The 57,671-nt window shown below is 35.9% G+C and carries 57 protein-coding genes, 1 pseudogene and 3 riboswitches (2 of these 61 cut by a window edge); of the genes and pseudogenes, 29 read left to right on the top strand and 29 right to left on the bottom strand.

The features are described from left to right. Both AN959_RS13005 and AN959_RS13010 read left to right on the top strand, forming a co-directional pair. Window positions 1–976, top strand: partial view of an FAD-binding dehydrogenase gene (locus AN959_RS13005; protein WP_056831297.1) — the 3' portion only. It extends 686 nt beyond the left edge of the window; 976 of the gene's 1,662 nt are visible here — the last part of the coding sequence; its start codon lies off the left edge, out of view; the stop codon is at window positions 974–976. Window positions 977–1,085: 109 nt separating this feature from the next. Beyond that, window positions 1,086–1,838: an SDR family NAD(P)-dependent oxidoreductase gene (locus tag AN959_RS13010; protein WP_056831299.1), complete on the top strand. Its 753-nt coding sequence runs from the start codon at window positions 1,086–1,088 to the stop codon at window positions 1,836–1,838. A 79-nt stretch (window positions 1,839–1,917) separates the two neighbouring features. Here AN959_RS13010 and AN959_RS13015 read toward each other — a convergent pair whose 3' ends face one another. Further along, the gene (locus AN959_RS13015; RefSeq protein WP_056831301.1) at window positions 1,918–2,604 is read right to left on the bottom strand and encodes a helix-turn-helix transcriptional regulator; all 687 of its coding nucleotides are present in this window, start codon (window positions 2,602–2,604) and stop codon (window positions 1,918–1,920) included. 99 nt (window positions 2,605–2,703) lie between these two features. On the opposite strand from AN959_RS13015, the gene AN959_RS13020 reads away from it, so the two are divergent. Continuing rightward, entirely contained in the window at window positions 2,704–3,327 is a 624-nt protein-coding gene (locus AN959_RS13020; protein ID WP_056831303.1) for a flavin reductase family protein, read from the top strand. A 112-nt stretch (window positions 3,328–3,439) separates the two neighbouring features. On the opposite strand, the gene AN959_RS13025 is transcribed toward AN959_RS13020, so the two are convergent. The 3 genes from AN959_RS13025 to AN959_RS21360 form a co-directional block, all read right to left on the bottom strand. Continuing rightward, complete coding sequence (locus AN959_RS13025) at window positions 3,440–4,366, bottom strand: ketopantoate reductase family protein (protein ID WP_056831305.1); 927 nt, start codon at window positions 4,364–4,366, stop codon at window positions 3,440–3,442. 13 nt (window positions 4,367–4,379) lie between these two features. Further along, window positions 4,380–5,183: a serine hydrolase gene (locus AN959_RS13030; RefSeq protein ID WP_056831307.1), complete on the bottom strand. Its 804-nt coding sequence runs from the start codon at window positions 5,181–5,183 to the stop codon at window positions 4,380–4,382. A gap of 130 nt (window positions 5,184–5,313) precedes the next feature. Next, on the bottom strand, window positions 5,314–5,490 hold the full coding sequence (locus AN959_RS21360; RefSeq protein WP_172794371.1) for a hypothetical protein: 177 nt from the start codon (window positions 5,488–5,490) through the stop codon (window positions 5,314–5,316). A gap of 256 nt (window positions 5,491–5,746) precedes the next feature. Between AN959_RS21360 and AN959_RS13035 the strand changes: the two genes are divergently transcribed. The 6 genes from AN959_RS13035 (at window position 5,747) to AN959_RS13060 (ending at window position 12,157) form a co-directional block, all read left to right on the top strand. Further along, complete coding sequence (locus AN959_RS13035) at window positions 5,747–6,670, top strand: metal ABC transporter solute-binding protein, Zn/Mn family (RefSeq protein ID WP_056831309.1); 924 nt, start codon at window positions 5,747–5,749, stop codon at window positions 6,668–6,670. Window positions 6,671–6,681: 11 nt separating this feature from the next. After that, window positions 6,682–7,416, top strand: coding sequence for a metal ABC transporter ATP-binding protein (locus AN959_RS13040; RefSeq protein ID WP_053591230.1), 735 nt, complete (start codon window positions 6,682–6,684; stop codon window positions 7,414–7,416). Between the two features lie 3 nt (window positions 7,417–7,419). Continuing rightward, a complete protein-coding gene (locus AN959_RS13045; protein ID WP_056831311.1) occupies window positions 7,420–8,313 on the top strand; it encodes a metal ABC transporter permease in 894 nt (297 codons plus the stop codon). Beyond that, entirely contained in the window at window positions 8,306–9,190 is an 885-nt protein-coding gene (locus AN959_RS13050) for a metal ABC transporter permease (protein ID WP_056831313.1), read from the top strand. The genes AN959_RS13045 and AN959_RS13050 overlap by 8 nt, the downstream gene beginning before the upstream one ends. Before the next feature lie 536 nt (window positions 9,191–9,726). After that, a complete protein-coding gene (locus AN959_RS13055) occupies window positions 9,727–11,652 on the top strand; it encodes a translation factor GTPase family protein (protein ID WP_056831315.1) in 1,926 nt (641 codons plus the stop codon). A gap of 25 nt (window positions 11,653–11,677) precedes the next feature. Further along, a complete protein-coding gene (locus tag AN959_RS13060) occupies window positions 11,678–12,157 on the top strand; it encodes an SRPBCC family protein (RefSeq protein WP_056831317.1) in 480 nt (159 codons plus the stop codon). A 105-nt stretch (window positions 12,158–12,262) separates the two neighbouring features. On the opposite strand, the gene AN959_RS13065 is transcribed toward AN959_RS13060, so the two are convergent. Beyond that, a complete protein-coding gene (locus AN959_RS13065; protein ID WP_056831318.1) occupies window positions 12,263–12,868 on the bottom strand; it encodes a hypothetical protein in 606 nt (201 codons plus the stop codon). A 23-nt stretch (window positions 12,869–12,891) separates the two neighbouring features. Beyond that, complete coding sequence (locus AN959_RS13070) at window positions 12,892–13,914, bottom strand: YeiH family protein (RefSeq protein WP_056831447.1); 1,023 nt, start codon at window positions 13,912–13,914, stop codon at window positions 12,892–12,894. A gap of 118 nt (window positions 13,915–14,032) precedes the next feature. Between AN959_RS13070 and AN959_RS13075 the strand changes: the two genes are divergently transcribed. Then, entirely contained in the window at window positions 14,033–14,941 is a 909-nt protein-coding gene (locus AN959_RS13075; RefSeq protein WP_056831319.1) for a LysR family transcriptional regulator, read from the top strand. 36 nt (window positions 14,942–14,977) lie between these two features. Here AN959_RS13075 and AN959_RS13080 read toward each other — a convergent pair whose 3' ends face one another. Together AN959_RS13080 and AN959_RS13085 are read right to left on the bottom strand one after the other, a co-directional pair. Continuing rightward, entirely contained in the window at window positions 14,978–15,787 is an 810-nt protein-coding gene (locus AN959_RS13080) for an SDR family NAD(P)-dependent oxidoreductase (protein ID WP_056831320.1), read from the bottom strand. A 214-nt stretch (window positions 15,788–16,001) separates the two neighbouring features. Then, the gene (locus AN959_RS13085) at window positions 16,002–17,105 is read right to left on the bottom strand and encodes a CapA family protein (RefSeq protein WP_082460988.1); all 1,104 of its coding nucleotides are present in this window, start codon (window positions 17,103–17,105) and stop codon (window positions 16,002–16,004) included. Between the two features lie 141 nt (window positions 17,106–17,246). Between AN959_RS13085 and AN959_RS13090 the strand changes: the two genes are divergently transcribed. The 3 genes from AN959_RS13090 to AN959_RS13100 are packed head-to-tail and all read left to right on the top strand — an operon-like array spanning window position 17,247 to window position 19,734. Beyond that, on the top strand, window positions 17,247–17,987 hold the full coding sequence (locus AN959_RS13090; RefSeq protein ID WP_056831322.1) for an ABC transporter ATP-binding protein: 741 nt from the start codon (window positions 17,247–17,249) through the stop codon (window positions 17,985–17,987). Next, entirely contained in the window at window positions 17,965–19,065 is a 1,101-nt protein-coding gene (locus AN959_RS13095; protein ID WP_056831323.1) for an ABC transporter permease, read from the top strand. Before AN959_RS13090 ends, AN959_RS13095 begins: the two co-directional genes overlap by 23 nt. 24 nt (window positions 19,066–19,089) lie before the next feature. Beyond that, entirely contained in the window at window positions 19,090–19,734 is a 645-nt protein-coding gene (locus AN959_RS13100; RefSeq protein ID WP_056831324.1) for a TetR/AcrR family transcriptional regulator, read from the top strand. Window positions 19,735–19,779: 45 nt separating this feature from the next. Here AN959_RS13100 and AN959_RS13105 read toward each other — a convergent pair whose 3' ends face one another. The 6 genes from AN959_RS13105 to mtnK form a co-directional block, all read right to left on the bottom strand. Then, window positions 19,780–20,979 (bottom strand): MFS transporter, encoded by a 1,200-nt coding sequence (locus AN959_RS13105; RefSeq protein WP_056831326.1) that lies wholly within the window; start codon window positions 20,977–20,979, stop codon window positions 19,780–19,782. 93 nt (window positions 20,980–21,072) lie between these two features. Continuing rightward, window positions 21,073–22,092 carry an ABC transporter permease gene (locus AN959_RS13110; protein ID WP_056831331.1) on the bottom strand — a complete coding sequence of 340 codons (1,020 nt, stop codon included), beginning with the start codon at window positions 22,090–22,092 and terminating at the stop codon, window positions 21,073–21,075. Then, window positions 22,067–23,572: a sugar ABC transporter ATP-binding protein gene (locus AN959_RS13115; protein ID WP_056831333.1), complete on the bottom strand. Its 1,506-nt coding sequence runs from the start codon at window positions 23,570–23,572 to the stop codon at window positions 22,067–22,069. The genes AN959_RS13110 and AN959_RS13115 overlap by 26 nt, the downstream gene beginning before the upstream one ends. Before the next feature lie 595 nt (window positions 23,573–24,167). Then, complete coding sequence (locus AN959_RS13120; RefSeq protein WP_056831335.1) at window positions 24,168–25,247, bottom strand: sugar ABC transporter substrate-binding protein; 1,080 nt, start codon at window positions 25,245–25,247, stop codon at window positions 24,168–24,170. Next, window positions 25,244–26,299 (bottom strand): S-methyl-5-thioribose-1-phosphate isomerase, encoded by a 1,056-nt coding sequence (mtnA, locus tag AN959_RS13125; protein ID WP_056831337.1) that lies wholly within the window; start codon window positions 26,297–26,299, stop codon window positions 25,244–25,246. Before mtnA ends, AN959_RS13120 begins: the two co-directional genes overlap by 4 nt. Further along, window positions 26,296–27,486, bottom strand: coding sequence for an S-methyl-5-thioribose kinase (gene mtnK / locus AN959_RS13130; RefSeq protein WP_053591213.1), 1,191 nt, complete (start codon window positions 27,484–27,486; stop codon window positions 26,296–26,298). The genes mtnA and mtnK overlap by 4 nt, the downstream gene beginning before the upstream one ends. 74 nt (window positions 27,487–27,560) lie before the next feature. Next, window positions 27,561–27,715: riboswitch (SAM riboswitch) on the bottom strand. A 166-nt stretch (window positions 27,716–27,881) separates the two neighbouring features. Next, window positions 27,882–27,985, top strand: a riboswitch (SAM riboswitch). Window positions 27,986–28,100: 115 nt separating this feature from the next. Here mtnK and mtnW point away from each other — a divergent pair. From mtnW to AN959_RS13150, 4 genes are read left to right on the top strand one after another with little or no spacing between them, the layout of a single operon-like run. Beyond that, complete coding sequence (mtnW, locus tag AN959_RS13135) at window positions 28,101–29,315, top strand: 2,3-diketo-5-methylthiopentyl-1-phosphate enolase (protein WP_056831339.1); 1,215 nt, start codon at window positions 28,101–28,103, stop codon at window positions 29,313–29,315. Window positions 29,316–29,320: 5 nt separating this feature from the next. Continuing rightward, window positions 29,321–29,986 (top strand): 2-hydroxy-3-keto-5-methylthiopentenyl-1-phosphate phosphatase, encoded by a 666-nt coding sequence (locus tag AN959_RS13140; RefSeq protein WP_056831341.1) that lies wholly within the window; start codon window positions 29,321–29,323, stop codon window positions 29,984–29,986. Further along, window positions 29,983–30,594 carry a methylthioribulose 1-phosphate dehydratase gene (locus AN959_RS13145; protein WP_053591210.1) on the top strand — a complete coding sequence of 204 codons (612 nt, stop codon included), beginning with the start codon at window positions 29,983–29,985 and terminating at the stop codon, window positions 30,592–30,594. Before AN959_RS13140 ends, AN959_RS13145 begins: the two co-directional genes overlap by 4 nt. A gap of 21 nt (window positions 30,595–30,615) precedes the next feature. After that, on the top strand, window positions 30,616–31,152 hold the full coding sequence (locus AN959_RS13150) for an acireductone dioxygenase (protein ID WP_056831342.1): 537 nt from the start codon (window positions 30,616–30,618) through the stop codon (window positions 31,150–31,152). Window positions 31,153–31,360: 208 nt separating this feature from the next. Here the strand turns inward: AN959_RS13150 and AN959_RS20720 are convergent. Together AN959_RS20720 and AN959_RS13155 are read right to left on the bottom strand one after the other, a co-directional pair. Further along, window positions 31,361–31,549, bottom strand: a pseudogene (locus AN959_RS20720) (GMC oxidoreductase); the annotation flags it as partial. A gap of 184 nt (window positions 31,550–31,733) precedes the next feature. Beyond that, window positions 31,734–31,934 (bottom strand): hypothetical protein, encoded by a 201-nt coding sequence (locus AN959_RS13155; protein ID WP_056831343.1) that lies wholly within the window; start codon window positions 31,932–31,934, stop codon window positions 31,734–31,736. Between the two features lie 310 nt (window positions 31,935–32,244). Between AN959_RS13155 and tatC the strand changes: the two genes are divergently transcribed. After that, window positions 32,245–33,006, top strand: coding sequence for a twin-arginine translocase subunit TatC (gene tatC, locus AN959_RS13160; RefSeq protein ID WP_053591207.1), 762 nt, complete (start codon window positions 32,245–32,247; stop codon window positions 33,004–33,006). Between the two features lie 100 nt (window positions 33,007–33,106). Next, window positions 33,107–33,307, top strand: a complete 201-nt coding sequence (gene tatA / locus AN959_RS13165; RefSeq protein ID WP_053591206.1) for a twin-arginine translocase TatA/TatE family subunit — start codon at window positions 33,107–33,109, stop codon at window positions 33,305–33,307. Window positions 33,308–33,443: 136 nt separating this feature from the next. On the opposite strand, the gene AN959_RS13170 is transcribed toward tatA, so the two are convergent. Further along, entirely contained in the window at window positions 33,444–34,610 is a 1,167-nt protein-coding gene (locus AN959_RS13170) for a TraB/GumN family protein (RefSeq protein ID WP_056831344.1), read from the bottom strand. Between the two features lie 219 nt (window positions 34,611–34,829). On the opposite strand from AN959_RS13170, the gene AN959_RS13175 reads away from it, so the two are divergent. From AN959_RS13175 to AN959_RS13185, 3 genes are all read left to right on the top strand, one after another. Next, the gene (locus AN959_RS13175; RefSeq protein ID WP_056831345.1) at window positions 34,830–35,168 is read left to right on the top strand and encodes a heme oxygenase; all 339 of its coding nucleotides are present in this window, start codon (window positions 34,830–34,832) and stop codon (window positions 35,166–35,168) included. Between the two features lie 232 nt (window positions 35,169–35,400). After that, window positions 35,401–35,835: a MarR family winged helix-turn-helix transcriptional regulator gene (locus AN959_RS13180; protein ID WP_056831347.1), complete on the top strand. Its 435-nt coding sequence runs from the start codon at window positions 35,401–35,403 to the stop codon at window positions 35,833–35,835. Beyond that, window positions 35,832–37,022: an MFS transporter gene (locus AN959_RS13185; RefSeq protein ID WP_056831350.1), complete on the top strand. Its 1,191-nt coding sequence runs from the start codon at window positions 35,832–35,834 to the stop codon at window positions 37,020–37,022. Before AN959_RS13180 ends, AN959_RS13185 begins: the two co-directional genes overlap by 4 nt. Window positions 37,023–37,071: 49 nt before the next feature. On the opposite strand, the gene AN959_RS13190 is transcribed toward AN959_RS13185, so the two are convergent. The 5 genes from AN959_RS13190 to AN959_RS13210 form a co-directional block, all read right to left on the bottom strand. Continuing rightward, window positions 37,072–38,160 (bottom strand): copper resistance D family protein, encoded by a 1,089-nt coding sequence (locus tag AN959_RS13190; protein WP_056831352.1) that lies wholly within the window; start codon window positions 38,158–38,160, stop codon window positions 37,072–37,074. A gap of 3 nt (window positions 38,161–38,163) precedes the next feature. Then, a complete protein-coding gene (locus tag AN959_RS13195; protein WP_056831354.1) occupies window positions 38,164–38,694 on the bottom strand; it encodes a copper resistance protein CopC in 531 nt (176 codons plus the stop codon). A gap of 390 nt (window positions 38,695–39,084) precedes the next feature. Beyond that, window positions 39,085–39,819 (bottom strand): amino acid ABC transporter ATP-binding protein, encoded by a 735-nt coding sequence (locus AN959_RS13200; RefSeq protein WP_053591197.1) that lies wholly within the window; start codon window positions 39,817–39,819, stop codon window positions 39,085–39,087. A gap of 19 nt (window positions 39,820–39,838) precedes the next feature. Further along, window positions 39,839–40,594, bottom strand: a complete 756-nt coding sequence (locus AN959_RS13205) for an amino acid ABC transporter permease (protein ID WP_053591196.1) — start codon at window positions 40,592–40,594, stop codon at window positions 39,839–39,841. Between the two features lie 60 nt (window positions 40,595–40,654). Further along, window positions 40,655–41,500, bottom strand: coding sequence for a transporter substrate-binding domain-containing protein (locus AN959_RS13210; RefSeq protein WP_056831356.1), 846 nt, complete (start codon window positions 41,498–41,500; stop codon window positions 40,655–40,657). Window positions 41,501–41,627: 127 nt separating this feature from the next. After that, a riboswitch (Lysine riboswitch) is annotated at window positions 41,628–41,811 on the bottom strand. Between the two features lie 293 nt (window positions 41,812–42,104). Between AN959_RS13210 and AN959_RS13215 the strand changes: the two genes are divergently transcribed. The 3 genes from AN959_RS13215 (at window position 42,105) to AN959_RS13225 (ending at window position 46,688) form a co-directional block, all read left to right on the top strand. Beyond that, window positions 42,105–43,505: a cytosine permease gene (locus tag AN959_RS13215; protein ID WP_056831358.1), complete on the top strand. Its 1,401-nt coding sequence runs from the start codon at window positions 42,105–42,107 to the stop codon at window positions 43,503–43,505. A gap of 375 nt (window positions 43,506–43,880) precedes the next feature. Then, window positions 43,881–45,056 (top strand): SLC45 family MFS transporter, encoded by a 1,176-nt coding sequence (locus AN959_RS13220; protein ID WP_056831360.1) that lies wholly within the window; start codon window positions 43,881–43,883, stop codon window positions 45,054–45,056. A 78-nt stretch (window positions 45,057–45,134) separates the two neighbouring features. Then, window positions 45,135–46,688 (top strand): bifunctional UDP-sugar hydrolase/5'-nucleotidase, encoded by a 1,554-nt coding sequence (locus tag AN959_RS13225; RefSeq protein WP_056831362.1) that lies wholly within the window; start codon window positions 45,135–45,137, stop codon window positions 46,686–46,688. A gap of 659 nt (window positions 46,689–47,347) precedes the next feature. On the opposite strand, the gene AN959_RS13230 is transcribed toward AN959_RS13225, so the two are convergent. The 3 genes from AN959_RS13230 to AN959_RS13240 form a co-directional block, all read right to left on the bottom strand. After that, window positions 47,348–48,622 carry a cation:dicarboxylate symporter family transporter gene (locus AN959_RS13230; protein ID WP_056831363.1) on the bottom strand — a complete coding sequence of 425 codons (1,275 nt, stop codon included), beginning with the start codon at window positions 48,620–48,622 and terminating at the stop codon, window positions 47,348–47,350. 114 nt (window positions 48,623–48,736) lie between these two features. Then, complete coding sequence (locus AN959_RS13235; protein ID WP_056831365.1) at window positions 48,737–49,618, bottom strand: response regulator; 882 nt, start codon at window positions 49,616–49,618, stop codon at window positions 48,737–48,739. Window positions 49,619–49,620: 2 nt separating this feature from the next. After that, complete coding sequence (locus AN959_RS13240) at window positions 49,621–50,901, bottom strand: sensor histidine kinase (RefSeq protein WP_056831367.1); 1,281 nt, start codon at window positions 50,899–50,901, stop codon at window positions 49,621–49,623. A gap of 203 nt (window positions 50,902–51,104) precedes the next feature. On the opposite strand from AN959_RS13240, the gene pgeF reads away from it, so the two are divergent. Next, window positions 51,105–51,860: a peptidoglycan editing factor PgeF gene (gene pgeF / locus AN959_RS13245; protein WP_056831369.1), complete on the top strand. Its 756-nt coding sequence runs from the start codon at window positions 51,105–51,107 to the stop codon at window positions 51,858–51,860. Between the two features lie 37 nt (window positions 51,861–51,897). On the opposite strand, the gene splB is transcribed toward pgeF, so the two are convergent. Both splB and AN959_RS13255 read right to left on the bottom strand, forming a co-directional pair. Beyond that, a complete protein-coding gene (splB, locus tag AN959_RS13250; RefSeq protein WP_056831371.1) occupies window positions 51,898–52,926 on the bottom strand; it encodes a spore photoproduct lyase in 1,029 nt (342 codons plus the stop codon). A 14-nt stretch (window positions 52,927–52,940) separates the two neighbouring features. Further along, the gene (locus AN959_RS13255) at window positions 52,941–53,165 is read right to left on the bottom strand and encodes a transcriptional regulator SplA domain-containing protein (protein ID WP_053591186.1); all 225 of its coding nucleotides are present in this window, start codon (window positions 53,163–53,165) and stop codon (window positions 52,941–52,943) included. 360 nt (window positions 53,166–53,525) lie between these two features. Here AN959_RS13255 and AN959_RS13260 point away from each other — a divergent pair, with 360 nt between their 5' ends. Together AN959_RS13260 and AN959_RS13265 are read left to right on the top strand one after the other, a co-directional pair. After that, window positions 53,526–54,716: a M14 family metallopeptidase gene (locus AN959_RS13260; RefSeq protein WP_056831373.1), complete on the top strand. Its 1,191-nt coding sequence runs from the start codon at window positions 53,526–53,528 to the stop codon at window positions 54,714–54,716. Window positions 54,717–54,813: 97 nt separating this feature from the next. After that, window positions 54,814–56,229: a LysM peptidoglycan-binding domain-containing protein gene (locus AN959_RS13265; protein WP_056831375.1), complete on the top strand. Its 1,416-nt coding sequence runs from the start codon at window positions 54,814–54,816 to the stop codon at window positions 56,227–56,229. Window positions 56,230–56,329: 100 nt separating this feature from the next. Here the strand turns inward: AN959_RS13265 and AN959_RS13270 are convergent, their stop codons facing one another. Beyond that, entirely contained in the window at window positions 56,330–56,914 is a 585-nt protein-coding gene (locus AN959_RS13270) for an NAD(P)H-dependent oxidoreductase (protein ID WP_056831377.1), read from the bottom strand. A 119-nt stretch (window positions 56,915–57,033) separates the two neighbouring features. Between AN959_RS13270 and AN959_RS13275 the strand changes: the two genes are divergently transcribed. Beyond that, the gene (locus tag AN959_RS13275) at window positions 57,034–57,462 is read left to right on the top strand and encodes a MarR family winged helix-turn-helix transcriptional regulator (protein ID WP_053591182.1); all 429 of its coding nucleotides are present in this window, start codon (window positions 57,034–57,036) and stop codon (window positions 57,460–57,462) included. A gap of 68 nt (window positions 57,463–57,530) precedes the next feature. On the opposite strand, the gene AN959_RS13280 is transcribed toward AN959_RS13275, so the two are convergent. Continuing rightward, window positions 57,531–57,671, bottom strand: the final stretch of a protein-coding gene (locus AN959_RS13280) for a nucleotidyltransferase domain-containing protein (RefSeq protein ID WP_056831379.1). The gene runs 642 nt beyond the window's last position; 141 of the gene's 783 nt are visible here — the last part of the coding sequence; its start codon lies off the right edge, out of view; the stop codon is at window positions 57,531–57,533.

Raw genomic sequence — 57,671 nt, forward strand, 5'->3', positions numbered from 1 at the left:
CCATGAATTAGTTCGTGAAAACTGGCCGGATCGACTTGGTAAACCTCCTAAGAATATGATCTCCGGTGTACCAGAGCATGTAGACGGACGAATGATTGGTATTTCACAAAAGGCCGGTGGACGCCTTGTTAATAAAGACAGAATGTGGCATTACACGGAAGGCATCAAAAATTGGAATCCTATTTGGAAAGACCATGGAATACGAATTCTTCCAGGACCATCTTCTATTTGGCTAGATGCAAAGGGACAACGTTTCCCAGCACCAAACTTCCCTGGCTTCGATACACTTGGAACATTAGAAGCTATTCAAAAAACAGGATTTGATTATTCTTGGTTTATCTTAACAGAAAAGATCATAGAAAAAGAATTTGCACTTTCTGGATCCGAACAGAACCCAGACTTAACCGGAAAAAGTATAAAAGAAGTGTTAAAAAGAGTTCTCCCTGGCCCGACTGCTCCAGTAAAAGCATTTATGGACAAGGGAGAAGATTTCGTCATTGCAAATAATTTAGCAGACCTTGTGAATGGTATGAATAAAATTACAAAATGTAATCTATTAAACTTAGAAATAATTCAAAGACAAATTGAGGCACGAGATCGAGAAATAGAAAATAGATTTACGAAGGATCTTCAAATTACAGCTCTTAGAGGTGCCCGAAATTATATCGGAGATAAGTTAATACGCGTTGCTCCACCCCACAAAATTCTTGATCCGAAAAACGGGCCTTTAATTGCTGTTCGTTTGAATATTGTTACCCGCAAAACGCTTGGTGGTCTTCAAACAGATTTATCTGGTCGAGTTTTAAATGCTTCAGGAAACCCTGTCCCTGGTCTTTATGCAGCAGGTGAAGTTACTGGCTTTGGCGGTGGAGGAGTACATGGCTACCGGTCACTGGAAGGTACTTTTTTAGGTGGGTGTATTTTTACTGGTAGAGAAACTGGCCGTGCAATAGCGAAAGAACTTTATAGTAATTAGTTTCTAATAATTGGATTTTCTTTTCATTTGTAAACGCTATCACTCGATTGTATAATAAATCTGTAATTAAGATATTTTAACGTTAAAATAATTTTAGGAGGCAATACAAATGGCTAGATTAGAAGAAAAAGTTGCAATTATTACAGGTGCTGGATCTGGTATGGGTCGTGAAGAAGCATTATTATTCGCTAGTGAAGGCGCCAAAGTTGTAGCAACAGATATTAACGAAGCAGCAGTTCAAGAAGTAGTAGCAGAGATTAAGGAAGCTGGCGGTGAAGCAATTGCTGTAGCGCATAATGTCACTTCAGAGGAAGATTGGAATAAAGTTTACGAAGAAACGATTAATACATTTGGTAAATTAGATGTTCTAGTAAACAACGCTGGAATTAGCCAACGTCCTACTATGGAAGAGCTAACAATAGAACAATGGGATCAAATTATGAATATTAACGTAAAGAGCATATTTTTAGGCACTAAATTAGGTTTACCTCATTTCCGAGCTAATGGAGGCGGGTCTATCGTGAATATCTCATCAATCGCTGGTTTAAAAGGTAGCTCAGGGGCCGGTGCTTACACTTCTTCAAAAGGAGCAGTTCGCATGTTAACAAAAGCCTGTGCAGTTGACTATGGAAAAGACAATATCCGTGTAAACTCAGTTCACCCTGGCTTCATTGTAACTCCAATGAGTAAAGCGTATATGGAAGACGAAAAAATGAGTCAATGGTTCTTGTCACAAACCGCGCTTCCACGTGTTGGCCAATCTGTAGAAGTTGCAGAAGCTGTACTGTTCTTAGCGTCTGATGCATCTTCATACATCACTGGTGTTGAACTACCTGTTGATGGTGGTGTAACAGCGAAATAATTATTAATACAATATAAACTCTTAAAAAGAGTGCAACAGCCGAACCCTTTTTAACAAGGGATCGGCTGTTTCTAAAAGATTATAAATCAATTGAAAATCTTTCTTTTAGTGCGTTTTTACCTTTAGGCGTTACTTTTATCGCTCGAGTTTTAGGCAAACGTTGAATCCAATTTAAATCTAACAGTTTTTCTAAAAGAGCATTTCCTAATGCTCCAGCAAGATGGTGACGTCTTTCACTCCAATCTAAACATTTATGTGAAAATGAACGACGCTTATTCTTCACTTCTTCCAGATCAATTTGAAAAGCTGTAAAGAACTCCTTTCCCTTTTCGGTAACAGTGAAGCATCTCTCTTCCTCACAAAGAATTCCTTCTCTAATTAAAGCCTGAGTTAACTTTACACCTAATGCCCCTGCCAGATGATCATAACAAGTCCTTGCAGAACGTATTGCTTTATTCTCTAAATCTTGATTTAAGGACTTTACTTTAATTGGAGGAGCTATTGATAATAAGGATTCCATAACCCGAGCAACTTCCTGATTTTGAATTCCATAGTATCGATGTCTTCCATACTTTTCAACAGCGACCACGTTTGCATCGACCATTTTTTTTAAATGAAAACTTGCAGTTTGTGGTTTGACTCCAGCCATATAGGCTAATTCACTTGCAGGATGAAATCTACCATCTAATAATGCTGTTAAGATCGCTGCACGCGAAGCTTCACTTACAAGAGTTGCAACTATTGCTACATTAGGATCTGCATTCAATTTAATTTCCTCCTATGTAATCCATACTTCGATGATAATGGATGTATTTATATTTTACACTAAGTGAGAAAGAACTTTTTAATAGGAGGAAAATTTCAGATGAAAAAAACGATACAGATAATCCCAAAAACCGAAATTATTAAACCAAATATTTTATACTATGGAACACCTGTTATTTTACTAAATACGTGGAATGAGGATGAATCGGTAAATATAAGTCCTATTTCATCCTCATGGGTATTAGGAGATTGTATTGTTCTAGGAATCGGTCTTGGCGGAAAAGCGATTGAAAATTTAGAGCGACACCCTGAATGTGTGATCAATGTACCTAATCCTACAATATGGGAAAACGTCGAAAAATTAGCGCCTTTCACAGGTAAAAATCCTGTTCCAATTAATAAAAAAGAGAATGGATTTACATATGCTAAAGATAAATATAACGTTAGCGAGTTAACTCCTATTGATTCTTTATCGGTAAAACCATCCAGAATTATGGAATGTCCTTTGCAAATAGAAGCAAGTGTTAGAAACATTAGAATTCCTGATTATTCTCCTAACTTTGCAATCGTTGAGACACAAGCTATACATATTCATGCCCATAAAGAGATTATTATTGGAGAGAATCATATCGATCCAAATAAGTGGAGTCCACTTATTTATAATTTCCGTCACTATTTTGGACTAGGAAACGAACTTGGGAAAACCTTTCGATCTGAAACATAAAAATACTGCAATAATCGTGCATATAAAAACCGATTTCTCTTAAAAGGGAAATCGGTTTTCGTTTTCTCTATAACTTTGTCTAGTTATAGAGAGCTAACATAATGCACCTTACTCAATAATTAAAACGACTTTCTAATGTTTTTATTATTTGATACAGCATTTGGTTGACGGGTGTTTCTATGTTAAAACGATGCCCAAGTTCCATCATCTTCTCTGAAAACATCGCTACTTCTGTAAATCTTCTAGCTTCTATATCTTGCAACATAGATGGCTTTCCTTCCTCACTTAAGGAGCTAATAATCGTTTCGAAAAATACATCGATATCCCTTTCTTTTAATGCGATGTTTTGCAGTTGAGCTAGCTGAACAACTTCCATCATTGCTGCTTTCGCCAGCTCTCTTGCATAAGGTATCTTTTGAAACACTCCATAGGTAGCTCCTGTTACTGCTGAAGTTTGATTGATTCCCACATTAATCATGAATTTGTACCAAAGAACTTGCTCCATATTAGCTGGTATATCGTTTGGGATTTGTGCACGTTCAAAGCATTCTCTTATGGCTATTAACTTTTCTGAAATTGTTTCATTCTGTTTTTTACCAAAAGAGATTTTCCCAGGATTAGAACAGAAAATCGACGTTCCTTCTCTTGTTGCATCTATACCATTACTAATTGCGTATACAACCTTATCCTCTCCGTACACCTCTGCAATTTCTTCTTCACTTGTTATGCCATTTAGTAAGGACATAATAACTGTGTTTTTACCTACTTGATTGCGAATATCTTCAATAGCTCTCGGTAAATGGCTATACTTTACAGATACAATAATAAGATCGGCTTCCTCTGTTTTTTCGTTTGGGGTAATATAAGCAAATGGCAGCCTTTCCCCATTTACAAAAATTCCTTCTGATTCGTAACGAGATTTTCTGTCAGAATCCACCAATACACGAACATTTAGGTCACTTACTCGCTGCAATAGATTGCCATAAACACTACCTATTGCTCCTAGTCCTATAATTGTTATATTTTTTATAACAGTCATAACTTTACTCCTTTCAGTTACTTAAATAATTGTATATTGCCTCCCCAATTTCAGAGAGGATTCTCTTGGACACCAAATCATCTTCCTCCTCCGATAAAACAGTAGCTATTAGTTTTCTTTCACCGACAAAAAAGATACCAACATCATGACGAGTACCAGGGATCCAACCTGTTTTATGAGCTAACTCCCAAGCAGTCATTCCATTATTAAAATTGGAATAAGGAGAAGGTAGCTTTTCTGGCAAACAATCTTTTATTTGTTGCTTTTTCATTATATTAATCATTTGTTCACTAGCTTTAGCACTTACTAATTCTCCTATAGCCATCTGTTTTAAGAGCTTAGCTATATCATTAGCGGAAATTTGATTAAAACCTTTTGGATTCGGATTGTTCATCATTAATTTATTGTAAAAAGTACTTTTCTCCATCCCTACTTCATTCATCGACTGCACAACACTATCAATTCCAACAAGGTCTATCAGTATATTCGTTGCTGTATTATCGCTTTGAATGATCATTAGCATCATTATATCTTGAATGGAAAGTGCTGTACCCGTCGTAAAGTGTTGAAGAATTCCGGAACCACCTACATAGTCTTCTTCTTTTAGAACAATTTGATCTGAAAGAGAAAATTCCCTACGTTCAACAGCGTTAAAAACTGCGGCCATTATAGGAACTTTTATAACACTTGCTGCGTAAAAGAGCTCATCTCCATTTAGTTCCCATTTTTCTCCTAAGCTCAAATCCTCTAAAACAATAGCCCATGTACCTTTTGACTGGTCAATCAAATCTTGGATTCTACTAACAAGTGTTTTCACTCTATCTCTCCTTATCCTATTTTCTCTTTTTATTATAGACTATTGTAGTCTAAAAATAGGATATATTTTGAATAGTTCATATATCAAAATAAAAACGCGCCGAATTAACACACTCGGCACGCTTTTGTCGTCATAACTCTTGATAATCCCTTTGATATTTCCCTCCATCTTTTACCTCTGAATGATACAAAGCTTTTAAAGCAAAACTTTTTTCTAAGTCATGCTCTTTCATGACCTCTTTCAAACGTTTTGAAAGCTCCGTACTATGTTTCACCAACTGCTCCATCTTTGATTTAGAATACTGCATAGTTGTTACCTCCTCACCCTACTTCAATTGTCCCTTCAGTATAGCACTATAAAAAAATTTCAGTACAAATTTTAGATGGCACCTTTTTTATTCAATTAACATAAAGTACTTTGACAAAATAAAAATCAAATGTTAACCTATTGAATAAAAGTTTCCTTAAGGAAAAATATTAGTTCGAATGAAAATATTAAATTTTTTTATTCTAAAAGTTTCCTTAAGGAAATAAATTGGAGTAAAGGAAAGAGGAGTGGTTATTTTGAAAAAGTGGATATTAATAATTTTTTCTGCTGTTTTATTTATTGCCGGATGCAGCAACAAAAGCAATGACAACATAGGAAATGAGCAAAAGCCCTTGGTCGTTACGACTACAGGTCAAATTGCAGATGCTGTAAGGGAAATAGCAGGAGATCACGTCATAGTAAAGTCGTTGATGGGTCCTGGAGTCGACCCCCATCTTTACAAGGCAACACAAGGTGACTTACAAACCTTAGAAGAAGCCGACATCATTTTTTATAACGGTTTAGAACTAGAAGGGAAAATGAGCGATATTTTTGAAAAAATGAAAGAAGAAAAAACTGTTCATGCAATTGGAGATGCTATTCCGAAGAACCAAATTTTACGTAACGAACTACATCCTGAACTCTCTGACCCACATATTTGGTTCGATATTGAAGTTTGGCAACAAGCAGTTAAAGAGGTTACTAAAACTCTTGTTGCAGAAATACCCGATAACCAAGATGAATTTTTAAAAAATGAAGAAGTATACTTCCAAAAATTAAACGATTTATCTAAATGGTCTGACCAACGTATTAGTGAAATCCCTAAAGAACAACGAGTGCTTGTTACTGCCCATGATGCATTTAACTATTTTGGAAGAAGTCATGGAATGGAAGTAAGAGGTTTACAGGGCTTGAGCACTGATTCTGAATATGGCTTGAAGGATATTCAAAACATTGTAGATTTTCTTGTTGATCAAAATATTAAAGCCGTTTTTATCGAATCAAGTGTTTCTGACAAAGCAATGAAAGCAGTTATTGAAGGGGCAAAGGAAAAAGGTCACTCCATACAAATTGGTGGCGAGCTTTTCTCTGATGCAATGGGTGCTGAAGGAACCGAAGAAGGTACTTATATTGGAATGTACAAACATAATGTCAATACGATTGTCGATTCCCTAAAATAGGAGTGAGCAAAATGAACGCATTACAAGTAAATAATTTATCGGTAGCCTATGAAGAGAAAATTGTATTAAAAGATGTAAATTTAAAGATTCCAATTGGTCGACTAACTGGCATTATTGGACCAAATGGTGCTGGAAAATCAACACTTATCAAGGCTATATTAAACCAATTACCAAATAAAAAAGGTTCTGTTCATATTTTAGAACGTGCCCTAAATCCGAAGGAACTTATAGTTGGATATGTACCACAAAGAAATGCTGTTGACTGGGATTTTCCAACCACTGCATTAGACGTAGTATTAATGGGGCGCTACGGACATATTGGTATGATCAGAAAACCCTCTTCAAAAGATAAGAGAATTGCGATCGACTGCCTAAAAAACGTTGGGATGGATTCATTTGCTGATAGATCAATCGGTCAACTATCCGGAGGACAGCAGCAACGTGTATTTTTAGCTCGTGCACTAGCCCAACAAGCGGATGTTTACTTTATGGATGAACCATTTGTAGGGGTTGATGCTGCAACAGAGCGAACAATAATAGCTATTTTAAAAGATTTAAAATCTCAAGGGAAATCCGTATTTGTTGTTCATCATGACCTGCAAACAGCTCCTGACTACTTTGACTGGATTGTTTTATTAAATCAAACACTTGTTGCATCAGGTCCAACAGAACAAACTTTTACAAAAGAGAATTTGCAGGATGCCTATGGTGGAAAATTGTTTTTTATGGATCAGAGAGGTGATTAAACAATGATAACCGGAAACTTACTTTGGGTACTTGCAGGAGCCATTTTACTTGGAATTGCAGCTGGTTTAAATGGAACCTTCGCCTTTCTTCAAAAACAAAGTTTAGTTGGTGATGCAGCAGCGCATGCGGCACTTCCTGGAATCGCTATCGCCTATTTGATTCTTCAACAAAAGGATTTACCTATTCTTATGTTAGGTGCCGCTATTACTTCTGCAATAGCTGTTTATACGATTCAATGGATTGTAAGTCAATCCAAGTTAAAAGCAGATGCTGCTATAGGGCTTGTACTATCTGTGTTTTTTGGTATTGGTATTGTGCTAATTACACTTGTAAATCAGAGCGGTGCCGGGAACCAAAGTGGATTGAATGATTTTATTTTTGGAAAGGCTGCAACGCTGGCAAAAAGTGATTTAATATGGTTGTCTGGAAGTGCCATGTTAATCATATTCATGTGCTTGTTATTCTTTAAAGAATGGAAGTTAATGATTTTTGATCCTGTGTTTGCAAAGGGTATCGGCTTGCCTGTTGAACGTTTACGAATTTTACTAACAGCACTCACTGTGCTAACTATTGTGACTGGTATACAAGCCGTTGGAGTCATTCTAATGGCAGCAATGCTCATTATACCTGCTGCCGCTGCTAGATTTTGGTCTAGTCATCTAGGAATTATCCTCGTGACAAGCGCTTTCTTTGGTGCTCTATCAGGTGCATTAGGAACATTGATCAGCTCTTTGCGAACAGGTTTATCGACTGGCCCAATCATTGTTTTAAGTGCTTCCCTTCTATTTTTAATTTCTTATTTTTTCGCACCAACAAGAGGACTACTCTCTAAATCCCGTAAAAAGAAAGCATTTAAACAACCTACAATAGCTCGGGAGGCGATGGAAAATGAATGAGTTTTGGGTGCTACTAACAGGAGCAATGGTTGGTATTACATGTGGATTAACGGGTGTTTTTTTAATCTTACGCAAAACTGCCATGATTGCAGACGCTATTAGCCACACAGTGTTATTTGGCATTGTGGTTGCATTTATGATCACTCAATCACTAAATGGATTTTGGATGCTGCTCGGTGCAGCCATTGCAGGTCTACTAACCACTTATCTCGTGCAAGTTCTACAATCTGGAGGATTACAAGAAGATGCTGCAATAGGGGTCGTATTTACATCTTTATTTGCATTAGGGGTTTTGTTTATAACCTTGTTTGCTGGAAACGTCCACTTAGATGTGGAACACGTATTAATGGGAGAAATTGCATTTGTTCCATGGGATACTTGGAGCATATTAGGTTTTACAATGCCTAAAGCTGTCTGGATGCTATCTATTGTACTTGTATTAAATGTATTATTTCTCGTACTTTTTTACAAAGAGATTAAACTTTCAACATTTGATCCAGTTTTCGCTTTGTCTATCGGCCTACCGATTATCGTCATGCATTATTCTTACATGACGCTCGTTTCCTTAACCACCGTAGCAGCTTTTGATAGCGTTGGGGCAGTTCTTGTTGTAGCAATGCTAATTGGACCTGCTGCGACTGCCTATTTGATAAGTAAAAGTGTTCGGTCCATGATTTTTTGGAGCATGACTTTTGGAGTTACCGCAGCAATAACAGGCTACTATCTTGCAAAATTATGGAACACATCTATTGCAGGAATGATGGCGGCAATGATAGGCATAATATTTATGCTTGTGTTCTTATTCATGCCACATGATGGAATTGTATGGAAAATGATTACCCGTTTGAAGCTGGATGCTTCTAAAAGTGTCTTATAAGAAAAGCGCAACCGCGCCAATAAAGACCTGTTTCAAACGTTTCCAGAGTGCTTTAGACAGACTTTGGCTACATCATTACAGTGTGAATTTTTGGAGGGGAGGGTCGTGACTAGCGTCACGATCCCTCCCCTCTTTTTTGGTAATCCTGTGGCAGTCGTCTATCCGCCGCCCTCCTGCAAACTCTTGGAAACTTGGTACCACTGTTTTGAATAATTATAGAGTAGATACTTTCCTATTCGAATTGTAAGCTCCCGAAGATGGAATTTCGGGAGCTTCTTGATACTCTATAAGTTAGATTCTTAATTATTTATAGCGTAACTGTCTCTTATAAGGGATGTCTCCAAGGTATGTGTCCCATGCACGCAAAGAATAAGAACTGTAAAGGTTAGGAAGCGACTCATCCTTCTTGTTCGGAGCGTGTGGCAAGCGCACATCCGTGTTCAATTAGTTGCAAATAACACAACGTGACCCTCAGCTCTTTCCTAAATCGTTTGCTATAATATAAGCATTCATTAGAAATGAACTGAGGTGACACTATGCATAAAACCATTGGAATTCTTGCACACGTGGATGCCGGGAAAACAACTTTTTCTGAGCAACTGCTTTATCATACGAAGACAATTAGACAAAGAGGTCGTGTCGATCATCAAGATTCCTTCCTCGACAGTCATTCTATAGAAAAAAATAGAGGAATTACTATTTTTGCAGATCAAGGTATCTTTTCCTATAATGATTCTACTTATTACATCATTGATACTCCAGGGCATGTCGACTTCTCCCCTGAAATGGAGCGGGCTATACAAGTAATGGACTATGCAATAATCTTAATTAGTGCAGTGGATGGAGTAGAAGGTCATACCGAAACAGTTTGGCAGCTACTTCGTAAACACCAAGTGCCTACCTTTTTCTTTGTAAACAAAACAGACTATGAAGGAACAGATTCGGCAAGTGTTTTAGAGGAGATACGCGCTAACTTATCTGGAGATGTTTGTAACTTAACAACTTTATTTGATGAAGAGTTAATAGAATTTATCGCAGAGCGCGATGAAGAGCTTTTAGATAAATACATGGACACTGGTTTCGAGCAAGAACTATGGTTAAACAAAATGAAAACAATGATTAAAGAAAATAAAATCTTTGCATGTGCTAGCGGTTCTGCATTAAAGGACATAGGGGTTTTCGAATTTTTGGATAAGCTCGATGTATTAACAGAGACTTCTTATAACTCGCTAAAAAATTTTGAGGCTAAAGTATATAAAATTCGCCATGATGAAAGTGGAAACAGAGTCACTTTCTTAAAACTATTAAGTGGAAAACTAAAAGTACGAGATGAAGTGAAATATGGGCAAAAAACAGAAAAGATAACTCAAATTAGAGTGTACAGTGGAAATAAGTTTCAAACGGTTGATCAAGCAACCGCTGGTGAACTAGTTGCTGTAACCGGATTAACAACCGCTTCGATTGGAGATGGAATTGGAGATAACCAGGAGAAAGTAACATTTGATATGGTTCCAACACTGAAATCCAAAGTTCTATTTGATTCGTCTATCCATGTCAAAGAGGTATTGCGTTCCTTTAAGTTATTAGACACAGAGGATCCCTCTTTACGAGTTTATTGGGATGAACACTTCCAGGAGATTCACGTACATGTTATGGGGGTAATTCAGCTGGAAGTACTCGAACAAATCGTCCAAGAACGTTTTCATTTTCAAGTTTCTTTTGGGGAACCTAGAATTCTTTACAAAGAAACTATTAACGCCCCTGTACGAGGTTATGGACACTTTGAGCCGTTAAAACATTACGCAGAGGTCCATCTATTAATCGAACCTACAACACGAAATAGAGGCGTTTCTTTTGATAATGTATGCCATGCAAATGATTTATCCATCGGTAATCAAAATCTTGTAAAACATCATCTATTGGAACGTCATCATCATGGGTTATTAACAGGTTCCGCATTAACGGACGTTAAAATAACTTTGCTTACTGGCCGTGGACATAATGAACATACTCATGGCGGAGACTTCAGAGAAGCGACATACCGAGCACTTCGTCAAGGTTTAGAAAAAGCAGAAAATGTCCTTCTTGAACCATTTTATGACTATAAAATAAAAGTCGATATGGATCTGATTGGTCGTGTATTGTCGGATATTCAACAAGCTCACGGAACTTTTGAATCTCCCGAGAATACTGGAGACAAAGTAATTATTAAAGGTCGAGTACCTGTGGCCACGTTTATGAATTATAGTACGACCTTCGCTTCTTTTACACATGGGAAAGGAACGCTTAGCTTACTATTTGGGGGATATGATCGTTGTCATAATACTGAAGAAGTAATTAATAGTATTGGTTATAATAAAGATGCAGATCCGGAATATACTTCGACTTCTATTTTCTGTGCGAAGGGGACAGGATATAAAGTGCCATGGTATGAAGCTGAACAAGCTATGCACTGTTTATAATTTATAACCTAAGGAGGAACTAACGATGATTGCAACTATTCAAAAGGAAAAAGAAATCTATACCGCACGTTATGATCGTCATTTCCACCATTCAGTAAAAGATGTTTGGTCTATGCTCACTAACAATGAGAAGTTACAAAAATGGTTCTCGGAACTAGAAGTAGTGGATTTACGTAAAGGTGGTTTGATTAAGTTTGATATGCAAGACGGTACCTATATCGACATGAAGATTTTAGATTATGAACAATTTAAGGTTTTAGCTTTTGAATGGGATGCGGATATCGCAAGATTTGAATTATCACCAGAATCAGAAGGATGCCATTTAGTTTTTACAGAAACACTCTCCTCCTTTACAGAGCAAACAATAAAAGATTTAGCAGGTTGGCATGTTTGTCTAGATGTCATTGAAGCCTTATTAGATGGTAATACAATCGACTCAAGAGAAAATGAATGGAAAGAATGGTATGTGAAATATAAAGAACTTCTAGGTGAACGGATAAAATAATTGTCTACCGAATTCCGAAGCTCACCGCTCGCTTTCCTGCAGTAGTCGAGCGGACGCTTCCTTTTACACCAGTATGAAAGAAATCCTCATTCTATTAAGGAACTTTTATTCAAATCGAAAAATTACAAATCGCTCGTTGCTATTTTGCTCGTATAATGCAGGAACCTTTATTTCTTTATGAAGCTTAAACGGGGTTTGTGTTTCAAGATATTGTATGTATTCCGCAGTAGGATAATATAAAATAATATCTACTGCTCGAGGGGAATTTTCCACGGACAGAAGTATATTTCGAGTCACCTTTTGAAAAATTTGTATGGAAAAAGGATTGAAAAAATAAAAAAGATTTTCTTCCTTATCTACATTGTATTCCTCTGCTAGGATGCGTTCAAATCGGATGTAAGCTCTTGAATGCTTCGCCCGATCCATATACCGTGTTAAGTTTTCCATCGCCTCTTGATATAGTTGTCCACTCATCTCCACCCCAGTTGCGGACACATGAAGATGGTGGTGAACGTAAAAAGGAAAACGCCCTTTCCCACAGCCAAAATCTACAAATTTATCAGATGACTTACATGTATATTCATCAAAAAATGCCTCTAGAGCGACATATGGAGTTGCTTCATAACGATTATAATGAGCAGATTGATGCTGCCATTCACGAATTCCTTCTGTTTTTATGCGCAATAAACGATCATGATCCTGTTCCCTCATCTGCTATCTCCTTTCCTTGTTGACTACACATTAAGATGAAATACATAAACAAGCACATAGCCTAAAATAGATAATAAAATGGAACCTATGAGACCAGCAGCAAAAGGCCTTACTCCTAATTTTCTAAATGTTTTTATGTCTATATTCAACCCTAAACCTGCCATTGCCATCGCAATAAGTAGATAGGCCATTAAGACAAAAATGCTTGCAATTTGTTCTGGAAAAATCCCTAAAGTGTGAATGCCACTCATACCTAAAAATCCTATGATAAACCAAGGTATACTTGACATGGAAAACTTTCTTTTTGACTGATTCTTTTCACCTCTTTGTACGAAAAAACCTATACATAAAGCAATCGGGACTAAAAGTGCGACTCTCGTCAGTTTCACAATAACAGCTAAATCGACCGCATTATTACCACCCGGCTCTGCCGCAGCAATTACATGGGCAATCTCATGTAACGTACCTCCAGTAAACACTCCGTATCCTTTTGAAGTTAAGTCCATAATTGGATAAAGAAAAGTATACACCAATGTAAATAGCGTCCCAAGTATTGCAATTGTCGCAACCCCTATGGCAGTTTCATCGTCATTCGCTTTCACTTGTGGCGCGATCGCAACAATAGCAGCCGCTCCACAAATCGCAGTTCCACAAGCTGTTAGCAAACCTAGTTTCTTGTCGACTCCAAACAAACGCGATAATCCATACACTACAAATAAAGCAAATAGAATATTGATGAGTGCCAGGAAGAAGACATTAAATCCAGCATGATAAATATCTGCTAAGTTAAGCCGCATTCCTAAAAAAATTATACCCACCCTCAGTAATTTTTTACTTGAAAAGGAAATACCGTGTTGGTACTGTTGCGATACTCCAATTGTAGCACTCCAAATCATCCCTATTATTATGGCTATTACTAATTGCCCCATAATCGATAGAAATGGGATGCTAGAAAATAATTTAGCTACCATTGCGATGATTAACGTAATACCAATTCCAATAAAAAATGCTTTATTAATTTTAATACTTTTAGCTTCTCTATCCATATTCATTAAACTCGCTTCCTCTCTTCCTGTATGTTTACTTTACGTAGTTTTTTATTATTAGTAAAATACATATACATAATAGATTGCATTAATATTTTTAATGATTGGGAGTGAGAAATTGTATTATGATGCCCTAAAAACATTTGTAACACTAGTGGAAGTTAAAAATTTCACAAAAGCAGCACAGCTCCTTCATATATCTCAGCCAAGCGTTAGCGTACATATAAAAAATTTAGAAACAGAGTTTAACACCGAGCTACTAATTCGTTCTCCAAAATTAATAAAGATCACTCCTTCAGGAGAGATTTTATATGAGCGTGCGAAACAAATACTCTCCATGTATGAGCAAACTCAAAAGGATATTTTAGACTATCAAGAGGACATTAAAGGAAAGCTTGTTATTGGTGCAAGTTTTACAATTGGCGAATATATTCTTCCCTCTATCCTTCTAGCGCTTCACTCAAAGTACCCAAACCTGGAGCTAGAAGTATTTATCGGAAACACAGAAGAAATTGTACAGTCTGTTCGACTACTTACTGCGGATATTGGTTTAATAGAAGGTCAAACAAATGAAAAGGAGTTGCAAGTGGAAGCTTTTATGGAGGACGAGTTATTTATAATAGGTTCTTCAGAAAATGAGTTAGCTTCAAAGGATTCCGTGAGTATAGCCGACTTACAAAACCAAACTTGGTTTATGAGAGAGGAAGGTTCAGGAACACGTGAATATTTAAAACATGTCCTACGTTCCAATGGCTTAAAGGTAAAGTCCATTCTCACTATTAGTAGTAATCAAGGTATTAAAGAGACGATTATCCATAGTCGACAAGAAGGGTTATCCCTTCTATCCATTCACGCAATAAAGAGAGATATACAACATCATCACCTTTCCATCATACCTCTTGACCAACGACCTTTTACACGAATGTTTTCTTGTATATGCTCTCCTGTCATGGAAAATAAACGACATGTTCTAGCGTTTAAAGAAACACTACTGGAAAATCGAAAAGGAGCACCATTCCATAAATAAAACTCAGACATGCAAGCACATCTGAGTTTTTAGGATTTAATTAGATTGCGCCTTACTTACAAATTCCTTGAAATCTGCAATACTTGGATTTGCCATGTAATGGCCACCCTCCACTTGAATTGTTTGTCCTGTGATAAATTTTGACTCATCTGAAGCTAGAAACAATACTGTATACCCAATATCATTAGCTTCTCCATGGTATGGAAGTGCATTAAACTTTTCGAAAATATCTAATACAGCTTCTGGCATATTACTCTCAGCCGCTGGAGTTAAAATGAGACCAGGAGCTACTCCATTACACCGGATATTATCCTTCCCGTATTGTGCAGCTATATATTTTGTTAGATTTACAACAGCTGCCTTGGAAGCCCCATATGCAGAACGAACAGAGTCACCTACAAATGCCGCCATAGAGGCTGTATTAATAATTGAGCCACCACCTGCTTTAACCATATGTGGAATAGCGAAACGGCAACCTAAAAGTACACTTTTTGTATTTACGTTCATTAGTCGATCCCATTCATCTAAATCGATATTAACTACATCTAAATCCTTTTGAAGATTGGTCAGACCAACATTATTGTATAAAACTGTTATAGTTCCATAATGTTCTACTGTAAAATCAACTGCTTCTTTAATAGAAACCTCTTTCGAAGCATCTAAAAAAATACCAACTGCTTCGCCACCTTGACTTTTAATATTCTCGGCTGCTTTTTTTGCACCCTCGACATTAAAATCGGCAATAACTACTTTAGCACCTTCTTTAGCTAATAATGTTGCTGCTGATAGACCAATACCGGATGCACCACCCGTTACTAACGCAACTTTGTCTTGTACACGCCCCATCATCGTCACTCCATTTCCGTTATAAAAGATTTATCTTAGTTTAGTAGCTCCGCCGTCCAGCCTTATTTTTTGATCAGAAATATACCTTCTTTTACGCGCACAGATGCTATTCCTTTTCCTATCCCTGGTGTTCGACTTTTGGTTTATTTATTAATTACCCTCCTCCATTATTTTATTTTAACACTAAAATATTTATCGCTATAACATTTTGCATTTAATCTTTAAAATTAAATAGATGCTCTTGAACCCATTCATCGGTTTGGTTGACTTTAGATTCTACCTCTTCAAGTGGATATACTTTATAGGGATTTTCTTTTATAACTGCAGTAGCTATAAAGGAAGGATCCTCCAATTTCAGCACTTCTTTTCCGTTGATGGTTTTCTTCAATACACTAACCTTTGCAATTCCCCCAATATTTGTAAAATCAAAACTTTGAGCAGAAAAGAAATTTCCTAAAGAATAAAAAACATGCGTAGTGTGACCGTCTTTCGTAGCAATTTCTTCATATGGCTGAATAACATGAGGATGATGTCCGAAAATAATATCAGCTCCCGCTTCTGCCATGGCATGCGCAAGTTGCTTTTGCTGATCATTAGCTTCAAGTTCATACTCCGATCCCCAATGAATACTTACAATAACAAAGTCGACTTTATCTTTTAGAACTTGGATCTCTTTTATAATACGATCAGCATCTATTGTATTAACTAAATAATCTTTACCAGTTGGTGTATTGTAGCCATTCATACCATATGTATAATTGAGAAGACCAAAATGGATATTTTCTACTTCTAAAATACGGTCAGTCTGTAAATCCTCTATAGTTTCATATGCACCCATATAGGGCATGCTGTATTTTTTCATATGACGTATAGCAGATAAAACACCTGCTTCCCCTTGATCTAGCGTATGATTATTGGCCATTGATATCATATCAACTCCCACCTCTTTCAAATCTCTAATAATATGTGTTGGACTTGAGAAATTAGGATAACCTGATAATCCAAACTCAGGACCTGCGGGAATCGATTCTTGATTAGCCAATAATAAATCTAGGGATTCCAATTTTTCTCTTACTGGCTCAAATGAAGGTAGAAAACTAGCGTAATTATATAAAGGAAGATGCAATAAAATATCTCCAATCATACCAATCTCCATTCTTTTTTCTTCATAATCCACGTAAAATGTCGAAAATTGTTTCCCGTGGAACTCTTTATCGAATGGTTCTGTAATTTGCATATTAAAATACGATAAGACCGAAACAAATAATAATAAAAATGAAACTAGAATTTTAATGTTCATCACCTCTCTTTCAATCATTTACTGTATTCATAATCGTTATACAAATCTTTTTTATATATTTATTCGTGTATTCGATACATATGCTATTGAAGTTGAAATAGTTATGCCTATAATGAAAGTGAGTGATTACTCACTTTCAAATTTAAAGGGGGTTTATAAATGTCATCCACCATTCTTTTGAATCAAGTTAGTAAAAGTTTTGGAAAGAAAACAGTTTTAAATAAAGTAAGTATTTCCGTTCATTCTGGAGAAATATTTGGTTTAATCGGACCATCTGGTTCAGGAAAAACTACTTTAGTCAAAATGATTGTTGGTATGGACCAACCTACCAATGGGGAAATACATGTATTGGATACACCAGTTCCTCATTTATACCTATCCCAGAAAATTGGCTATATGGCTCAATCAGATGCTTTATACAATGACTTAACAGGTCGAGAAAACCTATCCTTTTTTGCATCTCTTTACAAATTGAACAAGAAAATTCAAAAGGAACGTATTGCTTACGCAGCCGATTTAGTTGGTCTTACTTCCCATTTATCTAAAAGAGTTCAGAATTATTCAGGTGGTATGAAGCGAAGATTATCTTTAGCCATTGCATTAATACACGATCCAGAACTATTAATATTAGATGAGCCGACCGTCGGAATCGATCCTAAGCTTAGAAAGTCCATTTGGGAGGAGATTAACCGTTTAAAAATGGAAGGTAAAACAATTTTAATAACTACACATGTGATGGATGAAGCAGAAAAATGCGACAAACTGGCCATGGTTAGAGATGGGGAAATAATTTCGAGTGGTTCTCCATTAGAACTTAAAAACCAATACCAAATTAGTAGTCTTGAAGAGGTATTTTTACTAGCTGGAGGTGAAAAAGATGAGAACAATCGCCTTAATTAAAAGAATTTGTATCCAAATGGTACGAGATAAACGAACACTCGCTTTGATGATGATTGCGCCTCTAGTCATTTTAACTTTGCTTCATTATTTACTATCTGCTGATACAACAGTTCCTCGCCTAGGAGTACATGGTGCAGAAGAAGCTTTAATAGAACAATTAAAAGGCAAAGAAATTGTAGTTATACCATATGAAAATCTAAAAAATACGGAACAAGTTATAAAAAAAGATCAATTAGATGGAGTTCTTCAAATAGAAGAGGATAAACTGAGTTTAACACTTACTAACGATGAGCCTTCTACATCGAAGGTGTTACAATCAAAAGTCATGCAAGCCATCTCCAGTGAAAATGCAAAGAAGCAAGCAACTAATTTAACCAAAGTGTTTGCAGATATTCAAGATAAACTGCCGAATGTTCAAGTGAACCAACTAAGTACCCCAGAAATCAATACTTATTATATTTACGGAAATAGCGAAACAACCTTTTTTGATCAGTTAAGTCCTATTCTTGTTGGCTTCTTTGTATTCTTTTTCGTCTTTCTCATTTCAGGAATAGGATTATTGCGGGAACGAACAACAGGCACGTTGGAGCGTTTATTAGCGACTCCAATCCAAAGAAGGGATATCGTTTTTGGTTATTTAATTGGTTACGGACTCTTTGCCATCATTCAAACCCTTATCGTTGTTTTTTATGCAGTAAAGGTTTTAGATATTTTAATCGTTGGTTCTCTTTGGAATGTTGTTCTCATTAATCTATCTCTTGCACTAGTTGCATTGTTACTTGGAATTCTCTTATCGGCTTTTGCAAACTCTGAGTTTCAAATGATGCAATTTATACCAATTGCGATCGTTCCACAAGTATTCTTCGCAGGCATTCTCCCTATAGAGGGAATGGCAGAATGGATGCAAATTATTGCGAAATTTATGCCGATGTACTATGGTGGAAATGCATTAGTAGACGTTATGTATAAGGGATTCGGAATAGATAGTATTAAAAATGAACTCTTTATTTTATTAGGGTTTGCACTGATTTTTGTTATTTTAAATATATTAGCCTTAAAGAAATATCGAAAAATCTAGATTGTTACTGGAAAGGAGTAAGCAATGGTAGAAGAAGAAATATTGTTACAACAACTATTTGATGAAGAAAAATTAACAGATAAGCAAAAAAAAATACTCCTTGCAGCAATAGATACATTCTCAGAAAAAGGGTATGCTGCTACCTCTACAAGTGAGATTGCCAAAAAGGCTGGAGTAGCGGAAGGAACCATTTTCCGACACTATAAAACGAAAAAAGAGTTGCTAGTATCCATTGTTACTCCTCTCATTTCTAAGGTATTTGGTCCATTTATTGTAAGAGATTTTCACAAAGTACTAGACCAGCCTTATGAAAATGCCGAGGACTTTATAAGAGCCACAATCGAAAACAGAAGAGAAGTATTTAAGAAGCTTCTTCCTGTTATTAAAATTATTATGCAAGAAATACCTTTTCAACCCGAACTTAGGGAACAATTTGTTGAACAGGTAGCTAAAAAAACATACGAGCGGATTTTGGTTGTCATTCAAAATTATCAAGATAAGGGTCAAATAATCGATATACCACCATCAAGCGTGGCTAGATTAGCCGTTAGCAGTATCTTTGGTTATTTGATTTCACGTTACATTCTTTTCCCAGAGAGTGAATGGGATGACGAACTTGAAACAGAACGCACTGTTCAGTTTATCTTACATGGAATAGGAAAAAAATAGACACAAAAAAAGAAAGCACGATAATTGTGCTTTTCTTTTTTGTTCTTATACTTTTCTATTTCGTAAAAATACATATAAAAATCCACCAGCACTTAAAAATCGTAAACTAGAACTAATGTACATAGCTACTTCCATGCCTAGTTCATTCAAAAGCCAAATACCTATTTGTGGTGCAATGAATGCGACGAAAGCAAGCAGTACATTGTAAGTTGTAATGCAATACGTACGATATTGTTCAGGTGATTGCTCCAACAATAAATTAAATAATATTAAAACAGTACCAGATAAGAAGAATCCGGATGTCGTTTGAATGAGCGTTAAATAATATAAGTTCGTAGATAGCATTGTTAAAAAAGGTGTAGTGGACATTCCAATAGCTGCCCATATAAAAACTTGCATATTCGAATACTTATCTGCCCACTTCTTCCATAAAGGAAATGTTAAAAACTGCATGAGCATACTACCAACTGAAAACATACTAATCCAAAAGATTGTTGCTCCTGCTACTCGGACATTGTAAATGTTGAATAATCCCCATGCCATTTGCCATGCAAAATTAAAAAAGAGAGCTGCAGCTAAAAACCAGACATAGTTCACATGTTTAAAAATGCTCCAGTCCATTGACTTCTTTTTAACTAGAACATCTGATGAAGGGATGATATCTTCTTCTTGTTTTAATAAGAAAAAAACTTCTAGCAAACCGAAACCAAAAGCTATCGCAAAAAGAATTTGATAGGCAGTAACGCTTTCGGAAGCATCCTTCATTAAAACACCAATAACTAAAGTTGATATAAGACCGACCATCGTTAACAGACGATTTCGATCACTAAAAAATTGTCCTCTTCTAGACTCATCAATCATTCCACTTATCAACGTTTGCCAACCTACGTTAGCTACAGTGTTCGGAACACTGATGAAAGCAATAATTCCTAAAAATGCCCATGCTTGTAGCGAATCAGAAGGCAAATAAACTACTAGTACAATAAGCAAAAACATTAATCGTGCCAGTAAAACAGACATCGCCACGAGTTTCTTTTGAGCACTTGCACGATTTAGTAGAATAGCTGCTGGTATAGTCATTAATAACGCTATTAATGGCGGCAACGAACTTATTAATCCCACCTGATAATTGGTTGCCCCTAATATGGTAATTGCAAAGATCGGAAAAAAGTTATTTGAAAAATTTAATGCAATAGTAGATGCCATTCCATGGTAAATACTTATTTTTTCATTATACGGTCTCAAATTTTGTCAGCCCATTCGATAAATAATAAAGGATATGCTTGAATTATATACTTGCACGGGCAGAAAACAAGTACTTCGAGACACAAAATTTATTTAGATCTGGGTGAACCGTTTTTTAGCGTAAATATACGTTACGGCAAGAGCTGAAACGAGCACTGCTCCTTTAATAATATCAAAGGCATAATACGGTAAGTTTTGTATCGTTAATCCATTCAAGAGAATCCCGATAACCGCTGCTCCAAAAAATGTTCCGATAGCATTTGGTTTTCCAGCACCAAGGACAGAATATCCAACAAAGACAGCTGCTACAGCTTCCATTAAAAGTGGTGCACCCGCATCAATTTGACCTGAACCAACACGTGCTGTAAACAATATACCTGCCATCGAAGCAAAAACACCAGAAATTACATATGCAGCACATTTTACTTTACGGGTATTCACTCCTGACAATGTTGCAGCCTCAGCATTTCCACCCGTCATATACAAAACACGTCCCCAACGAGTATGGTTAAGTACAACATAAGCGATAATTACTAGGACAAGCATTATCCAAACTGGAACTGGTAATCCGAGCATTCTCCCTTGGCCAATCCAAAGAAATGCTTCAGAGAATTGCCCCGGTGCCGTCCCTCCAGAAGTAAGCGGCATATTATTGTATATCGAGTATCCTTCTGTATATGTACGGTGAAAGCCCGCCACTATATACATCATACTTAACGTTGCAAGTAAATCTGGAATTCCTAAAACTACAATAAGAAAACTGTTCAATAATCCAACCAACACTCCTATTACAATAGGTAAGATTAGTACGAGCCAAAGCGGCATCTCATACCACACCATTAACGAAGCAGTAATGACAGTAGATAGAGACATCGTAGAACCTACTGATAAATCGAAACCTCCTACTACTAGCGTAAAGGTAACTCCTAATGCTAAGAGCGTTACAATGGAAATGGAACGTAATATATCTGTGAAATTTCCATATGTAAAAAAGGCACTGCTTATAGTGCTAAAGTACAATATAATTATCAATAGCAAGGCAATTGCACCATATTTAAATAGAAATTGAATTCCTCTTTCTTTGACCTTACTCTTCTTTTCCACCGCTTGCATACAACAAAATCCTTTCTTGGGTCGCATCCTCACGTGAAAACTCCTTCACGATTTGACCGTTATACATAACTAGAAGTCGATCGGAAATACCAATTGCTTCTTGAATCTCACTCGAAAAATATAGACACCCTTTACCATTATTCGCCAGCTCACGAATTAAATTAAAAATGTCCTTTTTCGCTCCAATATCAACACCTTTAGTCGGCTCATCAAATAAATACACTTTAGAGTTGCGCGACATCCATTTTCCGATTACTACTTTTTGCTGATTTCCTCCACTTAAATGCACAAGTGGTGTTTCCGTATGATCCGTTTTAATTTTTAAGCGATTGATGATGTCCTTTGCAAAGTTGCGTTCAGCAGCTTTATCCATAAACAGAAGCCGTGAAAATTTCTTTAAATTCGGAAAGGAAGAATTCGTTTGTAACGACTCATGTACAAATAAGCCTTCTTTTCTGCGTTCCTCTGGAATTAGTGCCATTCCTGCTCGAATGGCGTCTGCTGGATGTTTCGCTTTTAACTCTTTGCCCGAAAGGTTCACACTACCTTTTACTAATGATCCCAAGCCAAATAAGGCTTTAGCTAGCTCCGTTTTTCCTGCTCCTACAAGGCCTACAATACTAACAATCTCCCCTTCAGAAACAGTAAAGGAAAGCTCCTTTAATTTCTGTCCATCCGATAATTCTTTAACCTGTAGGATTTTTTCTCCTAAAGTATGATTTGTATCTGCCTGTTCTATATTAAAAGATACTCCTAGCATCGCTTCAATAATCTCATTCTGTTGAGTAGTTTCTGTGTTAAAAACTTTTACAAGCTTTCCATCTCGCATTACAGTGATTCGATCACTGATTTCAAATACTTCTGGAAGACGATGAGAGATAAATATACAGCCGACTCCTTGCGATTTCAGATGATCAATTACCGAAAAAAGCTTTTTGGATTCGTGGAGAGACAAAGGGGCAGTTGGTTCATCAAAAATAATTATCTTTGCCGAGCTTACAAGAGCTCGTGCAATTAATACTAATTGTTTTTCAGCTAATGTAAGTTTAAATGCCGGTTGATTGACAGCAATGTTTTCTACTTGCAAATGCTTCAGTGCTTTTTTAGCTTCCGTTTGTAGCTTGGATGTGGATAAAAACAAATTATTATTCGTAGCGATTTTATCTAGCATAATATTTTCTGCGACCGATAATTCCGAAACGATTGCTGTATCCACCTCTTGATAAACACAATAGATACCGTGTTCCTTTGCTGCTTTCGGGGAACGAAGCCGAACACTACTACCTTCTAAAACTATTTCACCGTCATCTTGCTTATATACGCCGGATAAAATTTTAATAAGCGTGCTTTTACCTGCTCCATTAACACCTAGCAATGCATGTACTTCCCCTTTTTCTAGATGAAATTCGGCCTCTTCTAGTGCCTTCACATTTCCAAATGATTTACGTATGGAAGTCATAGAAAGAAAAGGATTAGCCATGATGATCTCCTTTCTTAAGGCAATATACCAGTTGAATTTTAACTAGTTGGCCTTGTTATTCTTAATGAATTGTATTTGAAGTGTTTTACGTTATAGAGGAAGACACGGATGTGCGCTTGCCGCACGCTACGTATGAGCCTCCGCAGGATGAATCGCTCATGCAACTTGTAAGGCGCACATCCTAGAGAATCACCGTTTCTATTGTTAATAAAATGATTGTAGGATTTGCATTTAATCTAATCATTTAACAATCAACTTTACTGTCTATCAAAGAAGACTTTTGCATTCTCCCTATTCCAGCCGCATTGGTGTAGAAACACGGATGTGGCTTGCCTCTATCTGTATTAAGAACTATTTATTTTCAAACATTAATTGGATAATACTTTAACCTATCAAATAGAGTTCACTGGCATTCGCGCCTTGTCAGCCGCATGGACGTTCTGCTGAGATGTAGGATGCGCTAGGCTCATGATAACGACCTGCCCGAATGCTTATAGAATAGCTATCTACCCTTTCATATCTTCCATACCAATAATGAGTTAAAGCTTTCTTAAAAAGAAGCTGCCCCCTTTTTAGGGCAGCTACATTTGTATCATTATTGATTTTCTAACTCTTTCAAAGCTTCTGTGTAACCTTGCTCGCTTGCTCCCCAGCCTTCGATATATTCATGTAAGTCATTTGTCGTCACTGTTTCCTCCGGAAGCTTTTCAGCATCCACAAACACTGGTTCTAAAACAACTTTTTCTTCAGGAGTTTCACCATTTATTTTTTGATATAAATAACGCACTTGAATACGTCCTATATCCATTGGATCCACTGCCGCTGAGGCAACCCATGGGCTATTTTCTTTTTGTATCATTTGTAAATCTTCATCACTCATATCAATGCTATAAACTTTAATATCTGTTCTTCCAGCTTGCTCAATAGCGCGTACTGCACCTTTTGCGAATTCATCCCAAGCTGCCCAAACTGCTGTGATTTCTCCTTCATTTGGGTATTGTTTTAGAATCGCTTCCATTTGCGATTGTGTGTCTAATGCTGTATTTTGTGTCGCTGCACCAAATGTTGCAATTTCTTTAATACCTGGATTTTCATTTAAGAATTGCTCGTAGGCAACTTGTCTTCTTTCCATAGGTGCAAAACCTGCTACCCAGATTTTCACTATATTTGCTTCACCATTAGCATCATTTTTTAATTTTTCTAATGTCATTTCAGCCATCTTTTGATCGCCTTGCTCTAAAACTGTGATTCCTTCTACTTCCACACCTGCATCAAAAGCGACGACTGGTATTCCTTTATCAACTGCATTTTGAACTCCTTGATTTAACGCTTCTTTTGTTCCATGATCAATCAGAATTCCATCTACACCTTGGTTTACAGCTGCATCTAGATTGGAAGCCATTTTTGCTAAATCGCCTTCCGACGTAAACACTGTTACAGTCCCACCAAATTTCTCTACTTGTTCTTTTACACCTTCAATGTATTGAGCAGAAAAAGTACCAAGATTTTGTTGCATAACCAATGCGATTTTCTTCCCTGATAGCGGATTATCGGATGCTTCGGAATCAGCAGGAGTAGTTGTTGCTTCTTTTGCATCCCCTTTTGGTTGACACCCTGTTAAGATAATTCCAATTACTAATAATACGGATAAAAGCCATGCTGTTTTTGATTTCATGCGAGTTCTCCCTTTTCTATATTTATTAAACTAGGAATATTTTTTGTATATTCCGGATATATAATTCCTTTTTCAGTAATAATGGCTGTAATGTATTCACCCGGTGTAACATCGAATGCAGGATTAAATACTTTTGTATTTTTCGGAGCTACCTGTTTCCCTGCAATATGCGTTATTTCTTCCGCTGGACGTTCTTCAATCGGGATCTCTTTTCCATTCTTAATGGTCAAATCAAAAGTGGAAGAAGGAGCTGCCACATAAAAAGGGATGTTAAACACTTTTGCTAATAATGCTAAGTTAAGTGTTCCGATTTTATTTGCCGTGTCGCCGTTTTCTGCTATCCGGTCTGCCCCTACAATAATTGCTTCGATTCCTTTTGCTCCGATTGTATGTGCAGCCATGCTGTCTGTTATAAGTGTTACATCCACTCCAGATTGCTGAAGCTCCCACGCAGTTAGCCTTGATCCTTGAAATACAGGTCTAGTTTCACAAGCATAAACTTCAAACTGTTTTCCCCGCTCACTCCCAAGATGGAATGGTGCTAATGCAGTACCATATTTTGCGGTTGCAATTGAACCTGCATTACAAATGGTCATAACTTTTGTTTGACCTTCAAGCAAGGACAACGCATATTCGCCAATATTTCTACAGGATGCTTCGTCTTCTCTATGAATTTTTATAGCTTCCTCTATCAAAAGTTCCTTCGCCTCTTGTACACTTGCTACATTTTCAACAGCACTTCTTAAACGTTCTAGAGCCCAAACTAAATTTACAGCTGTTGGTCTAGATTTAGCTAAATACAAGAAATCCCTGTTGAGTTGCAGATGAAATTCCTCTAATGTATTTGCTTCATACTTTTCGGCTGCTCTAGCCAATCCATATGCAGCGGTAATACCAATTGCTGGTGCACCCCTCACCTTCAGAGTGATAATAGCATCATATACATCTTCTAAAGTATCTAGTGTTAAATACTCAACTACGTGAGGTAATTTTTGCTGATCCAAAATCCGAAATTCTTTGTCGTTCAACTCTATCGATAATGGAATACTCATTTGCGAAACCCCTCTAATAATTCAAATACTTCATCAATTGAATGTATATCTTTGCGTTTTAATATAAGTGCTTCCCCTGTTTGTAAGGTCTGCTTTTTGAATTTAATCCGTTGTTCGTCATCTTCGATACTGTCCAAATCCTTCACATGTGCTAGCCCGATTGTACGACGAATTAATTCACATCCAGCAAAGCCTAGTGTATCTCGGAAAATTTTATCCAAGACATATTCTTTATAGCCATCTGTGTCTTTATAGGAATCGACACTTTTTTTATCCCATAATTCCGAAAATTTAGTCGAAAAGACATCCCAAGTTTGTTTGATATGGGTGACAATAACTCCCCGCTCATCCTCTTCTCTTGTAACATTTTGCACGATTAGATTTGCTAAAAACAATCCAATATCAAAGCCAATAGGTCCATAAAAAGCAAACTCTGGGTCTATTACTTTCGTTTCGGTTTCACTAGCAAAGATGCTCCCTGTATGCAAATCTCCATGTAATAATGCTTCCGCTTCTGTCATGAAGCTATTCTTTAATTTTGCAACCTCTAGCTTTAAGCGCCCGTTATTCCAAATAGTTTCTACGTCTTCTTGCAACAATGCTTCAAAGTCATTTGTTTCATAGTCAAAAAACGGATCTGTAAAAATAAGATCTTCTGTGATTTTACAAAGTTCTGGATTGGAAAACTCTGAAACTAGTTTCTTTTTTTCAAAAGGGTGTAATGCAAAATCAGATGTATGAAATAGTGTTTGAGCTAAATATTCTCCAATATCTTTTGAAAGGTTTGGATATGATTCAAGTTTAATCAACCCTTCACGTGCAATTTTTAAGTGAGATAAATCCTCCATTACCGTAAGCGCAAGATCCTCATCAATTGCATATACGGTCGGAACAAGATTGGCTGCAAATTCAGCATGTTTTTTTAATGCATTTGCTTCAATCACTGCTCGTTTTAACGTTAGTGGCCAACTTTCTCCGACAACCTTTGCGTATGGTAAAGCCTGTTTAATAATAAGACTCTTATCACCGTTCAATTCCTTAATATGAAATACATAGTTAAGATTACCGTCACCTATCTCACGACACTCCAACTCTGTGTCTTGCGGGAAGAAGTTAAGTTCTTTTGCATATAAAATAGCACTTTCTTCTGTTAATGATTCATATTGTCTCTTTGTAGCTGTCGTCATTATTCTCTACCTTTCCGTTTCAAAATAAAAAGCCTCTTTCATAAGAAAGAGGCGTAGAATAAGAGATCTCTCGCCTCTTATCTTTCAGAAAGTTACCTTTCTGATGGAATTAGCACCGTGCCTTAGAAGATTTTCATCTCGGCGCAAAATGCGCCCCGTCTCACAACGGTATTACGGTCGGTTGCTGGGCTTCATCGGGCCATTACCCTCTGCCTGCTCTTGATAAGAGTGCTATTAATTAAAACGTTATACTATTTGAAAATCATCCTAGCATACTCAAAAAACACATGTCAATCATTTTTTAAAAACAAAAAAAATTCTAATAACTATATTGACAATCTTTATATTGCATGAAATAATCATTATTAATTTGACTAACTCAATTGAATAACTTTTTCTTATTTAGAGCAGGTGGAGGGACGAGCCCTATGATACCCGGCAACCGATCCATTATGGACACGGTGCTAATTCTTGCAGTCAGTAGACTGAGAGATAAGAAGTCGTTAATTTTTTAACCTCTTCTTATTTGGAAGAGGTTTTTTATATTTAGAAGGGGCAAGACGCTGCGACATTGACTAAGTTGAAATTTGTTATATAAAGGATTGTGATAATAAATGAGTGGAATTACTACTCTCTATCAGGTTTACGGTAAACCTGGAACTTTTGAAAAAAAAGCAGAAGGAATTGCGCTCGGTTTAACTATAGGATCCTGGACTGATTTGCCGTTACTAGAGCAAGAGCAATTAAAAAAGCATAAAGGAAATGTTATATCGATAACTGAATTTGAAAATAGTCACCATCCGCTAAAACGAGATGAAATCAAAGCAGAGATTAAAATAAACTATCCTAGTGCTAATTTCTCTGCAGATTTACCTGCCATATTAACAACTGTTTTCGGCAAACTATCGCTTGACGGTGAAGTAAAGCTACTAGACTTGGAATTCTCATCAGACCTTTTAGATAATTTCCCAGGACCTAGATTCGGAATTGAAAGTATTCGTAAATTGCTAGGAGTGTATAATCGTCCACTTGTGATGAGTATTTTTAAAGGAGTAATTGGAAGAGATATCAATTACCTATCTGAACAGCTACGTAACCAAGCTCTAGGTGGAGTAGATTTAGTAAAAGATGATGAAATTCTCTTCGAAAACCCCCTTACTCCTTTTGAAAAAAGAATTATTACAGCTAAAGAAGTACTACGTCAGGTGTATGAGGAAACTGGACATCGAACACTTTATGCAGTTAACCTATCTGGGCGGACATCCGATTTAAAATCAAAAGCAAAAAAGGCAAAAGAGCTTGGGGCTGATGCTCTATTATTTAATGTTCATGCATATGGTCTAGATGTACTTCAAGAACTTGTGGAAGATGAAGATATTCAGTTGCCATTCATGGCCCATCCAGCCTATAGTGGTGCTTTTACTTCATCCCCATTTTATGGAGTTTCAACACCACTTTTACTTGGTAAATTGACTCGTTATGCAGGGGCAGATTTTTCATTATTCCCCTCACCATACGGAAGCGTCGCACTGGAGAAAACAGCTGCACTATCACTTGGGGAAGAATTGACGAAAGAAAGTGCAGTAAAACGAACTTTTCCAGTTCCTTCGGCTGGAATTCATCCTGGATTGGTTCCTTTGTTAATCGAAGACTTTGGCATAGACAGCATTATAAATGCAGGTGGTGGAGTGCATGGTCATCCTACTGGCGCTACAGGAGGAGGACTTGCCTTTAGGCAGGCCGTATCAGCAGTCCTTGATGGAATTCCGTATGCTGAAGCAGCAAAACAGTTTCCAGAACTAAAAGCAGCATTGGAACTATGGGGGTAAGCATTATGAGTAAGCTAGTAATCTATTGTGATTTTGATGGGACCATTACAAACCAAGACAATATTATATCCATTATGAAAAAATTTGCTCCCCCAGCATACTTGCCGATCAAAGAGAATATTTTAGGGCAAAAGCAATCTATCCGAGAAGGTGTTGCTCAAATGTTCTCTCTGTTACCTGTATCTATAAAAGATCAAATTATAAGCTACTTGCTTGATCAGGCAGAGATTAGAGAAGGATTCGCCGATTTTGTTTCTTATACAAGAAAGCACGATATCCCTCTCTATATTGTTAGTGGTGGAATTGATTTTTTTGTTCATCCAATGCTAGAAAAGTTTGGTCCTTTTTCGGGGGTTTATTGTAATGAAGCAGACTTCTCAGGAGAAAGAATACAAATCAATTTTCCGCATGTCTGCGATGATTTATGTACGAGCAAAGGTTGCGGATGCTGTAAGCCATCCATTATTCGAAAGCTCCAAGAAAAAGATTCGTTAAGTGTTGTAATTGGTGATTCTATTACTGACTTAGAAGCTGCAAAATTAGCAGATGTTGTCATAGCACGGGATTTTCTTATTGAAAAGTGCAAGGAATTGAATATTCCATATGAACCTTTCGAAAATTTTCGAGATGTCATGACTATTATTGAAACAAGGTTAGGTGTTCAAACATGATAACGCTCCGTGGTAGATGGGAAGAGTTAGCAGATATAAAAGACGAACTTGCTAAACGAGATTGGTTTATGGGAACTAGTGGAAATTTAGCAATTAAGGTGAATGATGAACCAGTAGAGTTTTTAGTTACAGCAAGCGGAAAAGATAAGAATAAGCGAACAAAAGAAGACTTTTTACATGTAAATATAAATGGAGAGCCAATAGAAGATACCATTTTAAAGCCGTCTGCAGAAACATTATTGCACTGTGCTATTTATTCTAAAACTTCTGCGGGCTGTAGTCTCCATGTTCACACAGTTGCTAATAACGTCATCTCCGAATTATACGGTGATCAGGGAAAAATAGATTTTCAAGGGCAAGAACTTATTAAAGCTTTCGATTTGTGGGAAGAAGATGCAATTCTTTCTATTCCTATCATTCCAAATCATGCCCATATTCCACTTCTCGCCGAAGAGTTTCAGACATATATAGATGGTGATAAAGGAGCTGTACTTATACGGAATCACGGTATTACTGTTTGGGGTAGGGATGGTTTCGAAGCAAAGAAGTTACTTGAAGCTTGTGAATTTTTATTTCAGTATCAGTTGACTTTACGTCAAATAAAATAAAAATAAGAGAGGAAGATTTAGATGGCTATCATTAAAATTCAAGGAACAAATGAAACAATTGAAGCACAAAATGAGGTTGCTGCATTTTTAGAGCAACAAGAAGTAATTTATGAGCATTGGGATATAGAAAAATTACCAGAGCAACTTCGTGAAAAGTATGATCTTAGCGATGCAGAAAAAGAAGAAATTTTAAATGCATTTAAAGCAGAAATAGATGATATATCAGAACGTCGTGGGTACAAAGCAGCTGATATCATTTCTTTATCTGACTCTAATCCAAACTTAGATGAACTATTAAAAAACTTTGAACGTAAACATCTTCATACAGATGATGAAGTTCGTTACATTGTTAGCGGTCACGGAGTATTTATTATTCAAGGAAAAGATGAAAATTTCTTTGAAGTCCATCTATCACCTGGAGATCTAATCTCAGTTCCAGAGAATATCACACATTACTTTACACTTGCCGAAGACCGTAAAGTAGTAGCAGCACGAATCTTTGTAACAACTGAAGGATGGGTACCAGTCTACCAAGACGAGGAAGTTGCACAAGGTTAATAAGAAGAACTGCATGCATGAGCATTCTAGATAGTTACTAAATAGGGATGTTTCATTCAAAATTGCAAGTTTTAAAGTACATTCTATAAAAAGTTAAAAAGCAAACACTGAATCCTGTATCGAATGCGTAGTGACCTTTTAAACAAATAGCCTATTATATAAACTCCTAAATTGCCTGTAACAAGCTATTTAGGAGTTTTATTGATTATTATTTAACTAGAAGTCCACCTTGTTTTAAATAAGTTTGAATTCCTTCTGCAGCACGGTAAGAAAGTGCTCCAATTGTTCTAGTAAGATTAAAGTTACTATTATGAGGAAATATAGATGCTCCGACTACAAATACGTTTTCTGCTTCCCACATTTGTAGATAAGAGTTAACTGCTGAAGTAGCTGGATCTTCTTTTGTTGTGCCTTCTCTTTCTATACAAGGAGAATACCAAGCGCTCCAACTAACACAATAAAACCTCCTAATTATCCTAAAACTAATTTATTTACTTAGTTAAACATTAGTCAGATATATATTATTTTTACTTAATGGTAGAATGCAAATTATAAACTATTGATAATATTTCTGTACAAACTCACAATGGTGAAAGAAAATAAGTATATTTTTTTCCTGTCCAGCAAAGAACTATAATGGATAGACCAATACCAGATCCAAGTAAAGCAAACCGTGGAAAAACGCTATTATTAAAAGTAAAAAACAATGCAAAATCTACTACTAACATAAAACCAAGAAGACTTAATTTAATATTTTCATCTTCCAAATGATACTGAGCCAATTTTATTCATCCTTAATAAGGATATATATTCAAACGAGCTTATCATTTACTACATTTTTTCTTAAAATGTACATAAATAGTTTCAAATTTATATTGGTTGTTTTAGAAAAAGTTTGTATATATAAAAACTTTTTTCCTATATTAATTGAAAAATAAAAGGTGCTTTTATTTACAAATTCGACTGTTGGAGTATAATGTGAGATGATACAAAACAACAGTTTCTTGTAGTAACTATTATATTTTAGTAAACATGCTTTTCTAAGCATATAAATATCTCACTTTATTTGAGAAAATGGGGTGGTACACACTAATGACACACGAACCAGAATTGACGCTTGTCGAACATTTAACAGAATTACGAAAAAGGCTCATTATTGTAGCCGTCACATTTATTCTATCTCTAGCCTTAGGATTTTGGATGGCCCCAAGGACATTAACATTTCTTAAGTCACAACCTACAGCTGCTCACGTGGAATGGAATGTATTTGGATATACAGATGGTTTAATGATTTATGTCAAATGTGCTCTAATACTATCTATATTAATAACGTTGCCAATCGCGATGCACCAAATCTGGTTATTCGTTAAACCAGGACTATTAGAGAAAGAAGCAAAAGGAACCATTTACTTTATCCCTGTCTCTTTTTTACTGTTTTTAGCTGGGATTAGTTTTAGTTATTTTATTTTATTTCCTTTGATGTTGAACTTCATGTCTAATATTAATGATTCAATTGGAGCCCTAGAAACATACGGGATGCAACAATATTTTACGTTCATGTTTAATTTGATTATTCCAGTTGGAATTGTTTTCGAGCTACCTGTGATTATATTGTTTTTAACAAAGCTGGGAATCATCACACCTAATCGACTACGTAAGATGAGAAAAGTTTCTTACTTTATACTTGTAGTAGTTGGAGTTTCTATTACACCTCCGGACTTCATTTCAGACTTTATCATCGTTGTACCGTTATTATTGTTATTCGAAATCAGTATCCTTGTTTCGAGCTGGGCATATAAAAAACAGTTAGCAAAAAGAGCTTTGGAAGAAGAGGCATTAGAAAATGAAGTCTAGGGCTTAATTTCTCCTAAGCGTGTTATACTAAAGATAAGTTTACTACTGCATACACATCGCCATTGGAATAAATGTAACATACTATAAGGAGGAACAATCCATGCCAAACATCGGCGTACCAGGTTTAATAATCATTCTAATCATCGCATTAATCGTCTTTGGACCATCTAAACTTCCTCAGTTAGGAAGAGCAGTAGGTCAAACGTTAAAAGAATTTAAAAACTCCACTAAAGACATCGTTGACGATGTTACAGAAGAATTTAAATTAGAAGAAAATACAGACGCTAAAAAGAAAATATAATGTGGCAAACCAGCTATTCTATGAATAGTTGGTTTTTTATTTCCTTTATTTAAGATGAAATAATATCCACTCCTAACCCATTACAAAAAAATAAAACCTCCTTTCCTTGCCATTTAGCAAAAAAGGAGGTTTTACATTATAGATTATTAAAAAATACCCGAATAACATCTGCCCCACCAATAAAAGTTCCGATTGATCCTACTAAATTAGTTAAAACAACTACTAGTAAAATTCGTGTAACCTTATTGCGCCAAAACCCTTTTATCGTAAAAACATCTTCCGAAAGATTTTCAAAATCCCCTACATTTGGGCGTCGGAAATAAGCCTGAACTATTCCCGAAACCCATCCCGACGCTATTAAGGGATGTAATGTAGTTATTGGAGCTGCAATAAAGGCAGAGAGTATAGCAAGCGGATGTCCAAAAGCAATTGCAGCACCGATGGCAGCAAAGCTTCCTGTCCATATTACCCAGCTCAAAGCCTGATCCAAGCCCGCAGTTGGATTTGCAAAGAAGGTGTAAACAACTATGGCTATTAAAAGCACTGGTATTACCCACCCAAGGATTTTAGGAACAATCGATTTCGGTGGTACTTGATTGAGTCTTTCCAAATCATGTTCTTTATAAATTTCTTTCGAGATACCTGGAACGTGAGCCGCACCTAATACCGCAACTACTTTATCCCCAGGAGCTTCTTTAATTTTTTGTGCCAAGTACTGATCCCTTTCATCAATTAAAGGAGTCTTAAGTTTTGGAAATGATTCTGTAAACTCTGCAAGAACTGCATTGAGCGTATCCTGTGATTTCATCTTTTCTAATTCTTCTTCTGAAATTGTTTCTCTGCTAAAAATACTAAAGAATACGGAGGAGAGCAGCTGTGCCTTACCAGACCATCCGAGATTATGCCAAATACGAGAAAACGTAGTTTGTATGTTCCGATCTGCAAGCACAAGATTAGCACCAGTTTCTTTGGCAGACTCAATTCCTTGAATCATCTCTTGACCTGGTTTTATCTCAAATTGCTTTGCTAAACGGTTTTGAAAAGATGATATTGCTAGATTCATCAGAAGCAATGTCGCTTTCTTTTCTTTAATGACTTTAAAAATATCCGTTTCTTTCCATTTACTTCCGTCCATAACAGATTGATATCTTTGTTCATCTAACTCAATACAAACAGAATCTGGTTTCTCTGCTTCTATTACTTCTTTCACTTGCTCCGCACTTTGTTTGGAGACATGTGCTGTTCCGATCAAAATCAATTCTCTGCCATCTAAATTTATGCGAGTAATGTTTTCTTCTTTCACAAAATTCTTCCTTCATAGAATATATTTCTTCTGCGTATCCTCTATTTACGGATTACGAAAAGACTGTCTATTATTAATAATGGATTAGATTAAGATAAATATCAATTAAGTTTTACTGTTTAGAGAGGAAAATTTTTGGGCTGCGCGTCCTACAAGGTGAAACACATAAAAGATGGTATACTGTTTTTATCAAATAACTCGAAAAGGAGTAATGGCTACATGTATATTGTCACAAACAAAATTAAAACAAAACCAGGCTTTGCTGAAAAAATGGCACCTAATTTCACTAAACCAGGTGCATTACAACAAATGGAGGGTTTTGTAAAAGTAGAAGTAACAATTACACAAAACCTTACAGAATATGATGAGTTAAATGTAAATATGTATTGGGAAAACCTTGAGAATTTCGAGGCTTGGAAAAACAGTGATGCCTTCAAAGAATCGCACAAACGACCAAATTCCGAATCAAAATCTACTTCTCAAGAATCACCACTTCTAGGAAGTGAACTAGTTATTACAAAAGTTGCCTCTACAATTGAAGCCCTCCCATCTAAATAATGATAATTAGCTCCTACTTAACTGTTCTCTTACGGTTAAGTAGGAGCTTTTTTGTTAATTTATTATAATAAACGGATATTTTAAAGATGCGGGAGCAACATAGAAATAAATTACATTTACATAGCTATTTTATAAAAGGTCTTTTCAACTCATTAATTCTCTGTTATATTAAATTAGTTACTCAAGATAACTATTATCATGGGTAACTAATTTATTTTAGGAGTGTTAGATTATGACTACGTATCGTGAATTTTTTCGTCAATTTTCACTTTTGTACCGTCCTTTTGAGCATCATTTAAATTTACAACTGGCTAAACACGGCTTGTATCGAGCACAGTGGACCATCATATATTACTTATCCAATCAGTCTTCCGCTACACTTGTCGAACTTTCTAATTACCAAAATGTTGAAAAACCCACCGTCACAAGAACAATTAACCGTTTAGAAGAACTAAGAATTGTAGAACAAATGCCCAGTAAAGATAAACGCGAAAAAAGAATACAGTTGACCTTACTAGGCAAACAAGTATATGAAGAGGTTCGACTAACAGTAGATAAGTATGAACAGCATATTTTAAAGGGAATTTCTGAGTCGGATCAACTTAATTCAATTCGTTTGATGGAAGAAATACGAAAAAATATTTTAACGAAAGGTGAACACGAATGAATCAATCAAGAGCCAAACTATGGACGAAAGATTTTATTGTCGTATCGTCTATTAACTTTTTATTAATATTAATTTTTTATTTATTGATGGTCACAATAGCCGTTTATGCGGTAAATGAATACGAGGCTTCTACTAGTGAAGCAGGTTTAATAACAGGAATTTTTATCATTGGAACTTTAATTGGTCGACTTTTCATTGGTCGTCCTATGGAAGTTATTGGTCGGAAAAAAACATTATTTGTTGGTTTAGCTTTATTTACACTAACAACCTCTTTATATTATGTGAATTTCGGCTTAACTTTCTTACTAATCAATCGATTCCTTCATGGTTTAACTTTGGGAATAGCGAGTACAGCAGCCGGAACAATTGTTGCACAAATTATACCAATGTCTAGAAAAGGCGAAGGTATTGGTTATTTCAGTATGAGTTCTACGCTGGCAACTGCCATTGGACCTTTCATCGGAATTTATATGAGTCAACATACTAGTTTCCAAGTCATTTTCGGTTTCTGTCTAGCATTAGGAATGATTAGTCTCCTAACGTCCTTCTTCCTACATGTACCTGCAACTGAAAAGGTTATCAAAAACGAAGAAGCAAAAGGTTTTAAACTATCCAATTTTGTGGAACCAAATGCTTTACCCATCGCATTCATTATTCTAACTGTTGCATTTTGTTACTCCAGTGTTCTATCCTTTATTAATTTTTATGCGATAAAAATTGACTTAGTAGAAACAGCTAGTTTCTTCTTTATCGTTTATGCTGTAGCAATCCTTATATCTAGACCAGTTACTGGCCGCCTACTAGATATTAAAGGTGCAAACTACATTATGTATCCTGCTTTTATAATTTTTGGCGTTGGTATGCTTCTACTCAGTGTAGCAAACAATAGCTTCACTTTTTTATTAGCTGGTGTACTAATTGGACTTGGTTTTGGTAATATGCAGTCTACCACTCAAGCAGTGGCTGTGAAACTTACCCCACCCCACCGGATGGGGCTCGCAACATCTACATTTTTTATATTCTTGGATGCAGGTCTTGGTTTTGGACCATATGTTCTTGGTTTTATCATTCCCTTTACTGGATATAGCTTGCTATATGTTATTTTAGGAGCAGTCATTCTCCTTACTATTGCTCCATATTTTCTCCTTCATGGACGAAAAGAAAAAGCTAATTTAGCTACAGAGTAACAAAAAGAATAGGCTACCCTCTAATAAAACTTAGAGGATAGCCTATTTCTTATGTAATACTCAAAATTAACGCTAAATAACTTGAAAAGACAAATAGTATGCTTAAAAAGAAAGTTATCAAAGCTGGTGCTTTTTTAAGAAAAGCGTAAATAGTTAAGCCTATTAAAAGTATAGATAATACAAATAGAGAAAAACCTGTAGCATTAAATGCTAGTTCTACATGCATTACTTGAAGGTTTTGACCTTGATAGAAATAACTGAACAGTCTAGATGGCCCCTCATTTTTAAATGTATTTTCACTAGGGGGTGATTGATTGCTAAGTGCTGCAGTGACAGAAAAAATGAGTAGAATAATTAGGCTCTCTATTTTTGACCATGGTCTAGGGTTGAAGTTTGGATATTTTATTAATTTCTTTTTAACGAATAAGCTATTGATAGCTGCATATACAATCAATGGAATAATGAATAGATGTTTAATAAGCAGAAGTTGTCCATATGAGAGCATCCAGGTATCTGTATACGTTGCAAAATCCATTACGAACGTCATTAACCCTATTCCCGAAGCGATCGTAATAATGAAGCATACGATTGCTACTGGTGAAAACCATTTTAAAAACTTCAACCAGTTTGAAAATCCTTTTGAAAACCAACTAACTACAAGTAGAATACCCACCCAAACCGTTACCGCTGTAAAATGACTTGTATGAATGATAAACCCTTTTATGTACCCCACAGAGCTTGCATGACTTGCCCACCCAAACCCTAAAATTAAAAGGAAAGTGAAAGCAAGTCCTCCGTATGCATATAACTGATTCTTTTGATCATCAAACCAAAGAAGAAATATAAATAACATATTAGCTACGATGAATGTAAAAAACCACGCTTTTCCTATTTCAAATGTATTTAAGACCATTTGAAGTGTTCCTACAAAATTTTCTTCCTGATCTAATTGCAAGACAAGCAGCAAAATAGGAATAAACGAAAAAAGTGCAATTCCAACAGTAGCGATAATTTGAACCCTTCTTTGTACAAGAATCTCAGGTTTAAAAGAACTTGGAACAAGAGAAATAAGAAAACTACCTATCAAAATGGAGAAACAAAGGTATAATAGTACCTCACTAACAACAGTCATAAGCATCTATTATATCTTTCTACGTAACCAGAAGAAGACCCCACCAATGATAACAATCAATGCGACAACAATAATAGGAATTGTACTAGATGAAGATTGACTTTCTTCTGTTTGCTCAACTTGGTCTGTATTAGGTGCTGCTATAGTCTCTGCTTGTTCTACTTCCTCGTTCTCTGTTGTTTCCGCTGCAGCAATTTCTACAGTGAAAGGAACAGTTCCTTCAATTGGATGCCCATCTGCTCCAACGATATTCCAAGCGATTTCATAACTATCAGTCTCTAAAGGTATCGCTAAAGTTCCAATCATTTGATTTTCATTTACTGAAATATTTTCAACTGGAATTGACTCACCATTAGAATTCATTAATTCAAAGGTGCTACTTTGTTCTATTTTCCCTTCAAAAATGAGGGAAATCTCATTTAGTTCTTCTGTTACAACTTGCCCACTCTCAGGATTGGAACTCTCTAATCCTGTATGTGCCCAAGCTGAATTTGCAAAAGCAAACATGAAAATAAATGATACTAAAATTATTTTTTTCATGATAATCCTCCTTATTATATCTTTAACCTAGTATAGCTACTCTTTGTGAGGAAAGTATGAAATTACTTTCAACAAAAAAAGAGGTACATTAACAACCTCCTCATTTTTTAAAAGAACTATTCATTCTATTTTATTGGCAATGATAATTATACATTTTTTTTACGTTAACTTTCAGTGAGTAGTCCTGTACCCTTTAACAACACTAAGTTTTAACTAAGTCCTATATGTGTCACTCTATAAGTGTCTATTTTTAATCCCATACATTATGACGAGCTAAAACATTAGCCATTTAATAAAGGAAAATAAAAAAGGCTTCCCTTCTCATGTTGAAGGGAAACCAAATAATAATCAAGTATAATAATAAAATTGTCCTAAAAGGATATACAATTCTTATTTTAATGTACGCTTTAAAAACTCTCTCGTTCGTTCTTGTGTTGGATTATTAAAAATTTGTTCAGGGCTTCCTTCTTCTGCAATAACCCCTTTATCCATAAATACAACTCGATCGGAAACTTCTTTTGCAAATTCCATTTCATGCGTTACGATTAACATAGTAAGCCCTGTTTCGGCTAGTTCCTTCATTACTTTCAGAACTTCTCCCACCATCTCTGGATCCAGAGCGGAGGTTGGTTCATCAAACAGCATAACATCTGGTTCCATCGATAAAGCTCGAGCGATTGCAACACGTTGTTTTTGGCCACCTGATAATTGACTTGGTTTTGCATTCACATATTGGTCCATACCAACCACTTTCAAATATTTGAGTGCTTTTTTCTCTGCTTCTTCTTTAGACCGTTTTAACACTTTTACTTGCCCAACAACACAGTTACTTAACACATTATGATTATTAAATAAGTTAAATTGTTGGAAAACCATTCCTAGCTTTGTTCGGTAAGCATGGATATCATGTTTATCATCTAATATATTTTCACCATGATAAATAATCTGACCACCGCTTGGTTTTTCTAATAGATTTACGCAACGGAGAAGTGTGGATTTACCAGATCCAGAAGAACCTATGATGCATACAACTTCTCCCTTGCTCACGGAAAAGTCTATATCTCTTAATACTTCATGGTTACCAAAGGATTTATTTAAATGTTGTATTTCAATTACTTTTTCCATATTATCCACTCCTTCCTTTTTATAATCCCGCATTGTTTTTTGGTAGTGTGACTTGTGTTGGTTGACCAATCATACTGTAATTTTCAGGACCATCTAATCTTCTTTCAACATAACGTAAAATGATTGTCACCGTAAACGTCATAACGAAGTACAAAATACACGCAACAAAAAACGGCTCAAAATATTTGAAGCTGATTCCCGCAACGGTTTTTGTTTGGAAGTATAGTTCTGTAACACCTATTACATTCAGTACTGACGTATCTTTAATATTTATAATAAATTGGTTTCCTGTAGCTGGTAAAATATTTCGTACTACCTGTGGTAATACTACATGAAGCATCGTTTGTATATGATTCATACCGATTGCTTGCGCTGATTCAAATTGTCCTTTATCAATGGAAATGACACCACCACGAACAATCTCGGCCATGTATGCCCCCGTATTAATAGATACGATAAAAATAGCTGCAGCAGTTCTGTCCATATCCACACCAAAAGCTAAAGCAGACCCATAATAGATAACCATCGCTTGTACAATCATCGGTGTACCACGGAAAAATTCAATATACATCGTTAGAATTGCATTTACTATCTTCAAGAAAATTCGTTTTGCTTTTCGTTCTGGCATAGGGATTGTTCGAATAACTCCTGCCAGCAAACCAATAATGGCTCCAAAGATTGTACCAATGATAGAGATTAAGAGCGTCATCCCTGCTCCACGTAGGAACATCGGCCAGTTATTGGTAACCATTGATATTATATACTCAATGCTCATACTTATCCTCCTCAAAAATTAAACCGACTGCAAAGAGATGCAGCCGGTATCACTTCATCTTTATTCAGAAGCGGGTTGATTTTTAATGGCAGTATCCATAATGTTTTGACGATCTTCTTCTGAAATGCCCGCCAATATATCATTAATTTGTTTTGTTAAGTCACTGCCCTTTTTAAGTCCAACTGCAACTGCTGTTTCTTCTTCATCCGCAACAAATCCATCGGTAAATTCAACCATCGCAAAGTTTTCGTTCGCTGATGAAGCACTAATTCCTTCTGGACGCTCAGAAACATAACCATCTAGCATTCCAGATTCTAGTGCTACACGCATTGCAGGGAAGTTATCCATTGCTGGTTGTTTTTCTACACCTTTAATTTGATCTATTACGCCATAATGTGAAGTATTTAATTGTCCTGACACTTTTGCCCCGCTAAAATCTTGAATAGAAGTAGCTCCCTCATAAGGTCCACCTTTTTTAACTACCATTACAAAGTTAGACGTGTAATAGTTTTCAGAGAAGTCGATTGTTTCTTTACGTTCAGCTGTCGGTGACATCCCTGCAATAATTGCATCGATTTTACCTGACTCTAAGGATGGAACTAGTCCGTCCCATTCTGTTTTCACAATAACTAACTCTTTTCCTAATCCTTCAGCAATTTTTTTGGCAATTTCTACATCGTATCCACCTGCATATTCTGCATTGCCGTCAATTTTTACACCGCCGTTTGAATCATCTAATTGAGTCCAGTTGAATGGAGCATATCCTGCTTCCATACCAACTGTAAAAGTGTTGTCGTCACCTTTAGAAGATGATGATTCTGTATTTTCTGTATTACTTGACCCACATGCTGCTAAAAGCATCATGATAGACACGAACATTACTAAAACTATTAGTTTGTTTTTCATTCTATTTCTCTCCTTTTATATATGATTATGTTTTTAACTACTAAAAAAGGACAACTTACATAAAAAAAGACCTGAGATGAACTCAGGTCGCAATATGTATAGTTGCCCTAAATCCTCTACTTTTCCCAAATGAGATAGCACACCACTATAAACCGGGATGTTTATAGCGGACAGTCCTGTAGTTATTCACTACAGACCCAGCAAGTAATACCGAGAACTATTACAAACTTCGGCGACATTTCCTTCTCCCTAGAATCATGGCTTCTCAAACTCCACTAAGGACTGTTAAATATCGCGCCTCTACCCCACTACATAAGTGAGGTCGTATTTAATTATTGTCCATAGTCTACAATAAGAAATACTATCTGTCAATCATTCTAGAAGTAATAACAAGTTTCTGAATTGAAAATAATCTTTTAAAAGTAAATACATTTTTTCAAACGCTAAAGGAAATAATAAACTCTAGCTAACTAATCTCAATCGTTATTTTTAAAAAACGTTGGCATTACTGTTATAATAGGTTATGGATGAAGTGGTAGACGAATTTATCAAACAAATGGAAGTGAGTTGTTTTATGAATTAATACAAAAAAGGAGTTGATATTATGGGATCTGTCAAAGTCGCAGATCACAAAGTGTCAGAAGAAATGAAAGATGATTTTTCATTAGATCGAGTGCCTCGAGACCAGAGGAAGATGGGTTGGTTTAGTATTACCAATATCACATTTGGTATCGCAACGGCAATTTTTTATTTTCAAATGGGAAGCGTTATGGCACTTCAATTCGGGGCTATAAATGCTATCATATCCTCCATATATGCGATAATCGTTGCCGGTATACTCGGAACGTTCATAGCTTATCTATCAGCCAAATCCGGGATGAACGTTAACTTATTATCAAGAGGCGGAGGTTTTGGTTACATAGGTGCATCGTTAACCTCATTCATTTATGCAACAAACTTTATCATGTACTGTGCCTTTGAAGGCCTGATTTTAGTTTCCGCAGTTCACACCTTCTTCCCCGCCCTACCTGAATGGGCACTAATCATTTTCTTCGGATCTATTGTTATTCCATTAAATTGGTTTGGCATTAAACAACTAGATAAATTACAAAAATGGTCTTTACCGATTTTCGGTATTTTTTTATTGTGTGCCATCATAGTGTCTTTCTTCACTCCATCGGTTTATGAAGGAGCATTTTGGACGTATATGCCAGAAGGAGTGCAGGTGGGTGGCCAAGCTTTACTACTTTGTATAGGAATGCAGCATGGAATAATGGGTCTGACAGCTTTACTTTCTTCAGACTACGCGCGTTTTCTTAAGCCAAAGGATATTAAAATTGGTTCTTTAGCAATAGGTTTTATTCCACAAATTTTCTGTTTTGGAGTTATGGGTGGTCTTGGTATATGGTTCGGTGTTCGTTTAGGTGAACCAAATCCAGGTGTTTATATTGTTCTTCTCTTAGGTTTAGGTGGCGTATTATTCACTATGTTAACTCAGCTTAGAATTAACGTTACCAATATATACAGTAGTTCCCTATCACTTTCTAACTTCTTCGAGAACGTATTTAGATTTACACCAGGCAGACGATTTTGGGTTGTTGTCTCAGGTATTTGTGCAATAGGCTTGATGTTAGGTGGTATTGTGGATCATTTAGATACAGCCATGACATTCCAAGGAGTCTTTTTACTCGCTTGGGCATCGATTCTAGTTACGGATGCCATGATCGTGAAAAAACTATTAAAAATTGGGCCAGGTTATTACGAGGCTCGACACGAATATTTATATAAATGGAATCCTGTTGGAGTAGTATCTTTACTTATCTCAAGTGGTTTAGGTACGATAGCCGCACTAGGTTATATGGGATCATTTCTGGAAAGTACTGCGGCATTCTTCGCAGCACTTCTAGCAGCTATTCTCACCGTGATTTTAGCCATTTTTACAAAAGGTAAATATTATAGCAAAAAGCTTCCTAATGACATTCCTAAGGAAGATTATATTGCATAATAGTTAAAAGATTTTTTCTACCCGCAACTATTAACCATTCAATCAGCTTACCCTTCATTTTATTAACTTCCAGATAGCCTTTTCTTCGGCCTATAATTCGTTTTTATACTATATTCTCGCTTCTCTCAGGAGGTAGAGTTTATAGTAGGCTGGTTGCCTAATTGGTTTTACTCTACTTTTACCCTCAAAACTATTTATCCAACAACTCATAGGGTTATTTTGTTGATACAATATTACTAATGCACCTTGTAGTTCTACAGGGTGCATTTTTAATTAATTGATATCATTAACCCAGGACTCTTTACTTCCACAAAACCATATATATAAAGTGAAATATTTTTTACGATAATGATTTCTTTTTAGAGGGGGAATGCGATGAAAAAGATGTGGTTATTAGGGTTTGGTTTTTTTAGCATTAGTTTAGGATGGTCTTTATATAATGCGTTTGTTCCTTTTTTTCTGAACGACTTTCTTTCAAGTACTGCATTAATTGGTTTTCTCATGACAATTGATAATTATTTTGCACTTTTCTTACAGCCATATATAGGAAACAAAAGTGATCGCACACATTCACGCTTTGGTAGACGGATGCCATATCTATTAATTGGTATACCGTTAGCAGCTTTGTTTTATGCACTTATTCCCTTCCACACAAGTTTGACCACATTAGTGATTTTTATGGTAGGAATGAATATATCCATGGCGATATTCCGTTCCCCTACTATTGCGTTAATGCCAGATATTACTCCTGAGGCTAAACGCACGAAAGCAAATGGTGTTATCAATTTTATGGGAGGACTTGGCGGAATTTTAGCTTTCAGTGTAGGCTCTATTCTTTTTGGAGTGGAGGAATCCCTACCATTTTTAGCGGTCTCTGCAATCTTTCTATTAGCGCTAGTAGTTGTCTTTAAAAATATTAATGAAAATAGAGATGCTATTCCTTTTACCATAACAACTAATCCAAAGATAGATTACAAAGCAGAGTTAAATAAACCTACCATCTTTCTTCTAACCGCAATATTCTTTTGGTTTGTAGCAATTCAAGGGATGGAAGCGTTATTTACTTTATATGGTGTAAACGAGCTTAATTTATCCAAGAGCTCATCTGCCTTTTCACTTGCATTTTTTTCATTAAGTTTTGTACTGGCTGCTATACCAAGCGGTATTCTAGGTGCTAAATTTGGCAAGAAAAAAGTAATCTTAACGGGAGTTATCGGTTTATTTTTTGTCTTCTTTTTATTAAATTGGGTGGAATCCCTTTTTACCTTGCGCTTACTACTATTAATTGGTGGAATGTTTTGGGCATGTATAAATATAAATTCATACCCTTACATTGTCTCTCTCGGAAGTGAACATAACTTTGGTACTCGAACCGGATTATATTATTTAGTATCTTCATTAGCAGCTATAATTTCACCACCTTCTTTAGGCTTATTAATAGATATATTTGGATATGATGTACTATTTAATGCTACGGCAGTAAGTATGCTTTTTGCATTAGCTTGTATGTGGAAGGTTAAAACCCCTAGAACTAGTCCCGTGCGATTGTAAACTACCAATTGGACAGTCGGTTCTATTTATATATAATCTAATGTATATACTTACCATAAGAGAGTGGAGAAATGATAGTTGAAAAAGATAACGATCTTGCAAACTAGTGATATACATGGAAGCATTTTTCCGATTAATTATGTAAATAACGAACAAGCTAATATTGGCTTAGGGAAATTAGCTACGATAATAAAACAGGAGCGACAATTAAACGAGCAATTAATTTTGATCGATAATGGTGATTTAATTCAAGGAACTCCGCTAACATATTACTATATTCAATTTTTAAAACATGAAAAAAATCCCATGATCAGCATTTTAAATGACCTGTCCTATGATGCTGCCGTTATTGGAAATCATGAGTTTAATTATGGGTTGGATATCTTAAATCAGGCGGTTGAAGAATCCCAGTTTCCTTGGCTATCTGCTAATATCTTAGACACAAATACGGGGAAGCCTTATTTTGGCTGTCCTTATATCATCAAAGAAATTGAATCTGTAAAAATAGCTATTCTAGGTGTTACAACTCATTACATCCCAAATTGGGAAAACGAGCATAATATAACTGGTTTGGATTTTAAGGATTGTCTCCAAGAAACAAAAAAATGGGTTACATATATTAGTGAAAAAGAGCATCCTGACGTATTAATTGTTTCTTACCATGGAGGATTTGAACGAGATCTGGAGACTGGAGAACCAACAGAAAACTTAACGGGAGAAAATCAGGGATATGCCATATGTAAGGAAATTAGTGAAATAGACGTCCTCCTAACAGGGCATCAGCATCGCTCTTTAACTGGCAATTTAAATGGTGTAGAAACTGTTCAGCCGTCTAATAACGGGCAAATGATAAGTAAAGTTACTCTAACGCTAAATAATCAGAACGAGATTATAAATAAATCCTCTGAATTATTAGTAGTAGATAATGTTAAAGCAGATGAAGAGGTTTTAAAAAAGGCTTCTCGTTTTGAAGAAGAAACTCAACATTGGCTGGATCAACCAATCGGCAAAGTAGAAGGCGATATGTTAATCAAGGATCCATTTCTTATTAGAACAAGTGACAATCCTCTAATAGAATTTATTAATAAAGTACAAATGGAAACAGCTGGAGTAGAAATCTCTAATACTTCTCTTTTTAGCAATTCGTCTCCTGGCTTTGAACCAGATGTGACGATGCGTGACATCATTTCTAATTACAAGTATCCAAATACATTAAAGGTGCTTCGATTGTCCGGGCAAGATATAAAAGAGGCATTAGAACAAAGCGCACGTTATTTTGTTTTGAATCGAGAAGGAATGCTTGAAGTAAATCCTAATTACATACAACCAAAACCACAGCATTATAATTATGATATGTGGGAAGGCATAGAGTATATTTTAGATATTCGTAACCCAGTTGGAAACAGAGTAACTACATTGAATTACAAAGGTGCTCCTTTAAACCTTCAGCATGAATATGATGTCGTGATGAATAATTATCGTGCTGGTGGCGGTGGAGACTATTTGATGTTTAAGGGCAAAGACATTGTGAAAGATATTCCGATAGACATGTCGGAAATCCTTGCTAACTATATACTGGAGCGAAAAACGATAAAGGCAACAGTTAACCGTAATTGGAAAGTTATCTGGTAGGAATACTAAAAAGCTGGTTCGTTCATCAATTGCTTATCTGCTAGAAGGCTGTAAAAATAAGAGGCTGTTCGAATGCCTGCTACTTTCAATATGATGAGTAGGGATTAGATCTTGTAAGTTGAAAATCACCATACTTTGATGATTGTTATATGGTTTGAACATGGGTAGGAATTGTCATTTTACAATTTATAGTAGTAATCATTGGATTGCACATAAAAAATCGCCGTTTCTTTTTGTTGGTTTGGTCACTTACATTATAAGAAATTTGGCGGTTTTTTTGTATACTATCCCGTTTTATTATATTGTTGATTGAATGAAGTAATGGATTTTCGTTTCAGACGGTGACTCCTGCGGGAAGATAGACAGTCCGAGACCCCGCACGTAGCGTTAGAGAGGAAGGAAGGCTAAGGCCGCCTCTTCAAATGGAAGGCAATCTAAGTTCGCCGCGTTCTGCGACAACGATTGCATGACCTACATCCCTGTGGGCCTCAACGCCTTCATGACCAACATCATGTTGGCCTGAGAAGGCTCGGCGCTCGCCCGCGGAAAGCATCCGTCTGGAACCGAAATCTATCGCACTTTTTAATAAAAGCTATGAAGAAAGAGGCTACCCTTAAAAGTCATTTTTTATGACTTTAAGGACAGCCCTCTTATTTTTATTATGCTAGTTCTTCCAAAGAAGCATAGTATTTTTCTTCTTTTTCTTTATCGAAACGACCTTCCCATTTAGCCATAACGACTGTAGCCAATGCATTACCTACTACATTTACTACTGTGCGAGCCATATCTAGAAGACGGTCAATACCAGCGATAAACGCAAGTCCTTCTAGTGGGATTCCTACAGTTCCTAGAGTAGCCAATAGTACGACGAAGGAAACTCCTGGTACTCCGGCGATCCCTTTAGATGTTACCATTAATACTAAAACGAGTGTAATTTGTTGCATAATACTCAAATCAATTCCATACATCTGTGCAATAAAAATTGCCGCAATCGCTTGGTATAACGTGGAGCCGTCTAAGTTGAAAGAATATCCTGTTGGTATTACAAAGGAAACAATATCCTTTGGTGATCCAAACTTCTCCATTTTTTCCATTACTTTCGGCAAAACAGTTTCGGAGCTAGATGTAGAATAAGCTAAAAGCAATTCGTCTTTTAATACTTTAATTAGATGGAAGATATTGATACCAACTAATTTTGCAATACCACCTAGTACAACAACAATGAAAAATAGCATAGAAGCGTAAACTAGTATCATTAACTTTCCAAGTGGCAATAAAGATTCCAATCCAAATTTAGAAACAGTAACACCTATTAACGCAAATACACCAAATGGTGCAAATTTCATAATCAAATTAGTTACCCAGAACATAGCATCTGCAGTTCCTTGGAAAAAGGCAAGGACTGGTTTCCCTCTTTCCCCAATAGCAGCTACTCCTAAACCGAATAAGACTGAAAAGAATATAATGGCAAGCATATTACCATCTGCCATAGATTGAACGATATTACTTGGCACAGCATTTACAATTACATCAGCAAATCCATGACTTTGCACTTCTTCACTCGTTTGTACATATTGATCGATATTACCTTTTGATAGTGTGGACATATCAACACCAACACCAGGTTTAAAGATATTAGCTGCTAATAAACCTACAACTATTGCAATAGTCGTAACTATTTCAAAATATATTAATGTTTTTCCGCCAAGCTTCCCTAGTTGCTTAATATCACCTGTTCCAGCAACGCCTAGAATCAACGTAGAAACAATAATCGGTACAACAATCATTTTGATCATATTAATAAAAATAGTACCAATTGGTTGTAAATATTTTTCTACAGCAGGATTACCAAAAAAGATGGCTCCAACAACTATACCTAAAATTAATCCGACTAAAATTTGATATGCCAGAGTAAATTTAAACTTTTTCTTCATGAATCCGTCACCCCTTTTATATTGAAAACGCTTTCTCTCATTCGGAGTAGCTTTTAAAATATATTAAAGGTAACTTACAAAATCCGACGTAATCCGACAAAACGTAATATATATTTATTGATTGTATTTATCCTTTGTTTCTAAATACAATACTTGAAGAAACTTTTTAATATTAACTTTTACTCTTGTTGCTACATCAGTTTCTTCATTCATATGTCTCATTTGATTTCTAATTTCTTGAAACTCAAAAAACCGAGGAGCATAATATTCAAAGTTGAGGTTCGTATAATCGATTAAACCCATAGAAGCTAAATTATTCATAGCAGATAGGATCGTTCTACGAATACGCTGCTCGATTGCTCTACTCTCCTTTTTTATATCTGCCGGATGTGTTTTGGAAGCAACAATTTCGTATAGGTCCTTCAATGGTGGTAATTGAACAGATAGTTCCTCTCGCTCCATTAAATATTCTATTATCGAAACAATATCATCACTTCCTGTTTCTCCAATTACCCCTATATCATTTAACATAGACAATACAATTTCTTTTACATTTTGCTGTCTCTTTATCGGTTTGCCTGGAGCAATATTTTCTAATGATTGTCGAATTGCTAGAAGTGAATCTTTTAGTTTAAATTGTTCTGCTGTCTTTTTTAAAATACTTTGTACTTCCACACGATTAATAGGCTTATGTATAAAAAATTCTACTCCTTTTTCATACGCTTCCCCTACCATTTCTTTGTTTACTATTTGGGAAATCATAATAAATTGACCCTGAAATCCTTCCTTTCTCAACTGTTCGATTGTTTCAATACCGTCCAACTCTGGCATTAATAAGTCTATTAGCACAACATCTGGATGCATGGATAGAATTGTTGAGAGGCTACTCGCTCCACTAACTGCCTCACCTATAACAATGCCAAGTTCATGATCAATTATTATATTTTTAAGCATAGTTCTACTAGCTTTATCATCATCTACAATAAAATAACGCAGTTTTATTCCACTCGCTTTCGTATGTTTTCCGTAGGGATATGAATTCGAAAAATGGTTCCAATTGGAGGTGATTCTATTTGAATGGTTCCATTCAACTGTTGAATAATTTCCTTTACATGAGACAGGCCAATACCTGTTGCAGCAACTCCCTGCTCATTATATTTTGTCGTATATCCAGGTTCGAAAATAATGGACTCGTCCTCTTTCAGAATACCCTTACCTGTATCTTTCATAACAAAACAAGTGAATTCAGATTCTTCAAACAGAGTAACCGTAATGTCACCCGAACCAACAATTGCTTCAACAGCATTGGCAGTCAGATTATTTAACACGGCCAATAGAGGAATTTGCTTATCTGTTTCAAAATCGACGGACATGGATAGTTGAAAAGAAATCTTTTTCTTTAATAGTTCACTGTATTTTTCATTTGCACTAATAACAAAGCCCATTACATCTGAAAGAAAGAGAGGTGTTTCTTTTTGTTGCTTCGTTATTTTAGTCAGCCCAGATAAAATCCTCTGAGAATCTTTTTTTACCTCATGAATTTCTTGTGCGATATGTAATGCCTGAATACTAAGTTCATGTAATTCTTTCTTTTTTAAACGCCTATATAAGTCATGGCTAGAGGCAGTTATTTGCTCAATATGATTTAAGGATTTTTGTAAATAAAGGGTTTCTGCATATAGTTCGGAACCTACACCAAGCATTTCTTGCATTTGTTTTTTTTGCTCCGAAACTGTAATAGAACTATATAATCCAACAACAAAATAACTACGAAATAAAGCTACTCCACATATTAAAGCAAAATCCTTGAAACTTAATAAGTCTTGGTGCAATAATCCATGTCTCAAAACATGCTCCGATACGTTTCCAATGACTTCTAACAAGGTTGCCCATGCTCCTAAAATAAGAGGAGAAGATTTATACTTTTCTATTTTGATCAAGTCTAATACCATCGCAAATACAAAGTAAAAGAAAAATGCAGGAAAGTTATTTTTCAAACTTATTACAACTTGAACGCCATCAAGCATCGATTCTTCCAACACACGAAAACACACTACTGTTATACCGGTAACCAAACCGGTTCGTAAATAGGACACTGGTGTCCAAATTAAAATAAGGAGAAAAAATGCAACACTCCCCAGTCCAAAACGAAATGCTTCTTCTTCAAAAGGCACTACCTTGACTTCACTTGCAAGGGTCGTCAGTATGGCAGTAAAAATTAATATAATTTTTTCGCTTCTATTAAGTTTACTTAAAAAGAGGTTGCTTTTAGAAAACATTTCATTCACCTATAACCTATATATTTTATCTTCTATTAAAGATACATCATTTTTCTCTCACAATAAAATTCAACGTAGCAAGCTTAATCTAATTGGTGAAGATTTGCCTTAAAAAAATACCTATAACTTGTTTCATATCTACTTTGTAGAAACTTTCCTATACATCAACAGTTCACTAATATATATTAAAACAAGGTGATTATATGAAAACATATTTAAACAATTCAAAATTTGTTGCGGGAATAACCCTTAAGGATGAAAACAAACTTGAAAACAACAACATGGCACTTCATGTATGTGAAAATCCTACTAATATATTGGAAAATCGTAAGCTATTAGCCGCTTCCTTACATTGTGAGTTGGATGATTTTGTGTGTGCCAATCAAACACATAGCTCAAATTTCCATCGGGTTACACTTGATGATAAAGGACTTGGTTCTTATCAATCAGATACTGCCATTGCAGATACAGATGCATTATATACTTACGAGCCAAATTTGTTACTATGTAGCTTTACGGCCGATTGTGTGCCAGTGATTTTTTATAATGAAGTAAATGAACTTGTTGGAGTTGTCCATTCCGGTTGGCAAGGTACAGTCAAAGAAATTACTTTGAAACTTTTTAAGCATTTAAAACAAGCGGAACATTGTACAATGAGTGATTTCCAAGTCCAAATTGGTGCAGCATTGAGCCAGGATAAATTTGAAGTCGATAAAGATGTATATGTAAAATTTAAAGACCTTGGCTACGCGGATGATTTTATCTATTACAATAATCAAACGAACAAGTATCATATCGACAACCAGCTAACGGTGAAAAAGCAGTGTGAGCTCGCGGGTATTCCATCTGAGAACATTACTATTGATCCTACCTGTACATTTGTAAGCCCAGAAGGATTCTCCTATCGACAAGACAAAAAAAGTGGCAGACATTTGAGCTTTATAATGAGAAAAAAATAAGCACTTCACTTCGTAGTGATGTGCTTATTTTAATTATTTACGTAAAATATTCAAATTTAGCATTTGGGAAAAATTTCTCCATATAGCCATATAGATGTTCTTTTATATCTTCTTCTTCCTCTTTTTGATAGATGTATTTGCCTATTCCGTATTTCCCCCACTTGTATCTTCTCGAAGTTTCATCCAATTCCAGTTTAGTCATTGGATAGTTTTTTTCAATTACTTTTTTAGCTGGCATTGTAAATCGGTGTTGAATGAATTCAAACGTTATATCATCTCGTGCATCCATAGGTAATTCTGCATTTAGGCGTTCAAACATATGATAGTAGCCTTCCTCCCACCCTTCATGAAGGTAAATAGGAGCTACGATAAAGCCCAAAGGATAACCTGCTCTCGCTACTTTTCCAGCGGCTTCTATACGTTTCTCTAAAGGTGACGTACCTGGTTCAAAGTTTTTAATGACATAATCGGCATTTACACTAAATCGAAACCTTGTTTTTCCATTATGCTTGGCATCTAGTAAATGATCGACATGGTGAAATTTAGTCACAAATCTCAATCTACCTAATTCTGATTGACCAAAATGTTCAATGGCTCTTTTCAAAGAGTGTGTTAAGTGATCGATTCCTACAATATCAGAGGTACAGGATGCTTCAAATCTTGTGATTTCAGGCGCACGCTCATCTATATAACGATCCGCTGCTTCTAGAATCTCATCCACATTCACATATGTACGAATATATGGCTTACTTCCCATAGTAGTTTGCAAATAACAATAATGGCAATGCCCCATGCACCCTGTAGCAAAAGGTATAGCATATTCAGCAGAAGGCTTGGACGTATCAAACTTAAGTGTTTTTCGAATACCAACGACTAGGGTCGACTTTGCAATACGGTATCTTTGAAAATCATTGTCCCCAGGTAAATTTCGTACCTGGTTATGGGAAGTCGTATAACGAATTTCTGTCCCCAGCTTTTCAAATTTTTCTTTTAGTTCTTGGCCAAGTGGATATTCCAATGCATTCGGTTCAAAATATACTAGCTGTGGTGTAAATGGTTTTCTCATTTGTTATCTCCCTTTTAATGAAAATACTGACGATACGCTTGTTCAGCATCTGTTTCATTTGCATAAATGGCCATTTCAGTAGTTAAAGGGTAATATGTTTCATAAAGAAAAAGCGCTAATTCTTCCGGGTTTTCCGGGTTGTTTACAACAGCCGCTTCTTGTATATTCGCTACGTCCTGTATATGTGGATTTCGGTAAAATATATAGACAATATCACCAGCATTATAATCGTAATGCATATGTCATCACCTTCCTCGTATCTTTTTAATAGCTTGGCTAAAGAAGAGGAGATTATTTACTAATTGTTAATAAAAAAACATTAAGCTCGTCGAAAAAAATGCCATCCTCATTCGGCGTGCCGCATATTGTAAAAAATATTGGTAGCAGCAAAGCCGTCGTTTTAATATCCGTCTATTCAGATACCGAGCTTAACGACATGTTCTAAATTTATCTATAAAAGCAATCTTGACTCATTCACAGTCATTATTGCTTTTTTTACTTCCTTTCTTTCTAATTCCCGTAAATAATTAAAATCATAATACGCTCTTCCATTTCATATTCTTATATAATGTGAAATTTTAATGAAGGGAAGATACGAAATGGACGTATATGTTAGAGGCGGGGATTCAATTTGGTATTTTAGCCAATTATTTAAGATTCCCCTACAGCTTATTAACGATTCTAATAGAAACATTAACCCCCAAATACTTTCGATAGGTCAACTTATACAAATTCCGGGATACGTTGTTACCAACTATCAAATCAGGCCTGGAGACTCCATCTGGTCCATTGCCCAAAACCGAAACCTTCCACTCGATGCAATTCTGCTTGTTAATCCTGGACTTAGTACAAATCGTCTCCAAATCGGGCAGACCATAAGCGTTCCTCTTAGAGTTACTTGGAGACTTGTAAACGGTAAGCAAAATTATGACTACGATACAATGAGAAACGATATAAGACGATTACAGACTGTATACCCATTCCTGCAAGTTTCTTCTATTGGAAAGACTGTATTAGATCGGGAAATACCGGAGGTTCTAATAGGAAATGGGGATAAAAGAGTTCACTTCAACGGTTCATTTCATGCTAATGAATGGATTACTACTCCCATCACTATGACATTTTTAAATGATTATTTGCTATCCTTAACAAACCAAAATACGATTCGAGGTATTGAAACATCCCCTTTATATACACAAACCACATTATCCATCGTGCCGATGGTGAACCCGGATGGTGTAAACTTGGTCATAAATGGACCTCCTGCAAATGAGCCATGGAGTAGTAGAGTGATTGAATGGAATAATGGCAGTTCGGACTTTTCTGGATGGAAAGCAAATATACGTGGAGTAGATCTGAACGATCAATTTCCTGCTAAGTGGGATTTGGAAAGAGCACGCAATCCAAAAACTCCGGGACCACGCGATTATGGTGGGGAAAGTCCATTGTCCGAACCAGAGGCTATTGCAATGGCAGACCTAACAAGAAGAAGGGATTTTGCAAGAGTACTTGCTTTCCATACACAAGGGGAAGTTATTTATTGGGGATTTGAAGACCTCGAGCCTCCTGAAACGGAAGTTCTTGCTATGGAATTTAGTAGAGTCAGTGGTTATGAGCCTATACAAACAATTGAAAGCTATGCAGGTTATAAAGACTGGTTTATTCAGGATTGGCGAAGACCTGGTTTTACTATCGAGCTTGGAACAGGAACAAATCCGCTACCCCTTACTCAGTTTGACGAAATCTATGAAGAGTCATTGGGGATTTTTCTGTCAGCTTTATATTTATAATTACACACTCTAGTTTCATTAAACGGCTTTGTAAAAATACACTTTTTATTAATCATTACATATGATGCATTAATGAAATCGTTTAGGGGGAGTCTTTATAATTATTCATGTGGTAATCGCAGGCGAAACGCTTTGGCAAATTGCAAATCGTTATGCTGTAAATATGAATTCGATTGTTCGTGTAAATGGTTTACCAAATCCAAATCAATTAATCATTGGACAGTCGTTAGTTATTCCTGTTTCTGGTACAACTCATATCATTAAATATGGGGAAACATTATGGTCTATCGCACAACAATATGGAGTTACTATTCAATCGATTATTCAAGCAAACAATCTAACAAATCCAAACGCTCTATATCCAGGTGGAAAGCTAATTATTCCACCTATTATACACATAGTGCAGCCGGGAGAGACTTTAGGGCAAATTGCGAACCGTTACGGTACTACAATTCAAGCTATTATTATTGAAAACACAATAGAAAACCCGAATTTGATATACGCCGGAATGCGCTTAGTTATTCCCAGACCAAAGCCGACTATAGAAGTAAATGCCTATTCGTACCAATCAAACGAAGATGCTATCAATTCACTGAATGAAGTTGGTCCTCTCCTCACTTATTTTAGTCCCTTTGCTTATATGATTAAGGAAGATGGAACATTACAAATGATGAATGATCAGGCTATGGTCGATGCAGCAATTTCTAAAAATATAGTTCCCATGATGTCGATTACGAATTTCTCCTCAACAGAGGCTGGTTCCAATTTATCACATGTCATTTTGTCTAGTGCGGATTTACGAGAAAAGCTAATTACCAACGTACTACAAGTGATGGATGCTAAGGGCTATAAAGTATTGAATATCGATTTTGAAAATGTATTACCTGAAGATCGTGAGAATTATAACACTTTCCTACAATTGGCTGTTGATCGTCTCCATCCGAAAGGCTATTTAGTATCCACCGCTCTTGCACCAAAAACTAGTGCAACACAAGGTGGTTTATTATACGAAGCACACGATTATGAGGCACATGGGAGGATTGCAGATTTTGTGGTCTTGATGACATATGAATGGGGATATCGATTAGGACCTCCACAAGCCATCTCTCCTATTAACCAAATGAGAAGAGTTGTAGAATATGCCCTATCTGTCATGCCTGCTGAAAAAATATTTTTAGGCTTTCAAATTTATGCTCGGGATTGGCTTCTCCCCCACGTTCAAGGTCAAGAAGCAGAAACATTTAGTCCTCAAGAGGCTATAAGAAGAGCTATAAAATATGGCACAGTCATTCAATATGATACAACCGCACAGTCTCCATTTTTCCGCTATGTAGATGAGCAAGGCCGTCGTCATGAAGTATGGTTTGAAGATGCACGAAGCGCTCAAGCCAAGTTTGACTTGGCCAAACAACATAATCTTCGTGGTATCAGTTACTGGGCTTTAGGTTATCCATATCCACAAAACTGGACATTATTATATGATAATTTTACGATTAAAAAGGGATTATCCTAAAAACGTCCATTAGCGATATAATTCGAAAAATAATATAGTGAAAATAGATGCCGAATTAAAAAGGAGCATCTATTTTTTTGCTTAAATAGTTTAAGTAATCCTAATTTATTTTTCTGAAATACGAATAAATTTTCTCTAATTTTTTCGCATGATTGCCCTTTGGACTTTCCATATTACCAAATTCGAAAAATTTCACTTTTTTGATTCCTACAAAATTAAATAATGCTCTTTTCATCAAAATCTTATGACTATTGTTTAAGAGAAATAACGGATAATTCGTAGGACCTTTCATAGTGGAAATACAAACTACAGACTTTCCTTTCAATAGCCCTTCTGGTAAAAGCCCTCCATTCTCCTTATAAGCAAAATTCGAAGCAAATAATTGATCTATATATCCCATAAGCATTGCTGGTGGCCTTCCCCACCAAATTGGATAGATAAAAACAATCTTATCCGCCCACAGCAATTGTTTCCTATATTTTTCAAAGTTTGAATCGCTATGCATATCGCGTCTTCGTTTTGACTCATTGAATTCGAGGATTGGATTAAATCCTTCCTCATATAAATCTAATATTTGTATTTCACTTATAACAGGACTTTCACTACTTCCTTTTAATACTTTTTGCAAAAATGAATAGCTTAAACTTCTATGATTTGGATGTGTGTAAATAATTAGCATTTTCATTAAGCTCACCTCTTACTTATCATTTGATAAGTAAATAATAAACTCAATTAATTTAGTTGTCAAATGATAATTGTATTATGATAACATTTTTGCTATCTTTTTAATTAGAGGTGATAAATATGAACAAAAATAATCTTTTTCATAAATTTGTGGCGTTTACAACTTCAGTTCATCGTGTTACACACGAGTTAACAAAAAATGCAAAGTTAGATACAATCACACCCGTGCAATATAATATTCTTGAATATGTATATGTCAGTCAGCCTGTTACCCCAAGCGAAATTAGCGATTGTCAGTATATGTCAATGCCCAATACAAGTCGAGAGCTCAAAAAATTGAGTGAAAAAAATTTAATAGATAAATTTGGGGATATAGAGGATCGAAGAAAACAGTATATCCGACTCTCTAAAGAGGGCGAAACCATGATGAATTCAGCGTTTCAATTGATAGAGTCTGATTTTTTAAAAAGAATTAAAGATGCTTCTAAGGAAGATTTAGAGGAAATTGAAAAAGCCTTAGACATTCTTCACAAAAAAGTTTTTTATTAATATTTATATANTGCCAGGACATATTCTTATGTACCTGGCACGTAAACTAAATTCTACACGTTTTTTTATCACCAAACTTCTTTCAATGTATCTCTAAACAAATTATCTAATTTTAATGTAGGGTCCTCCACTTCAACTTTAATAGTTTTAATGTATGCTTCAAGACGTATCATTTCGCTGTCTAAAAATTCGTTAATTACTTTGATTTG

Source organism: Psychrobacillus sp. FJAT-21963, assembly GCF_001420585.1.
Classification (GTDB): domain Bacteria; phylum Bacillota; class Bacilli; order Bacillales_A; family Planococcaceae; genus Psychrobacillus.

What these genes read in the sequence shown, in the direction of transcription:
- AN959_RS13010 (WP_056831299.1), top strand. Translation starts at nt 1,086, where the DNA reads ATGGCTAGATTAGAAGAAAAAGTTGCAATTATTACAGGTGCTGGATCT.
- AN959_RS13020 (WP_056831303.1), top strand. Translation starts at nt 2,704, where the DNA reads ATGAAAAAAACGATACAGATAATCCCAAAAACCGAAATTATTAAACCA.
- AN959_RS13025 (WP_056831305.1), bottom strand. Translation starts at nt 4,366, where the DNA reads ATGACTGTTATAAAAAATATAACAATTATAGGACTAGGAGCAATAGGT.
- AN959_RS21360 (WP_172794371.1), bottom strand. Translation starts at nt 5,490, where the DNA reads ATGCAGTATTCTAAATCAAAGATGGAGCAGTTGGTGAAACATAGTACG.
- AN959_RS13040 (WP_053591230.1), top strand. Translation starts at nt 6,682, where the DNA reads ATGAACGCATTACAAGTAAATAATTTATCGGTAGCCTATGAAGAGAAA.
- AN959_RS13045 (WP_056831311.1), top strand. Translation starts at nt 7,420, where the DNA reads ATGATAACCGGAAACTTACTTTGGGTACTTGCAGGAGCCATTTTACTT.
- AN959_RS13050 (WP_056831313.1), top strand. Translation starts at nt 8,306, where the DNA reads ATGAATGAGTTTTGGGTGCTACTAACAGGAGCAATGGTTGGTATTACA.
- AN959_RS13055 (WP_056831315.1), top strand. Translation starts at nt 9,727, where the DNA reads ATGCATAAAACCATTGGAATTCTTGCACACGTGGATGCCGGGAAAACA.
- AN959_RS13060 (WP_056831317.1), top strand. Translation starts at nt 11,678, where the DNA reads ATGATTGCAACTATTCAAAAGGAAAAAGAAATCTATACCGCACGTTAT.
- AN959_RS13065 (WP_056831318.1), bottom strand. Translation starts at nt 12,868, where the DNA reads ATGAGGGAACAGGATCATGATCGTTTATTGCGCATAAAAACAGAAGGA.
- AN959_RS13070 (WP_056831447.1), bottom strand. Translation starts at nt 13,914, where the DNA reads ATGGATAGAGAAGCTAAAAGTATTAAAATTAATAAAGCATTTTTTATT.
- AN959_RS13080 (WP_056831320.1), bottom strand. Translation starts at nt 15,787, where the DNA reads ATGGGGCGTGTACAAGACAAAGTTGCGTTAGTAACGGGTGGTGCATCC.
- AN959_RS13085 (WP_082460988.1), bottom strand. Translation starts at nt 17,105, where the DNA reads ATGATTGAAAGAGAGGTGATGAACATTAAAATTCTAGTTTCATTTTTA.
- AN959_RS13090 (WP_056831322.1), top strand. Translation starts at nt 17,247, where the DNA reads ATGTCATCCACCATTCTTTTGAATCAAGTTAGTAAAAGTTTTGGAAAG.
- AN959_RS13095 (WP_056831323.1), top strand. Translation starts at nt 17,965, where the DNA reads ATGAGAACAATCGCCTTAATTAAAAGAATTTGTATCCAAATGGTACGA.
- AN959_RS13100 (WP_056831324.1), top strand. Translation starts at nt 19,090, where the DNA reads ATGGTAGAAGAAGAAATATTGTTACAACAACTATTTGATGAAGAAAAA.
- AN959_RS13110 (WP_056831331.1), bottom strand. Translation starts at nt 22,092, where the DNA reads ATGCAAGCGGTGGAAAAGAAGAGTAAGGTCAAAGAAAGAGGAATTCAA.
- AN959_RS13115 (WP_056831333.1), bottom strand. Translation starts at nt 23,572, where the DNA reads ATGGCTAATCCTTTTCTTTCTATGACTTCCATACGTAAATCATTTGGA.
- AN959_RS13120 (WP_056831335.1), bottom strand. Translation starts at nt 25,247, where the DNA reads ATGAAATCAAAAACAGCATGGCTTTTATCCGTATTATTAGTAATTGGA.
- mtnA (WP_056831337.1), bottom strand. Translation starts at nt 26,299, where the DNA reads ATGAGTATTCCATTATCGATAGAGTTGAACGACAAAGAATTTCGGATT.
- mtnK (WP_053591213.1), bottom strand. Translation starts at nt 27,486, where the DNA reads ATGACGACAGCTACAAAGAGACAATATGAATCATTAACAGAAGAAAGT.
- mtnW (WP_056831339.1), top strand. Translation starts at nt 28,101, where the DNA reads ATGAGTGGAATTACTACTCTCTATCAGGTTTACGGTAAACCTGGAACT.
- AN959_RS13140 (WP_056831341.1), top strand. Translation starts at nt 29,321, where the DNA reads ATGAGTAAGCTAGTAATCTATTGTGATTTTGATGGGACCATTACAAAC.
- AN959_RS13145 (WP_053591210.1), top strand. Translation starts at nt 29,983, where the DNA reads ATGATAACGCTCCGTGGTAGATGGGAAGAGTTAGCAGATATAAAAGAC.
- AN959_RS13150 (WP_056831342.1), top strand. Translation starts at nt 30,616, where the DNA reads ATGGCTATCATTAAAATTCAAGGAACAAATGAAACAATTGAAGCACAA.
- tatC (WP_053591207.1), top strand. Translation starts at nt 32,245, where the DNA reads ATGACACACGAACCAGAATTGACGCTTGTCGAACATTTAACAGAATTA.
- tatA (WP_053591206.1), top strand. Translation starts at nt 33,107, where the DNA reads ATGCCAAACATCGGCGTACCAGGTTTAATAATCATTCTAATCATCGCA.
- AN959_RS13175 (WP_056831345.1), top strand. Translation starts at nt 34,830, where the DNA reads ATGTATATTGTCACAAACAAAATTAAAACAAAACCAGGCTTTGCTGAA.
- AN959_RS13180 (WP_056831347.1), top strand. Translation starts at nt 35,401, where the DNA reads ATGACTACGTATCGTGAATTTTTTCGTCAATTTTCACTTTTGTACCGT.
- AN959_RS13185 (WP_056831350.1), top strand. Translation starts at nt 35,832, where the DNA reads ATGAATCAATCAAGAGCCAAACTATGGACGAAAGATTTTATTGTCGTA.
- AN959_RS13190 (WP_056831352.1), bottom strand. Translation starts at nt 38,160, where the DNA reads ATGCTTATGACTGTTGTTAGTGAGGTACTATTATACCTTTGTTTCTCC.
- AN959_RS13195 (WP_056831354.1), bottom strand. Translation starts at nt 38,694, where the DNA reads ATGAAAAAAATAATTTTAGTATCATTTATTTTCATGTTTGCTTTTGCA.
- AN959_RS13200 (WP_053591197.1), bottom strand. Translation starts at nt 39,819, where the DNA reads ATGGAAAAAGTAATTGAAATACAACATTTAAATAAATCCTTTGGTAAC.
- AN959_RS13205 (WP_053591196.1), bottom strand. Translation starts at nt 40,594, where the DNA reads ATGAGCATTGAGTATATAATATCAATGGTTACCAATAACTGGCCGATG.
- AN959_RS13210 (WP_056831356.1), bottom strand. Translation starts at nt 41,500, where the DNA reads ATGAAAAACAAACTAATAGTTTTAGTAATGTTCGTGTCTATCATGATG.
- AN959_RS13215 (WP_056831358.1), top strand. Translation starts at nt 42,105, where the DNA reads ATGGGATCTGTCAAAGTCGCAGATCACAAAGTGTCAGAAGAAATGAAA.
- AN959_RS13220 (WP_056831360.1), top strand. Translation starts at nt 43,881, where the DNA reads ATGAAAAAGATGTGGTTATTAGGGTTTGGTTTTTTTAGCATTAGTTTA.
- AN959_RS13230 (WP_056831363.1), bottom strand. Translation starts at nt 48,622, where the DNA reads ATGAAGAAAAAGTTTAAATTTACTCTGGCATATCAAATTTTAGTCGGA.
- AN959_RS13240 (WP_056831367.1), bottom strand. Translation starts at nt 50,901, where the DNA reads ATGTTTTCTAAAAGCAACCTCTTTTTAAGTAAACTTAATAGAAGCGAA.
- pgeF (WP_056831369.1), top strand. Translation starts at nt 51,105, where the DNA reads ATGAAAACATATTTAAACAATTCAAAATTTGTTGCGGGAATAACCCTT.
- splB (WP_056831371.1), bottom strand. Translation starts at nt 52,926, where the DNA reads ATGAGAAAACCATTTACACCACAGCTAGTATATTTTGAACCGAATGCA.
- AN959_RS13255 (WP_053591186.1), bottom strand. Translation starts at nt 53,165, where the DNA reads ATGCATTACGATTATAATGCTGGTGATATTGTCTATATATTTTACCGA.
- AN959_RS13260 (WP_056831373.1), top strand. Translation starts at nt 53,526, where the DNA reads ATGGACGTATATGTTAGAGGCGGGGATTCAATTTGGTATTTTAGCCAA.
- AN959_RS13270 (WP_056831377.1), bottom strand. Translation starts at nt 56,914, where the DNA reads ATGAAAATGCTAATTATTTACACACATCCAAATCATAGAAGTTTAAGC.
- AN959_RS13275 (WP_053591182.1), top strand. Translation starts at nt 57,034, where the DNA reads ATGAACAAAAATAATCTTTTTCATAAATTTGTGGCGTTTACAACTTCA.